This is a genomic window from Thioalkalivibrio sp. AKL19 (genome assembly GCF_000420165.1).
GTDB lineage: Bacteria > Pseudomonadota > Gammaproteobacteria > Ectothiorhodospirales > Ectothiorhodospiraceae > Thioalkalivibrio.
The window spans coordinates 1-57,671 of record NZ_ATUK01000017.1 but is presented as its reverse complement, the minus strand read 5'-3'; the positions used below and the strand labels follow the sequence as shown (position 1 = coordinate 57,671).

Below are 57,671 nucleotides of genomic sequence, written 5' to 3'. Positions count from 1 at the left end.
GGCTCCTGGGGCTACCAGAGCACGGGGTTTTTCGCCCCCACCTCGCGCTTCGGCAACGCGGACGACTTTCGCTACCTCGTCGACCAGGCCCACCAGGCCGGACTGGGCGTGATCCTCGACTGGGTCCCGGGCCACTTCCCGCGCGACGAGTTCGCGCTGGCGCGCTTCGACGGCACCGCGCTGTACGAACATGCCGACCCGCGCATCGGCGAGCATCGTGGCTGGGGCACGCTGATCTTCAACTATTCGCGCCCCGAGGTCCGCAACTTCCTGCTCTCCAGCGCCCTGTGCTGGGTCGAGGACTTCCACCTCGACGGCCTGCGCGTGGACGCCGTCGCCTCCATGCTCTACCGCGACTATGACCGCGAGGGCCAGGACTGGCTGCCCAACATCCACGGCGGCAACGAGAACCTCGAGGCGATCGACTTCCTGCGCCACCTGAACGAGACCGTCCAGACCAGCCACCCCGGCGTCGCCATGATCGCCGAGGAATCGACCGCCTGGCCGGGTGTCAGCCGCCCGCCGTCCATGGGCGGGCTGGGCTTCACCATGAAGTGGAACATGGGCTGGATGCACGACACCCTGACCTATTTCGGCATGGACCCGATCTACCGCACCCATCACCACGGCCAGCTCACCTTCGGCCAGCTCTACGCCTACAGCGAGAACTTCGTCCTGCCGTTCTCGCACGACGAGGTGGTGCACGGAAAACGCAGCCTGCGCGGGCGCATGCCCGGCAACGAGTGGGAGCAGCACGCCAACCTGCGCCTGCTCTACAGCTGGCAGTGGCTCTACCCCGGCAAGAAGCTGCTGTTCATGGGCCAGGAATTCGGCCAGGGCCCCGAATGGTCCGAGGATCGCGAGCTGGACTGGTACGTGCTGCAGTATCCCCTGCACCAGGGCCTGCAGAATCTGGTGCGCGACCTGAACCGGGTGTACCGCGAAGACCCGGCCCTGCACGCCCGCGAATTCGAGCCGGACGGCTTCGACTGGCTGGACTGCGACGATGCCGCGCACTCCACGCTCAGTTTCGTGCGCCGCGACCACCAGGGTCGCCAGGTCGTCGTGGTCCTGAACCTGACCCCAGTGGAACGCCCCGCCTACCCCGTGCCCGCTCCCCATTCCGGCCGCTGGCGGGTCACCCTCAACACCGACGCGGAGGTCTACGGCGGGGGCTCACGCGGACCGGCGGAGGCCTTCGCCGAACCGGTGGAACGCCAGGGTCACCCCGCCACGCTCTACCTGCACCTGCCTCCCCTCGCGGCCCTGTTGCTGGAGCCGGCCGGCGACTGACGGCCGGGTGCCCGACGGCCGAAGCCGCTCACCCCGACTGACCGGCCGAGTCCTGCTTGCAGCCCGGTGCGCGGGCAGGATACCCGGCTTCGACGCGGGAACCGCCGGCCGGGTCACTCGAGCCGGTACAGGCCGCCGTCCGAGTGGTCCGTCAGCACGTAGACATGCCCCTCGGGCCCTTCGCGCACATCGCGAATACGCCCGATCTTGCCGTGCAGCAGCTCCTCCATGTGCACGACCTCGTCATCCTCGATCACGATGCGCAGGATGCGTTCGGCGCGCAGGCCACCCGCCAGCAGGTTACCCTGCCAGGCCTCGAAGCGATCCGCGGTGACCAGGGCCAGTCCGGACGGCGCCAGCGTTGGCAGGAACTCGTATACCGGATCGGTCATGTCCGCGTCGCGGCGCGCCTCGCCAAATGGCTCCTCGGAGCGGTAGTCCCGCCCCAGCGACACCACGGGCCAGCCGTAGTTGCCCCCGGCTTCGATGCGGTTCAGTTCATCCCCGCCCCGGGGGCCGTGATCGGTCAGCCAGATCGTACCGTCCGCCGGGTCCACCACCAGCCCCTGCGAATTGCGCAGGCCATAGGCAAAGATATGCGGCTGGGCATCATCGCGGTCGGCGAACGGATTGTCCGCCGGGGCCTTCCCATCCTCGGTCAGGCGCACCAGCGACCCGGTATGGGACGCGAGGTCCTGGGCCGGGTCCTCCTGCCGGCGATCGCCAATGGTCATCAGCAGCGTGCCATCGGCCTGCCAGGCGAGGCGCGAGCCGAAATGACCCGGGTTGCTGCCGCCACGGTCCTGGCGGAACAGCTCCTCAACCTCGTGCAGGGCCCCGTCCTCCAGGCGGCCGCGCGCCAGCGCGGTGTAGGACTGATCCGAGTCCCCGGTGACATAGGTGAAATACACGAGGCCGTTCCCGGCGAAGCCCGGATGCAGGGAAACATCGAGAAGGCCGCCCTGCCCTCGCGCCACGACCCCGGGCACGCCGTCGACCGTAGTAACTTCGCCGTCCCGCACATGCTTCAGCGCACCGGTGCGCTCGGTCACCAGATACCCGCCATCCGGTAGGAAAGCCACCGACCAGGGATGCTCCAGCTCCCCGGCCACCCGTACGAGATCGAATTGCTCGTACTCGGTACCGATGCCTTCTTCGATTACCTCGCCCGCCAGGGCCGATCCCATCAAGGCCAGCCCCGCCACCAGCGCGCCGGCGCGGCCCCGTCTCATCCCGATTCGCATACCTCACCTCCAGGGTTGAGTACCTTCGCAGAAATGGGACACGAATCCCGGGGGATTGTTCAGGCGCGAGACAGCCCTTGCGGGATCAGGCCTCCGGGCGCAGGTGCGGAAACAGCAGCACGTCGCGGATCGAGGCGCTGTCGGTCAGCAGCATCACCAGGCGGTCGATGCCAATGCCCTCGCCGGCGGTTGGCGGCAGGCCATACTCCAGGGCGCGGATATAGTCGGCGTCATAGTGCATGGCCTCGTCGTCGCCGGCGTCCTTCTCCGCCACCTGGGCCTGGAAGCGCTCGGCCTGGTCTTCCGGGTCGTTCAGTTCGGAGAAGCCATTGGCGATCTCCCGCCCGCCGACAAACAGCTCGAAGCGATCGGTGACGAAGGAGTCTTCGTCGTTGCGCCGTGCCAGCGGCGAGACCTCGGTCGGATAGGCGGTAATGAAGGTCGGATGGCGCAGCCGGTTCTCGGCGGTGTACTCGAAGATCTCGGTCCACAGCTTGCCGAGGCCGAAGCTTTCCTTGATCGGGATCTCCAGGCGCTCGCAGTGGGCGCGCACCTTGTCGATATCCGCCAGATCGTCGCTACCGATCTCCGGATTGTGCTCGAGGATCGCCTCGCGCACGGTCATCCGCGTGAACGGCTTGCCGAAGTCGTAGGTTTCGCCCTGGTACTCGATCGTGGTGGTGCCCAGCACGTCCTCGCACAGCCCGCGGAGCAGCGTTTCCGTGCGGTCCATCAGCGCGTGGTAGTCCACGAACGCCTCGTAGAACTCGAGCATGGTGAACTCGGGGTTGTGCCGGGTGGACAGCCCCTCATTGCGGAAATTGCGGTTGATTTCGAAGACCTTCTCGAAGCCGCCCACCACCAGGCGCTTGAGATACAGCTCCGGTGCGATGCGCAGATACAGCGGCATGTCCAGCGCGTTGTGATGGGTGGTGAACGGCCGCGCGGTCGCGCCACCCGGGATCACCTGCATCATCGGGGTCTCCACCTCGATGAAGTCCTGGTCCTCGAAGTACTCGCGGATGTAACGCACGATGCGCGTGCGGGTGCGGAACAGCTCGCGGCTCTCCAGACTCGTGATCAGGTCCACGTAGCGCTGGCGATAGCGCTGCTCCTGGTCGGTCAGGCCGTGGAACTTCTCCGGCAGCGGCCGCAGGCTCTTGGTCAGAAGGCGCAGCTCGTCCAGCTTGACCGTCAGCTCGCCAGTCTTGGTTTTGAACAGCGTGCCCTGCCCGCCAACGATGTCCCCCAGATCCCAGTGCTTGAACGCCGCGTAGACGCCCTCCGGCAGGCTGTCGCGCTGGGCAAACAGCTGGATGTCGCCGCTCTGGTCGCGCAGGCGGATAAAACTCGCCTTGCCCATCACGCGCTTGCCGACCATGCGCCCGGCGACCGTCACGCGAATCCCCTGGGCCTCCAGCGCCTCGCCCTCGGTCTCGTCGTGCGTGGCGTGCAGCGCACCCGCCAGCGCATCGCGACGGAAATCGTTGGGGAACGCCGGACCGGTCGCACGCAGCTCGTTCAGCTTGCTGCGACGCTGCGCGATCAGCTTGTTCTCGTCAGTGGTTTCGGTCATCAGAAATCCATGCAATAGATAGACTTACAAGCCACTCTTGAGACTGGCTTCAATAAAGGGGTCGAGATCGCCGTCCAGCACGCCCTGGGTATTGCCCACCTCGACGCCCGTGCGCAGATCCTTGATCCGCGACTGGTCCAGCACATAAGAGCGGATCTGGCTGCCCCAGCCGATGTCGGACTTGGTGTCCTCCAGGGCCTGCTTCTCGGCATTGCGCTCCTGCAGCTCGCGCTCGTACAGCTTGGCGCGCAGCTGGTTCATCGCCATCTCGCGGTTCTTGTGCTGCGAACGCCCGGCCTGACACGCCGCCACCACTCCGGTCGGGACGTGGGTAATGCGCACCGCCGAGTCGGTGGTGTTCACGTGCTGGCCGCCGGCACCCGAGGAGCGGTAGGTGTCCACCCGGAGATCGGCCGGATTGATCTCGATCTCGAAGTTCTCGTCGATCTCCGGGGAGGCGAACACCGACGCAAACGAGGTATGCCGGCGGTTGCCGGAATCGAACGGCGACTTGCGCACCAGCCGATGCACGCCGGTCTCGGTGCGCAACCAACCGAAGGCGTACTCGCCCTGGATGTGCACAGTCGCACTCTTGATCCCGGCGGTCTCGCCCTCGGAGAGTTCGGTGACCTCCGCCTTGAAGCCCTTGTGCTCGGCCCAGCGCAGGTACATGCGCAACAGCATGTTGGCCCAGTCCTGCGCCTCGGTGCCGCCGGAGCCGGCCTGGATGTCGAGATAGGCATTGGCCTCGTCCATCTCGCCGGAGAACATGCGGCGAAACTCCAGCCCCTCGATGCGCGCGGTCAGGGCCTCGACGTCGGCCTCGACCGACGCCACCGTCTCCGCGTCGTCGTCCGCCTCGGCCATCTCCAGCAGGTCCCGGCTTTCATCCAGCTGGGTCCCGATCTCGCGGATGTTGACCACCACGCCCTCGAGCTGGGCGCGCTCCTTGTTCAGGGCCTGGGCCTGCTCCGGGTCGTTCCAGATATCCGGGTTCTGCTCCAGCTCGCGCTGGACTTCCTCTAGCCGTTCTTCCTTGGCCGGGTAGTCAAAGATACCCCCTAAGGCCTTCCAGGCGGCCTTTCAGGTCATCGATGCGGGAATACAGGGCGTTCAGTTCCATGGCAGTTTCCGTCGGGTGCCGCGGTGCGCACGGCATGTTCCATCACGTGGCGAGAAAAGCCGCGCAGTATACCATCCGCCAGCCGGTTCAGGGCCGGCGCGGGCGTCGCCAGAAGGCCAGCATCTGGCGACGTTCGAGCCGCAGCGCGGAATCGACGGACTGCGGATCCACGAACTCGAGCGAACCCAAGCCACCGCGAAGAAGGGCGTGCACCCGGGGCGCGACCACGTCGTCGGCCAGCGATTCCAGAAGCTCCAGCCGTCGCTCCGGCGAGGGCGGCGCCCCCAGCGCGTCGACCACCACCACGGTGTCGCCCGACTCCGCCGACGTGCCGGCCGGATCCGGGCACCAATCGATGCCGGCCCCGCGCGCCAGCCAGCGGCCGATCGCCCCACCCCCGCAGACCCGCTGCACGCCCGTGGGCCCACCGGCATACCCCGGCGTCCACAACCAGAGCCCATGCACCGCACCGCGCCCCTGGCGTTCCCGCTCCAGGTTCACCGGATGCTGGAACCAGGCCATCTGCAAACCGGTCGCCAGAACCTGCAGGCGCCGCGCGACATCCCCCTGCAGCGAGTGGGCTACCATGGAGCGCCCCAGCCCGACCGACGGCGGCGGGCCCGAGGCATCGCCCTCGGCATCCATGCTCAGTACCCACAGGCCATCGTCATCCAGGGCCAACGTTGCCCCGGCCGCCTCCAGCTCCGGCTGCGCGGCCGACCACAGGGCCTGGCGTTCGGCATCCGCCACCGTATCGACCGGGGAGGCCACCAGATCCCTCATCCCCGGCGTCAGCTGCACCGGCTGGGCCAGCCAGGTCCGCGATCCGGCGCCCTGCTGGCGGTAGCCCAGCCGCTGTGCGAGCGCCGCCTCCCAGCCCGGTGCCGTCCCGCGCCCTTCCACGGGTCGCGCCCGTCCAAGCCAGCGGGCCAGTCGGCGCAACGGGGCGGAACCGTCAGCCGCGGTCGCCCCCGGCGACGCCCACAGGCCCGGGAGCAGATGAATCACCCGCCTGTCTGCGCGGCCCCCGGTCATTGATCGGACCCGTAACGCCCCCTTGGCGCCTCCTGTTCCCGGGCGGGATCCTTCTCGATGCCCGGCGTGATGCGACCCTCGTCGTGATAGGGGAACCGGATATGGCCATAGCGCAGGATCAGCACGGCACCCGCGAGAATCAGGACACCCGTGGTCACCGCGATGAGTTCCCATACGTCCATGTCCTTCATGTCGATGATCACGTAACGCGCCAGGGCCACGATCGCAATGTAGATCGGCAGGCGCACCGGGAGCCGTCCGGAGCGCAGATAGATCCCGACCATCGCCAGCACCTCGAGGAAGATGAACAGCAACAGCAAGTCGGCCAGCCCCACCCACATCGCCGAGATCATCGCGGCGATTTCCTGCAGGATCGCGATCACGGTGGCAACCGCGATCACCACCAGCACGGCGACTTCGACATGGTGCAGGGCGCGGCGCCCGGCGCGTTCGACGTTCATGCACCCTCCCGAATGAGCGAAAACCCGCGCCATCGTATCACCCGCACCGGGCAGGAACGCGCATTGCTCCGTCTGGTCTATAACACTGGAAACATCGACCTGAAGGCGCCGCGATGCGTAATCCGATCGGCATCCCCAAGCCGTTGTCCTCCCGCTGCGGTCGCGGGACCCCCACTCGCAGCTTCCTCGCGGGGCTCGCCCTGCTGGCGCTCGCGCTACCGGTCGCCGCGGAGGATTATCCAGCGGACTCCAGCATTGACTGGCAAAGCTGGGACAGTGAGCTGTTCGAGGAGTCCGAGGCGCGCGAGCGGCCGATCTTCTTTTACTTCCACGGGCAGTGGTGCACCTGGTGTCGCGACTTCCAGGACGAATCGCTGGAGAACCCCTCGGTGGTGGACATCATCGACGAGCACTACATCCCGGTCCTGGTGGACCTGGACGAACGCGCGGACCTGTTCCGGCGGTATGGCGGTCGCGGCCTGCCCTTCGTGGTCATCGTCAACTTCGAGGACGAGATGCTCACCCGGTTCACCGGCCACGTGAATGCCCGCGATCTGCAGAGCATCCTCGAGGCGCAGCGCGACATGTTCTCGGTCACCGGGCGCGAGATCACGCCGGATGATGCGGCGATCGCCGATCTCGACGACTTCATGGAGATGCTGGACGAGGTCTATGACGCCCGCGCCGACCGCCTGAGCGGCAGTGCCACCTTCGGCACGCTCAGCAAGCGCCCGCAGCCCTGGACCTACCGCTTCCTGCTTGGTGCCGATGCCTGGGAGGACCGCATGCCGGGCCTGCTCGACCAGATCGCGGAGGATCTCTACGACGAGGTCGAGGGCGGTTTCTTCTTCTTCCACGACCCGGACCAGCGCGACCCGGTCCTGGCCCTGGAAACCTCCAAGCGCCTGGACCAGAACGCCGCGTTCCTGTGGCTGTTCTCCGAGGCCCACGAGCAGATCGGGGACGAACGCTACGCCGAGATCGCGCGCGGCATCCGCGACTATCTGCGCAGCAACCTGTGGGACAGCCGCCAGCTGCGCTTCGGCAACAGCCAGTACGCCGACCGCGACTACTACCAGCTGGACCCGGAGACGCGCACGCAAACCGACCCGCCAAAGGTCGACCGCAACACCTACGCCGACACCTCGGGTCAGGCGATCGCCGCCCTCGCCAACATGGCACGCGTTCTGGAAGACCGCGAGACCCTGGACTGGGCAAGCGACGCGCTAGCCGCACTCGATCGCTACCTGCAGACGCAGCAGGGCTACCTGCACGGCATCACCGCCGCCGGCCGTCCGGCCATGGAGGGTTACCTCCCCGCGCAGATCTGGCCGGAGATCGCCCGCCAGGAGCTGGCACACGCCACCGAGGCACTGGATGGCGAGCGCCCCGACCTGCCCGATCCGGTCACCGCGCTGGATCGCCTGGAACCGTTCTTCGACGGGGATCTCGGGGCCCACGCCGAGCGCATCAGGACGGACCTCGAGCCCTGGTCGGAAACGCGCACCCAGGCCGCCCTGGCCTGGTGGCTGCACCGCCTGCCGGAGGATGCCATCGACGAATCCCACATCGACCGGGAAATGGTGCGTGAACGCCTGCGCATCGAACCCGGGGCCGATCCCGACGACGTCGCCCTGGGCTTCGACGCCCTGCGTCGGGGCTTCTGACCCCCGACTTCAGGCGCCCGCCGCCCCCGGTTCCTGCGGCCCCGAAGGGCCGCGCCCCGGCAGCCAGAAGCCGGCTCGATCAAGCCTGCTGACGGAACCCCTCGACTTCACCCTGTAGCTGCTGCGCCAGGGCCTCCAGGGCCTCCACCGCCTGCTGCATATCGTTCGCGCCATCGGCATTGCGCACGGCGATGTCGTTGATGTGGTGGATGTTGCGGTTGATCTCTTCCGCGACCTGGCTTTGCTCCTCGGTCGCGCTGGCCACCTGGCGGGTCATATCGTCGATGGCGGTGACCGAGTCGTGGATGTACTCCAGGGTCTCGCCCGCCTCCCCGGCCTTCTCCACCGAGGTCTCGGCATGCTGCTGGCTGACCTCCATCGCCTGCACCGCGCGAGTGGCCCCGCCCTGCAGGCGCTGGATGATTTCGCGGATCTCGCCGGTCGAGTCATTCGTGCGTTGCGCCAGATGACGTACCTCGTCGGCCACCACCGCGAATCCCCGCCCGGCCTCGCCGGCCCGCGCCGCCTCGATCGCCGCGTTCAGGGCCAGCAGGTTGGTCTTCTCGGCGATCTCCTCGATCACCTGCAGGATAGTGCCGATGTTGTCGCTGTCGCCCTTCAGCTCGCCGATCACGTTGCTGGCCTGACGGATTTCGCCGGCCAGGGTGTTGATCGCGCCCTGGGTGGCCTTGACCACGGTGCGCCCGCCCTCCGCCGCGCGGGTCGCCTGCCCGGCGCTCTCCGCCGTGCTCTGGGTGTTGTTGGCGACCTCCTGCACGGTAGCGGACATCTGGTTCATCGCGGTTACCACTTGCTCCACGTCGCCACGCTGCTCGTGGGTCGCCCGCGTCAGCTCGTTGCTGCGCCCCTCCAGCTGCCGCGCGGAGGCCGCGATCCCGTCGGCGGCGTCCGCAACCTGACCGATTAACCCCGAGAGGCGGCCCATCACCGTATTGAAGGCCTCGCCGGTACGCCCGATCTCGTCGTCCGTGGTGACCTCCACCCGGTGCCCGAGATCCGCGCGCCCCTCGCCGATCGCCTCCAGCCCTTCGGCAAGGCGCTCCAGCGGACGCGTCAGCACGTTCGCATAGAACCAGCCGATGCTCAGCGCAACCACAAACGCGACCACCCAGAGGGCCCACAGCAGCCACCACAGCTGGATCACCAGGGCATCGTCCACCCCGGCGGCGAGATCGCCCTTCATGGTGTGGAAGGTCACCCCGCCCATAATGGACAGTGGCACCGTACTCACCACGATCACCAGGATAATCAGCTTCAGTCGCAGCCCACCCAACGGTCCAATCTTCATCGACGCCCTCCTTTCCGTTCCTTAACGGCCACCCGATCCCGGCCTTGAGCCCGGCAGAGTATCGCCCTGCCCGATCCCGGCCGACCTGATCCAGCTCAACTACGGCCCCCCCCGAACACCGGACACCCTCTTACTTGACCCCCCACAGGCCGGAACCCGATCAAGGGCAAAAAGCTTGAACAGGAAGACTGGAAGGTCAGAAGGTATTGGGATCGGGAATTGAGGATGGGCGGCACCACCAGCTCCAATGCGCAGCGCCACCCCAAAAACCTTCCCGACTTCAAACCTTCCTGCAGACAGCCCTTGACCTTGCCTGCACTGGAGCGTCCGCCCCGGCACCCGCACCGGCCAGACACAAAAAACCCGCGGGCCCGGATATCGGGGCCGCGGGTTCGCGGTACTGCGTGAGCGGGTCGGCTTAGCGACCGCGCGCCGCGCGATTGCCGTTGGCGGACGGGCGCCCGTTGCCGCCGCGACCGCCGCCGGGCTTGCCGCCACGGCCGTTGCGCGGGGCACCATTGCGGGCACCGCCGCCCGGCTTGCCGCCGCGGCGGTTGGCGTTACCGTCATTGGCGGCCGGCTTCGGCGTGGCGAAGCCCTCGGTCTCGATGCGGTCGATCGGGCGCTGGATCAGGCGCTCGATGCCCTTCAGCAGCTTGATCTCCTCGCCGTCCACCAGCGACAGCGCGGCACCGGCGGAGCCGGCACGCCCGGTGCGGCCGATGCGATGCACGTAGTCCTCCGGCACATTCGGCAGCTCGAAGTTGACCACCTGCGGCAGCTGGTCGATGTCCAGCCCGCGCGCGGCGATATCGGTGGCCACCAGGACCGGCACCTGGCCGGACTTGAACTGCTTCAGCGCCTTGGTGCGCGCCGCCTGGCTCTTGTTGCCGTGGATCGCCTCCGAGCGCACGCCGTCCTTCGACAGCTTCTCGGCCAGGCGGTTGGCGCCATGCTTGGTGCGGGTGAACACCAGCACCTGTTCCCAGTTGTTGGTGCGGATCAGATGACTCAGCAATTCGCGCTTCTGGCTCGTCTCGACCAGGTGCACGCTCTGCTGCACGCTCTCGGCGGCCGTGTTGCGCGGGGCGATGTCGATTTCCGCCGGGTTGTTCAGCAGGCCATTGGCCAGCTTGCGGATCTCGTCCGAGAAGGTCGCCGAGAACATCAGGTTCTGGCGTTGCTTCGGCATCATCGCGATCAGCTTCTTGATGTCGCGGATAAAGCCCATGTCGAGCATGCGATCGGCCTCGTCGAGGACCAGGATCTCCACGCCGGACAGGTCGATGGTCTTCTGGTTGGCGTGATCCAGCAGACGCCCCGGGGTCGCCACCACGATGTCCATGCGATCGCGCAGGGCCTTGATCTGCGGGTTCATGTTCACGCCGCCGAAGATCGTCATCGAACGCATCTTGAGGTTGCGCCCGTAGGTCTTCACGGAGTCGTGCACCTGGGCGGCCAGTTCCCGCGTCGGGGTCAGCACCAGGCAGCGCGGGCGGCCCGCACCGGGCTTGGGCGCGTCGCTGGTGGACAGACGCTGCAGGATCGGCAGGGTAAAGCCGGCCGTCTTGCCGGTGCCGGTCTGGGCGGCGGCCAGCAGGTCGCCCCCCTTCAGGACTTCGGGGATCGCCCGAGCCTGGATCGGGGTCGGGTGCTGGTACCCGGAGGTTTCCAGCGCGCGCAAAAGGGTATCGGCCAACCCGAGGTCGGCAAAGGTCGTATCAGTCATGGAATGCTCCAACGCCACCCGCCACTCGTTCAACACAGAGCACCCATCGGGGGAAACGAAATCAGGGGGATCACTGCGAACCGGAAGGCTCTGGATCAAATGAACGGACGCTGACGGGCGGGGCGTTCGATGCACGCACTATACGCCTTTCGTCAATGAAAAGACACCGCTTCCATAAGCCTCTGGATATATATTTGTTTTGTGCGGGAATATGCTCTAGCTTAAACCCCACAAGATAGCCGGCGCCAAGGCAGCGCCGGTCAGGCCGACGCGACCCCGAACAACAAGGATCGGCCAACAGGGGAAACACAATGAAGCGCAATCTGCCCATCACGGGGATCGAGGCGGACTACCCGGAGAGTGCCAATATCCTCTCCACCACCAACCTCAAGGGGGCCATCAGCTACGTCAATCCGGAATTCATCGACATCAGCGGCTTCGAAGAAGAAGAGCTGCTGGGCAAAAACCACAACGTGGTCCGTCACCCGGACATGCCCCCTGCCGCCTTCGAGGACCTCTGGCAGACCATTCAGGGCGGTCGCTCCTGGATGGGAATGGTCAAGAACCGCTGCAAGAACGGCGACCATTACTGGGTCAGCGCGTACGTCACACCCGTGACCGAGAACGGTCAAACGGTCGAATACCAGTCCGTCCGGACCAAGCCGCGACGCGAGCGGGTGGAGAAGGCCGAATCCGTCTACGCCGCCCTGCGCGAGGGTCGGATGCCCCTGGCGCTGCGTCTGCCACGCATCGGCATCAAGACCAAGGCCATTGCGTCGGTGGCCGGTGGTGTGCTGTCCGGCCTGATTGCAAGCCTCGTGTTGAGCAGCATCACCCTGGGTGCCGCACTGGTCTTCACTCTGACCGCCCTGCTGGTCGGGGGCCTGCTCCTCTGGACCAGCCTGACGCCGCTATGCCGCGCCGTGGCCCACGCCCGCCGCATCGCCAACAACCCGGTCAGCCAGTACATCTACACCGGTCGTACCGACGAGGCCGGCGAGCTCCTGTTCGCCCTGGAGATGCTGGAGGCGGAGGCCGGCGCGGTCGTCGGGCGCATGGGGAATGCCGCCGAACGCCTTACCGGGACCGCCGATGCGCTGGTCGCCGCGGTCGGTGACAGCCGGCAAGCCTGCAACCATCAACAGACCGAGACCGAGCAGGTGGCGAGCGCCACCCAGCAGATGGTGAACAGCGTGCAGGAGGTCGCCCGCAGCGCGCAGGGCGCGGCCGATGCGGCGGACCGGACCGACCGCGAAGCCGGTTCCGGAAGTGCCGTGGTGGGCGAGAGCACTCAGGCGATCGAGAATCTGGGCAAGCGGATCCGCGATGGCTCCGGTGTCATGGCCGAACTGGACCAGCACAGCCAGGACATCACCAGCGTACTCGACGTCATCCGCGGCATCGCCGAGCAGACCAACCTGCTCGCCCTGAACGCGGCGATCGAGGCCGCGCGCGCTGGCGAACAGGGCCGTGGCTTCGCCGTAGTGGCGGACGAGGTGCGCACACTGGCCAGCCGAACGCAGGACTCCACCGCCGAAATCCAGCAGATGATCGAGCGTCTTCAGGATCGGGCACGGGCGGCAGTGTCCGCCATGGAGCAAAGCCGGGCTCAGGCCGAAACCAGCGTCGAACAGGCCCGGCAAGCCGCGGCGGCACTGGACAATATAACCAAGGGCGTCGGGCAGATCCGCGATATGAGCACCCGGATCGCGGCCGCCGTGGAACAACAGGGGACCGCCGGCGAAGAGATTCGCCGCGGGGTCGACTCGATCCGCAGCGCCGCCGACACCACCGCGAACCGGGCCGATCAAAGCGAGGCCGCCGCCCGCGAGGTCGCACAGCTCGCAACCGGACTGCAGGGCCTCGCCCACCAGTTCTGGGCAAGGCATCGATGAAAGGAAACGCTCCCCGATGACGTCCCCATCCGATCGCTACCTGCGGCAACACACGGCCCTCGCCTCCGGCGTTCTGCTGGCGCTATTGCTGTTACCGCTGGCGATCTGGATGCTCGGAGTGGATCTGCCACGGATCCTGCCGCGCGAACACCTGACGGCGTTCCACACGGCCGCCGAACTGTTCGCGGTGGTTGTCGCGGTACTGGTATTCGCGGTCGGGTACCACGTCATCGACCGGCGGCGGGTCGCCGCTTCGCTCCTGCTCGCCTGCGCCTTTCTGGCGGTCGCGCTGCTCGACTTCCTGCACCTGATGACCTATCCGGCGATGCCGGACTTCATCACCCCCAACGCCCCCCAGCAGACCGTGTTCTTCTGGCTGGCCGCGCGCCTGGTCGGGGCTGCGGCGTTGCTCGCCTACGTGGCCCTGCCGATGGCCGCGCGCAGCGACGGCCCGCCACGGGGGGTCTATCTGGCCGGGAGCCTGCTGCTTGTCGCCTTTCTCGCATGGGTTGGCCTGTGGCATGCGGAGCTCATCCCGCCCCTGTTCGACCCGGTCGAGGGCCTGACACCGTTCAAGATCGGCCTCGAGGCCCTGGTGATCACACTGCACCTGGCCACCCTCGCCCTGCTGGCCCTGCGCCGCGAACTGCTGCAACGCCCGGGCATGCCACTGGTCGCGGCGGCGCTGGTCATCAGCATGGGGAGCGGGATGTTCTTCATGTTCTACGAGGACCTCACCGACACCCCCTTCGTGCTCGGTCACCTGTACAAGCTCGCCGCCTACCTGCTGATCTACCAGGGCCTGTTCCTGGCAAGCGTGCGCTCGCCCCTGGAACGCATGCACCAGGCCCACCGCGACATCGAACTCCGCGAGCGACGCTACCAGCAACTGGTGGAGACGGCCCCCGACGGGGTGCTGGTCACCGATGTGAACGGGCGCATCGTGATGGCCAACCGCAACATCGAGCGTCTGTTCGGCTATCCGCGCCAGCAGCTGCTCGGCCAGTCGGTGGAGCTTCTGGTACCGGAACACCTGCGCGAACGCCACCGGGCCCATCGCGAGGCGCACACCCACAGCATCAACCGGCGCACCATGGGCCAGGTCCCTCACCTTCGCGGGCGCCGCATCGACGGCTCCGAGTTTCCGGTGGATATCAGCCTCAACGCCTTCGATGATACCGAGGGTCGGCGCATCACCGCGTTCATCCGCGACATCACCGACCGCCAGCGCCGCGAGGCGCGCATCCAGCACCAGGCCACCCACGACAGCCTGACGGAACTGCCCAACCGCTGGCTGCTGCACGACCGCCTGACCCAGGGCATCGCCCAGGCCGAACATCACGACTATCTGATCGCGGTCATGCTGCTGGATCTCGACAACTTCAAGATGGTCAACGACACCCTTGGTCATGGGGAGGGCGACCAGCTGCTCAAGGCCGTGGCCGCCCGGCTTCAGGGTACCCTGGACCAGGAGGCCACCATCGGGCGCTTCGGCGGCGACGAGTTCATGATCCTGCTGACCCAGGTCGAGGACGAACAGGCCATCGGCGCGGTGGCCGAGCGCATCCTCGGGATCTTCAACACCCCGTTCCAGACCGAGCATGCGCGCAACCTGACCGCCACCGGCAGCCTTGGCATTGCCCTGTTCCCGCGCGACGCCCGCGACGAGCGCAACCTCGTGCGCTATGCCGACATGGCGATGTACGAGGCCAAACATTCCGGGCGCAACACCTATGCCTTCTTCTCGCAGCATCTGGACGCCCAGGTACACGAGGAGCAGCGCCTGCAGCAACGCCTGCAGCAGGCGCTGGAGAACGGCGACCTCGAACTGCACTACCAGCCCCTCCTGGAGGTCGCGTCGAACCGCATCATCGGTGTCGAAGCGCTCACGCGCTGGACGGACGCCGAACTCGGCCCAGTGGCGCCGCCCCGCTTCATTGCCAGCGCCGAGGCCAACGGCCTGATCCTGCCCCTCGGGGACTGGGTGATCCGCGAGGCCTGCAAGCAGCTCGCCCAGTGGTCGCGCATCGGCCTGAAACACCATGTCTCGATCAACATCTCCGCCATGCAGTTCCGCCAGCACGATCTCGTGGAACGCCTGCGCACGGCCCTCGAGACCACCGGTGCTCCACCCGAGCGCCTGGAGATCGAGGTCACCGAGACCGTCGCCATGGCAGACGTCGCGCTGACCCGGGATCAACTGCGCGGACTGAAGGAGCTGGGTATCCGCGTCGCCCTGGACGACTTCGGCACCGGCTACTCCTCGCTCGCCTACCTGAAGTCACTCCCGATCGACAAGCTCAAGATCGACCGCTCGTTCATCGCCGATATCGGACAGGATCCGGAATCCGAGATGATCCTGCGTTCCATCGTCCACCTCGGACACAGCCTGGGCCTGAGTCTGGTGGCCGAAGGCGTGGAAAGCCCGGCACAGCGGGCATTCCTGCGCGATATCGGCTGCGAAATCTACCAGGGCTGGCTCCACTCCAGGGCCATGCCACCGCAAGCGCTCGGCGACTGCCTGCACGCACGCCTGGTCTGACACGAGGCGCCCCCGCACCCCGTCCCGGGCTCCGCTCGACTCCACCCGACACCCCGGACACCCCAGACACCCACGACACACACGGCGTCATCCCGGACACCGCGCAGCGGTGATCCGGGATCTCCCGGTCGGCCCCGCAACTCCGAAGATCCCCGAGTCTTGCGCTGCGCTACGGCCGGGATGCCACCAAGGGCAGAACACCCCTCATCAATCCGAACCAGCAAGCGATCATTCCGCGTGTCGATCCGCCTGGCTTCCAACACCTGCGCGCAAACCCGATACAAAAAGGCCGCCCGAAGGCGGCCTTTGCTGAAAGCATCGAACCGTTCGCCCCGCCATCGAACGGGGCGACGCGGCGCTCGATCAATAGCCGGTACTGCCATGCACATCCGGCGGGGCCTCGCGGGTCAGCATCGCCCACGTCAGGTGCGCCATCACCTCCGGCGCCACCACCGTATGGCGGTTGCCGCTGTTCTGCATGCCCTCGCGCAGGTCCTGCCGCACCTGCGGCTGCCCGGTCAGATCGAAGATCACGTCCACCTTGTCGCCCCGCGCGACGATGTCCGGAACCGACTCCAGGGGGATCCCCTTCTCCTCGGCCAGCCGCCGCCCCTCGGTCTCGCCCTGCTCGGAGACGGCACAGATCGTCATTCCCGGCAAGCCGGTCTCGAGCAACATCTCGAGGAAGCGGCCGCCCACCCGGCCAAGTCCCACTACTGCAATCTGAATCGACATAAACACTCCATCCTGTTGTCTTATTGTTGTTTCCTCACGCGTCCGCGGTTCCCATCCGGCGAGCGCGTATCCTGACTGTAGGCGATCCCGGGCATCCTCGCACGGCTTCGGGAACCGCCACTCATCAGCGCCCGTGGAGCGGTGCGCTCGCCCCGCCCCGTATCCGGCCATTTGGTGCGTCCCGTACCACGCCCTAGAGTGCTTCCAGTCTGCCAATCAACCGGAGCCCCCCCCATGGAAAACGTTCACCTGCCGATCCGCGTCGACCGCCGCGAACAGGGCAAGATCATCCAGCGCATCGAACGCCTGGAGGGAGTGGAGCTGGAAGTCACCGACCTCGACGTCGGTGACTACCTGCTACCCAACGGCGTCGTGGTCGAGCGCAAGTCCGCCACCGACATGGTGCTGAGCGTCGTCGACAAGACCCTGTGGGAGAACGCCGCCAAGCTGAAGGCCAACCATCAGCAGGTGGTCTACATCGTCGAGGGGGACCTGTACGAGCCGCGCTTCCACCAGCAGGCGCTGGACATCCATCGTGCGCTCGCGCACCTGACCATCGCCCTCGGCATCAGCGTGCTGCCCAGCCCGGATGCCGACAACAGCGGCATGCTCATCTACCTGCTGGGCCTGAACGCTCAGGTGGAACCGGACCCGGCTGACCGCCCGACCAAGCCGGACACCCGGCGCAAGGCCGCGGAATTCATTGTCAGCGGCCTGCCCGGCGTCGAGGCCGATCAGGCCCGCGACCTGCTGCGCGACATCGGCAGCGTGCGCGACATCATCAATGCCGACGCCGCCACCCTCGCCCAGACCGACGGCCTCGACCCGGAACGCGCCGAGCGCATCGAATCCGTCGTCACCTACGGCAGCCGCACCACCTGAACACCCCCCGAGCCACCAACTACAACACCCCCTGTGGGAGCCTGCTGGCAGGCGAAGCCCCTGCCCACGCCCGCCGCCGGCAAGGCCGCCACAGGAAGACACGAAGGCCGGAAGGAAACGAATGGGTTCAGCCTCATGCGCCTGGCCGCCCGAGATCCGGGCCGCCGGGCTCACCGCGCCTGGTTCACTCGCAAAAGCGACCCGAGCGCGTGCGCATGCGTTAATCTGTCTTTCTCTGGACCAATTGAATGGGACCCGGGTAACGGCCAACGAGCTCGTCGCTGGTCAGCAGCGTGTACCCCTCCGTTTCTGCCTGGGCGACCAGGATGCGGTCGAAAGGGTCCTTGTGAATATCGGGCAAATGGGTAACCGCCAGGGTGTGCAAGCCGGTGATCGCCAGCTCCTCGTAGCCATGCTCCAGCAACTCGCGACGCAGAACATGGGGCTCGACCACGAAATCGCTGCGCCCCAGCCCATTCTTGATCACGATTTCCCACAAGCTCGCCGCACTAAACGCAATCGCGTTACCCGGGTCCTGGATCAGATCGCGAGCGCGGGCGGGCAGTTTTGGGGAATCGGCCGCTGCCCAGAGCAGCAGGCGGGTATCAAGAAGCAGATGCATTCGGCTCGTCACCCTGGAACAGCGCTGCGATCGCCTCCTCGCCCATCCGATCCAGATCGTCCGGAATCTCAAGCTGCCCTTTCAGGAAACCGATCCGGTCCGAAGCGGACTCTGGCGACGCCTCAATACGCGACAAACGCGCAATGGGCTTGCCCGCCCGAGCGATCACTACCGGCTCGCCCCGACTGACCTTCTCCAGCAACCTGGAGAAGTGCGTCTTTGCCTCATGAATGTTGACAGTCTCGGTCATGGTGCCCCCCGACAAGGTTAGTCCGATTGATCAGACTAACTCACAAGGACCGCACTCGCCATTACTTGCATGACACACCGAAGGGCAAGAACGTAGCGACGGCGAATCGCCCAGCACCGTAGGATACGAAGAGCCTTGCGAATCGCATCGTTCACGGGCGATCCGGCGAGGTGATGCGATTCGCAAGGCTCTTCGCATCGTACGGTACTGACCCTCCAGGAGCCCAGCCCTCTGGGCGATCACCCCGACCGCCGGACGCCGCCACCAACATCAGGAGCCCTGCAATAGGGCTCGGCCACCCCGTCATCCCGGCCGCAGCGAAGCGAAGAGCCGGGATCTCCAACGTATGGAACAGCCCCACCGCAATCGATCTTGGATAACCGCTACCCAGCTTCCGGGATGACGATTCCGGGGCAAGGCTGGACATTGCAGGAACCAGCCCCCTGTAGGAGCGGACCCGCCCGCGAAGCCCCCGCCAAAGCCGGACCTAGACAGCGAACGATCGGGGAGGTGATGCGATTCGCGGGGCTCATCGCATCCTACAATGCACCCGTGATGCAACGAGTTCCGACAGCGGACGTAGGATGCGAAGAGCGCAGCGAATCGCATCAAGGGGCGGACGTTGTCCCGTGAACGGTGCGTTTCGCGATGCTCAACGCACCCTACGACGCTCTACGACGCGTTACGACGCGTTCCCCAGCCACCGGCGCAAGCCGCCGCTGCGGCGGATCTGGCGCTGGCTCGCAGCGGTCAGGGTGCCGGCGCGCGGCTCCAGCAGGCTGAACCAGCGGCTGGCGCGGGTGATCGCGGTGTAGGCCAGCTCGCGGGTCAGGATCGGACTGTCGGCCTCCGGCAGGACCAGGGCCACATGCTCGAACTCCGAGCCCTGCGCCTTGTGCACCGTCAGGGCGAAGGCGGTCTCGACCGCCTCCAGGCGATTGGGCAGCACCCAGCGCACCCGGTCGGCCCCGGCGAGGAAGGCGACGCGCAACACCGGCGGCTCCGCGTCGTCGCCGGCATCCGTACCCGCCTCGGGCTCGCCGCGCGCCAGCCAGGCCGGGACGGCCAGGGCGATCCCGATATCACCGTTGATCAGTCCCAGCGCGTAGTCGTTGCGGGTGACGATTACCGGGCGCCCCTCGAACCATGGCCCGTGCCCCTCGGCCCCACCGCCGCGACCGGCATCACCTTCCAGTAAGCCGCGCGCCTGCAACGCCCCGCCCACACGCCGGTTCAGCGTCTCCACGCCCCACGGACCGCGCCGTACCGCACACAGAAGCTGGAAACGCCCGTGGGCCGCCAATACGTCCCGCGCCCAGTCCTCCCAGGCCGCGCGCGGCGCCGCCGGGGCGGGCCGGGCCGCGCGCAGGCCCTGCAGATACGCGGAATAGCCCACCGCCTCGCCCTCGGGCGTGTCCGTGCGCCCGTCCACCGCAAGGCTCACCAGCGCCGGGTCCTCGGGACCGGCGAGCACCCGCTGCAGGACGGCATCGTCCCCGCCCGCTCCGCTCGACGCCTCGCCTGCATTCACGGCGGCCGCCAGCCGCCCGATCCCGCTGTCGGCGCCGAAGCGATGGCTCTCGCGCAGCATCACGATGTGCTGATCCAGCGCCTGCCCGTGCGCATCCTGCATCGCCGCGGGCACGGCCATGCCGGTCACCGCTTCCAGCCACTGCGCGGTCTCCGGCGTGTAGTGTCCACCGGCCGCGCGATGGCACAGCTCGCCCAGCACCGCGCCGGCCTCCACCGACGCCAGCTGGTCGCGGTCCCCCAGCAGGATCAGGCGCGCCGTGCGCGGTACAGCCTCGACCAGGCTCGCCATCAGCTCCAGGTCGATCATCGAGGCCTCGTCCACCACCAGCACGTCCACCGCCAGGGGATTGCGCGCCCCGTGGCGGAAGTGCCGGGTATCCGGCCGCGCGCCCAGCAGGCGGTGTACCGTCACCACCTCAGCCGGCAGGTTTCGCCGCAGCGCATCGCCATCCGGCAACGCCTCCAGCCCCAGGCGATCCAGCGCCCCGCTGACCGAGGCGTTCAGGCGCGCCGCCGCCTTGCCGGTGGGCGCGGCCAGGCGGATGCGCAACGGATCCTCCGGACCCTGCAACCCCTGCAGCAGCGCGAGCAGTCGCAGCACCGTAGTGGTCTTGCCGGTCCCCGGCCCGCCGGTAATCACGCTGAAGCCGGAACCGGCGGCCAGGGCACAGGCCAGGCGCTGCCAGTCCGGCTCGGCGGTCGCATCGACCGGCACGCCGAACAGGCGATCCAGCCAGCCGCGCGCTGCGTCGACATCCAGCGTGCCCTGCCACGCGTCGCGATCCGTCAGCCGCGCGCGGATCGCCTGCCCGATGCGGCGCTCGGCCTCCCAGTAGCGGCGCAGATAGACCTGCCCTCCGGTGAACACCAGCGGCGTCGTACCCGCCTCACCCGGTCCGGCCAGGGCATTCCCATCCAGGGCCTGCGTCACCTGCTCGGCGGACACCCCCTGCAGGACCACCGAGGGCCGCGGCGGTGGCTGCGAATCCGGGTCACCCTCCGGCGGCAGCGCCAGCGTGGCGTCGGGCGTCTCCAGCAAGGCCTCCAGCTCCAGGCACACATGGCCACGCCCGACCTGGTGGCTGGCCAGCGCCGCCAGCAGCAGGGACAGCGGCGATGCCTCCGGGGTCTGCTCGTGCAGGAAGCGCACCAGCGCCCGGTCCACACCGCGCAGCCAGCCGGCCGTCTCCCACTCGTGCAGCAGCCCCATCAGGGCCTCCACGGAGCCCAGCGCCGCGGTGTTCGTGGCCGCGCTCACGCATCGCCCTCCCGGTTAGTGCCATGCGTCATCCAGGTATCCAGCTGTTCGATCAGTGCACGCGGCGGGCAGTGGTGGAACACCCCGTGCCCGGGTGCATCCACGCCGCGCAGGAACAGGTACACCCCGCCGCCCATATGACGGTGATAGTCGTAACCCGGCAGCCGCGCGCCCAGCTGGCGATGCAGCGCCAGGGTGTAGAGCACCAGCTGCAGGTCGTAGCGGTGTTCCAACACGGCCGCCTGCAGGCGCTCCGGGGTGTACGCCTGGGCCGAGGCCCCCAGCCAGTTGGACTTGTAGTCCGCCACGTAATAGCGCCCGTCGTGCTCGAAGACCAGGTCGACAAAGCCCTTCAGCATCCCGTTCAGCGTCACGTCCCCGACTGGCGGGCGCGGCTGGCCCGGCAGGATCTGCGCCCGCACCGCCTGGTCCAGATCCGCCGCCTTCAGCTGGCGCGCCGGATACAGGAATTCCAGCTCCGGCTGATAGGTCACCAGCCCACCCAGTGTGAATACCCCGCCGTCCTCCAGCGGAAAGTCGGCCGTCAGCAACTGCTGCATCCAGTCCGTCACCACCGTTGACCACTCGCCCCAGCCCCGGCGCTCGCAGCGAGTCGCCACCTCCTGCGCCAGGCGTTCGGGCTGCGCCATCTGCGCAGCGAGTCCCTGCTCCGCCGCCCACTCAAGCAAGCCGTGGAGGAAGGTGCCGGGCCCCGGCCCGCGCGGGAAGGCGTGCAGCCCGCTCGCCGCGCGCGGCTCCGGCACCTCCACCGGCATACGCCGGGCGTCCGCGATCCCCTCGCGCAGCACATCCTCGTGCGCGGAGTCGGGAGCCACGGGCGCCACGCCCTCGTCATGCGCGGCAATCGCACTGTAGCTGGCCACCCACCAGCGCTCGAAGCGGCGTGCCGGCGGCACCCGGGCCGGCCCGGTGGGCACGACACCGGTTCCGGTTTGCGCCAGGGTGTCATGGATCTCCGGCAGCGGGGCCACCCGGATCGCCGGTTCGTCGCCGGCCGCGGTGCGCAGCGCCGCCTCCAGCCCGCCATCCTTCACGCCCTCGGTACCCGCCAGCAGATACCCCGCCGCAGTCTGGTCGAAGTGGTTACTCTTGCTCCTTCCCGAGACGATCGGTGCGATCCCCAGCCAGCAGGCATGGCGCGCGCGGGTCATGCCCACATACAGCAGGCGCAGGTCCTCGGCCAGGCGCTCGCGCTCGGCCCGCTCATACACCTCGTTGTCCATATGGAACACCCAGCGCGCCCCGCCCTGTGGCGGATGGTCGCGGTAGGGCACGTCCTTCTTCGCGTCCGTAGGCCGGAAGTTGCAGGCGAACGGCAGGAACACCAGGGGATACTCCAGTCCCTTGGACTTGTGCAGCGTGACGACCTTGACCAGGTCCTCGTCGCTCTCCAGGCGCAGGATCTGCTCCTCGCCGGTCTCGCCTTCGCCGTCGCGGTGCTCCGTCAGGTGCCGGATCAGGGCCTGCTCGCCGTCCAGTTCCGCCGCCGCCTGCTGCAGCAGCTCGCTCAGGTGCAGCAGGTTGGTCAGGGCACGCTCGCCCTCCGCCGTGGCGCGCAGGCGCCGGGGCACCTCGAAGTCGTGCAGCAGCCGCCGCAGCATTGGCAGCACGCCGCGCGTCTGCCACAGGCGCCGGTAGTCGCGGAACTGCTCGACCCGCGCCTCCCAGGCCAGTTCGTCCACCGTCAGCCGATGCAGCTCGGCCAGCGACTGCCCCAGCGTCGCGGTCGCCAGTGCCGCGCGCAGCAGGCGTTCGCTGGTCGGCTCGGCACAGGCGCGCAGCCAGCGCAGCAGGTCTCCCGCCTCGTCGGTGGCATACACCGACTCGCGATCCGACAGGTACACGCTGCGCACACCCCGCCGGCGCAGCTCGGCGCGAATCGCGTCCGCCTCCGCGCGCCCGCGCACCAGCACCGCCATGTCGCGTGGCCGCACGCCGGTCAGCTCCGCACCCTCGCGAAAGCCGCAGCGCCCGGCCGCGCCGCCATTCAGCAGCTCCACCATGTGGCTGGCGCAGGCCCGCGCCATGCGCTCGCGATAGGCGCCCTTGGGCACCGGCTCGCCGGGGTCATGGCACCACAGCGTGACCGCCGGCACCCCCTGCCCGTCCTGCTCGAAGGCCTCCGAACGCCCGTTGGCCGCCACCGGCACGAACGGCAGCGGGTTGTCCGTACCGGAGCGGAACAGGAACGCCCCGTCCGCCCATCCCTCGGCGTGTTCGAAAAGCCGGTTCACGCCAGCCACCAGCGCCTCGGTGGAGCGGAAGTTGCGCTTCAGGGTGTAGTGCCGCCCGGCGGTGGCCGTGCGCGCGGCCAGGTAAGTATGGATGTCCGCACCGCGAAAGCCGTAGATCGACTGTTTGGGGTCGCCGATCAGCAGCACGCCGAGATCGCACGGGTCCTCGTCGATGCGATAGACGCGATGGAAGATCCGGTACTGCACCGGGTCGGTGTCCTGGAACTCGTCCACCAGCGCCACCGGGAACTGCGCGCGCAGGGTCGCGGCCAGGTGATCCCCGCCCGGGCCGTCCAGGGCGTCGCGCAGCCGCGTCAGCAGGTCATGGAAGCCCATCTGCGCCCGCTGGCGCTGCGCCTGGCGAAAGCGCACATCGACCTGCAGCGCCGCCGCCTGCAGCAGGCGCTCGCGGTCGTCCACGCAGACCTCGGCGTGATCGTCGAGCCCGGCAAACGCCGGATGCAGATCTTCCGGCAGCGCCTGGCCGTCCTTCAGCCGCTCCTGCATGCCGGCCGCGCTGAAGCGCACCAGCGGCGAGTCGCCGGAGATTCCGGCGGGCCGCAGGGCGCCCGGGTCCTCGGCCCATTCGCGCATTGCCGCCAGCAATTTGTCCGGGTTGCTGTACTTCTGCTTGTTCAGCACCGAGTTGCGCAGCGTCTCGAACTGCTCGGCCACCGCCGCAAAGTCCTCGCGCCAGGGCCGCTTCATCGCCTCCAGCCGCGCCAGCTTCAGGCCCAGCGCGGCCTTCAGCCCCTCGGGCGTCTCCAGCTCCGTATCCGCCGCATCCGCCGGCAGGTGCCCGACCAGCGGCCGGATCTTCTGCAGCAGTGTGTCGGGATCGGGGCCGAAGGCGTTGCGCAACAGGCCGAGCTGCGCCGGCGGCTGCGGATAGACGAAGCGGCGCCAGTAGTCGCGCGCCGCCTCGGCCAGCAGTTCCTGCTGGTCGCTTGCCAGGTCCTGGGTGAACAGGCTCCCGCTGTCGAAGGCGTGCTCGCGCAGCATGCGGTAGCACCAGCCATGGATGGTGGAGACCGCGGCCTCGTCCATCCACTCCGCCGCCAGCTCCAGCCGGCGCGCCGCGCTCGGGCGCTCCGCCTCGGCATATTCGGCGCGCAACTGCTTGTGGATGTCCTGCACGCCCGGCACCGCGTCCGGGTCCTCCGCGCGGAACACGCGCGCGGCAATCGCCAGCGCGTCGCGAATCCGCTCGCGCAGCTCCTGGGTCGCGGCCTCGGTGAAGGTCATCACCAGGATCTGCGGTGGCGTCAGCGCGTCGGTGCCCTCGGGCAGCCCGCCGTGCCCCAGCACCAGGCGCAGGTACAGTGCCGCGATGGTGTAGGTCTTGCCGGTGCCGGCACTGGCCTCGATCAGGCGGCTGCCGTGCAGCGGCAGCCCCAGCAGGTCCAGCTCGTGGGCGGTCGCGCTCATGCGGGATCGTCCGCCTGATTCACCACGAAAAACACCGGCCGGTAGACCCGGTCGCGCCAGAAGGCAAAGTCCGGATCGTCCAGCAGGGTCTCGGGGTCGGGCCAGGCACGCGCCAGTGCCGGGCTGCGCGACCACTCGCCGGCGGCGAAGTCATTCCCGGCCAGGGTCTTCAGCGCCTCGTCATACGGATCCTTCGATCCCTCCTCCGCCGCGAGCCAGGCGAACGCGGCGGCGCAGGCGAGCGGCAGCGGCCGCTCCTGCCCCGCCGCCCAGGCCTCCAGCAGCGTGCCCAGAAGCTCCTCGGCCAGCCCGGACTCCAGGCCCGGGAGGACCAGGCGCGTGTCCAGTCCAACCAGTTCGGAGTCCACGCCGCCCGTCCCGGCGTTGGCCAGCAGATGCATCACCCAGGGCGCCATCAGCTTGTCGAAGCGCCACTTCTTGCCATCACCAATGCGGCTCGCGGTGTAGTCGAGGCATACCCGCGCCTGCCCATCGCTGCGCAGGGCGGGTGGCACGGCCTCCAGGCCCCAGTGCTCGTGTTCCAGACGCAGGGGCCGCGCGGCCGGCAACGACTCGGGGTACAGCGCATAGCGCTCGCCGATCCGCTCCAGCAGCCGCGCGGCCTCGCCCATCATCGCGCCGCGCTCCAGCTCGCCCGCCGCTCCCAGTGGCAGCCGGCCCGCGCGCTGGAGGCGCGCCGATTCCGCCTCCAGGATCTCCGGCCAGGCCTCCGCGTCGTCGGTGGTCTCCAGTGCGACCGCGACCAGGTGCTGACGCACCTGCCACTGCTCCAGCCCGGCCAGGCCAAAGGGTTCCAGGTCGTCGCCGGCCTCTTCCTCCTCGTCGAAGAACACCCCCAGGCGATGGCGGAAGAACGCCTCCACCGGGAAGCGCAGAAAGCGCGTCAATGCCTCCGGCCCCAGGGCGCGCGGCTCGCGCTCGGCCTCCAGCAACGGAACCGCCGCAGGGGCGCCACCAGCGGCATCCGCCGCAGCGCCCGGCGCCGCGTCGTGCACCGCCTCCCACTCTCGCGCGTAGGTAAAATGCCGAGCGTCGGCGGCGTCCGCCACCGGGAAGTTCACCGGCGAGAACGGCTGCAGCGGGTGCCAGGTCGTCAGGTGTTCCACCAGGGCCGGGCCGGCCTCCGGCCCGTCGGCCCCGGCCAGGCCCCACCCCGCGGCCAGGTGATCGCGCAGCTGGCCCACCAGCACCGACGGCGGGCGCGGCTCGTTGTCGCGCACGTGCCGCCCCACCCAGCTCACATGCAGCTGGCGCCGGGCGGAGAGCAGCGCCTCCAGGAACAGGTAGCGATCGTCCTCGCGGCGCGAGCGATCGCCCGGGCGGTAGTCGTTCGCCATCAGGTCGAAGTCTACGGGCGTCGGGCTGCGCGGATAGTCGCCGTCGTTCATCCCCAGCAGGCAGACCACCTGGAACGGGATCGCCCGCATCGGCATCAGGGTGCAGAAGTTCACCTGTCCGGCGAGGAAACGCTGGCCCACCCCGGAATCGTCCTGGCTGGCCAGCCACTGTTCGCGCACCACCGCCAGCGGCAGCGCCTCTTCCAGTCCGCCCCCCGCGCAGTCCTCGCGCCATTGTTCCAGGGCCTCGCCCAGTTGCTCCAGGGTGAACAGCTCGGCATCGGTCTCGGCCGCGAAGAACTGCTCCAGCAGCCCGCCCAGATGCGTGGCCCAATCCCCCGGCGCATGTGCCTGGCGCAGCCACGCCCACGCCTCCTCCAGGGCGCTGATCAGCGCCTCCAGCGGCCCCAGCAACGCGGCACTCAGCCCGCCGATCTCGTCGTAGGGCTCCAGGCCCTGCCACGGGCCCTGGTCGCCCAGCGCGTAGCCCAGCAGCATCCGCCGCAGGCCGAAGCGCCAGGTGTTCTGCTCCAGCCCTTCCGGTAGCCCCAACCCAGCGCGCTGTGCGGCATCCAGTCCCCAGCGCACGCCGGACCCCTGGGCCCAACGGTGCAGCTGATCCAGGTCCTCCTCCGCGATCCCGAAGCGCCGGCGCACCGCCGGAACATCGAGCAGATCCAGCAGCTCGCTGACACCCATCCGGCTCTCCGGCAGTGACAACAACTGCTCCAGCGCGATCAGTACCGGATCGCGGCCGCGCGGCCCCTGGTCAGACAGCGTGTACGGGATAAAGCGCGGATCATCGGTCTCCGGCTGACCGAACACCGCCTCGATATGCGGCGCGTACTGATCGATGTCCGGCACCATTACGATCACGTCGCGCGGGCGCAGCGCGGGCTCGCGCTCGAAGTGATCCAGCAGCCAGTCGTGCAGCAGCTCCACCTCGCGCAGCGGGCTGTGCGCGACATGGAACTGGATGGAGTGATCCCCAACGTCAACCGCCGGCCAGGTCTCCCGGGTCTCCGCGAGTGGACGCAACTCGCGGATGTCCTCCTGCAGCTGATGCAGCAGGCAGTCCTCCGGCCCACGCGTACCATGCGGCTCGAAGACGTCGACGCGCTCCCAGTCCAGCGTGCGCAGCACCCGGCCGTAGTGTTCGGGATCGTCGTGCTCGTCCAGCAGCCCGATGTAGTCACGTCCCTGCTTGCCCCAGGCCGCCAGCAGCGGGTGGGCGTGGTTGTGCAGCTCCGCCTCGTCGAGGGCCTCGGGCATGCCTGCCTTGCGCGCCTGGCGCCGGCGCGTGGCGCGCAGCAGGTCCTTGTCGGCCACGATGTCGGCCCAGTAGTGCTCGCAGGGGTTGTGCACGCAGACCAGCACCTGGCAGAACCGCGCCAGGCCCTCCAGCGCCTCCAGGATCTGCCCCGGCAGCGAAGAGATGCCGAACACGATGATCCGCCGAGGCAGGCCCGCCGGGCGCTGCTCCAGCGCGCGCACCGCGTCCATGTACCGGGCATGCACGGCCGAGCGACTGACCCCCTCGCGGGCCGCGCCGATATCCGCCTGCAGCAGGCGCCACAGCTCGGCCTGCCAGCGCTGCCCAGGGGCCAGCTCGCGCTCCTGCCCGCGGGCGTCGCGCAGGATGTCGCGTCCGGCCGCCCAGTCGGTCAGCCAGTCAGCACGGTACACCTGGTACTGATCGAACAGGTCCGCCAGGCGCTCGGCCAGCTGGAAACGCTTGCGCAGGTCGCCCCCCTGCCCCGGATCGTCGTCCTGCAGGAACTGGCGCAGCGGTGCAAAGGCCTCCTGCGCCAGGCACTCCGGCAGCAGGCGCATCAGCCGCCAGGTCAGCGGCCGCTTGGCGTAGGGGGACTCCAGCGGAACGGCCTCGGCCCCGAGGACCGCGCGATACGCCGACCACACGAAGCGCGACGGCAACTGCATGTCCAGCGCGGCCGCGATCCCGCAGCCCGGCGGGTCGGCATCCGGCGGCGCGGCCAGGGCATGCCGCAGCCACTGCGCCATGCCGTTGCTCTGCACCAGGATGGTCTCGTTCTCCAGCGGACCGAGCGGCGCGCGGCGCATCCACTCCACCGCCAGCGTGCGCAGCGACTCCAGGTGATTGCCATGCAGCACCACCATCCCTGGCTGCAACGCGCGCGACTCCACCAACCCGGCTCCTTGATCCGTTCGGGAAATGCCACGCATGGCCTCAAGGCCCGCGTGGTCCAGATGCGCCTACCCTACCATCCCGAAGCGACAATCCCCGTCGCGGTATTCACCAATCCGGCGGGCAATCCGGAAACCCCTTCAGGCCCGGGGCGCGGCCAGCAAGACCTCGAATTCGGCGCTGGGCACGGGCCGGCTGGCGTAGTAGCCCTGGTAGTGATCGCAGCCCAGCTCCCGCAGGACCGCGAGCTGATCAGCGGTCTCCACGCCCTCCGCCAGCACGGCCAGCCCGAGACCATGGCCCAGCCCGATGATGGAACGGGCGATGGAAAGATCGTTCGCGCTACCCGCCGTTTCCTCTTCGGCCAGGCCGTCGACAAAGCTCTTGTCGATCTTGAGCGTGTCCACCGGGAAGCGCTTCAGCTGCGCCATGGAGGAATAGCCGGTGCCGAAGTCGTCGATCGCGAAATGCACGCCACGCTCGCGCAGGCGCTGCAGGATGCGCCGGGCACGGCTCGGGTCCGCCATCAGCGCGGACTCGGTGATCTCCAGCTCCAGTTGGTCCGCCGGGAACTCGAACTCCTCGAGCAACTGGCCCACCTGCTGGTCGATGGGCACCCGCTGGAACTGCAGCGCGGAGACGTTCACCGCCAGCCGCAGCGGCGGGTAGCCGGCCGCGCGCCACTGGTGGCCCTGCTCGATCACCCGGCGCAACACCCAGGCTCCCAGCTCCACGATCAGCCCGGTCTGCTCGGCCAGCGGGATAAAACGCCCCGGCGAGATCGGACCCAGCTCGGGATCAGTCCAGCGCAGCAGGGCCTCCGCCCCCAGCAGCCGGCCGTCGGCGACGTTGTACTGCGGCTGGTAGTGGACCTCCAGCGCATCGTGCTCGATGGCCCGGCGTAGCCGCGCGGACAGATCGATGCGCTCGCGCGCCGCCCGCGTGAACTCGTCGGAGTAGTAGCGATAGCTGCCACGCCCGTCCATCTTGGCCTGCGACAGCGCGGTGCTTGCCTGCTGCAGGAGGGTGTCGGCATCCCCCGCATGGTCGGGGAACATGGCGATCCCGATGGTCGCGGTGATCTCCAGCTCCACGCCATCCCCCAGATCGCAGGGATAGCTCACCTCGCGGATGATGTTCTCCGCGATCAGCGCGGCGTCGTCCACATGGCCCAGGTTCTCCACCAGCACCGCGAACTCGTCGCTCGCCAGCCGCGCCACGGTGTCCGTCCCGCGCCGGCCGATCTGCAGCCGTTCCGAGATGATCTTCAGCAGCCGGTCCCCCGCGGCGTGGCCCTGGCTGTCGTTGATGTCCTTGAAGCGGTCGACGTCCACGAACAGCAGTGCCAGATGCCCCTTGCGGCGGCGCATCAGCGAGATGCCATGCGTCAGGCGCGCACGCAGCAGCCGGCGGTTGGGCAGCTCGGTCAGCGGATCGTGATGCGCGAGGAAGTCGAGCTCCGCCTCGGAGGCCTTGATGCGCGTAATGTCGGCGAACACCGAGACGTAGTGGGTCAGGCGTCCCTGGCTGTCATGCACCGCGGTGATGCTCTGCAGCTCGGGGAAGATCTCGCCGTTCTTGCGCCGGTTCCAGATCTCGCCCTGCCAGTGGCCGTTCACCTGCAGTTCGCGGAACATGTTGGCGTAGAACGCCTGATCGTGGCGCCCGGACTGGAACATCTTCGGCGTGCGCCCGACCACCTCGTCCTGGGTGTACCCCATCAGCTGGGTAAAGGCCCGGTTGACCGACAGGATGTGGGCGGTGGCATCGGTGATCACCACACCCTCGCGGGTATTCTCGAACACGACGGACGCCAGCCGCTGGCGCTCTTCGTGTTCGCGCCGCTCGGTAATGTCCTCGACCGTCGCGACGATCCGGTCCAGCCCGCCCTCCGGCGTGCGGCTGCACTTGACGTCGATATCCGCGACCATCACCCGCCCGTCGCGCCGGAGCAGGCGTTTCACGATGCTGTAGCCGGGGCGTTCGCCGCGCCGCATCTCGGCGTCCAGCTCCGCCTCGCAGCCGCGATCCTCGGGGACCGCCAGGCGGTCCCAGTCCAGACCCGCGAGCTCGTCGGGCGCGTAGCCCAGCATGTCTGCCAGGCAGGTGTTCACCCGCTCCCAGCCCTCGCCACGCGGCCCCGAGATCGCCATGCCCACAAACGGCATATCGAAGAAGATCCCGAGCAACCGATCCTGATCGGCATGGGCGCGCACCAGCGTCAGGTTGCGTCGCAGCCACTGCTGGCGCCACAGCAGCGCCCCGGCGGCCAGCACCACCAGCCAGATCAGCAACGTTACCCCGGCCGCCCACGCGGCTTGCTGACGCGGCGCCAGCTGCAGGGCGTCCAGATCGCGCTTGAGCACCAGGTCCCAGCCCGCCGGACCCAGTGGCTGCACCCCCGCCAGGAAGTGGCTGTCGGTTTCGTCGAAGCGTTCGATCACCACCGCATCGCGCGGATGGTCCAGGACCCGCTCGCGCAGCCGCGGGAAGGCCGCCGGCGCCGGGATCATCACGCCCCCGGCCTCGCTGATCCGGGCAATCGAGGCGCGCTGATCCCCGGCCCGCACCACGATGTGCGCCTGCGCATCCAGTCCGCTGCGGTTTTCGGTCAAGGTCAGCAGCGGATGCAGGCTTTCCACCGTCGATGACAGCAGCACCAGCCCCACAACCGGGTCGTGCGGGGCCGCGCGGTTGCGTACCGGCACGGCCCAGCTGATCCGGGGCCGCCGGTCCGGATCGGCATGCAGGATCGGCTCGCTCTTCTCGCCGCTGCGGCGCACCTCGCGCAGCACCGCGTCCATTTGGGCTTCGTCCAGGGCACTGCGCCCCAACTCGATCACCGGCTGACGATCGGCATTCAGCAGGGCCACCCCGTCATAGCCGTACGCAGTCCGCATCAGTTCGAGTCGATCACGTACCTGCTCCAGCGCCAGTGTCGACCGCCGCTCCAGGGCCGTCACGGCGAAGAGATTGAAGCCACGCGCCTCGGCCAGCACCGCGGCGTCGCCGGTGCGCTCCGCCAGCCAGTGATCGATCACACCGCCCTTCAGGAACGCGGCGCGCTGCAAATCCTCGCGTGCCTGCGACTCGGCGGCGGCCCCCTGCCAGTGCCAGGCACTCAGACCCACCGCGACCGTCGAGGCGATCACGGCCACACCCAGCACCAGCCACGGCCAGTAACCAAACCGCCCCAGCTCCTCGCGCGCGGCCGGGCCCGTCTCCGCGTCGCGCCAGGGCGGCATCCAGCGCATCGCGGCGTACAGCAACACGCCGGACACGAGGACGAAGCCCAGGCCCTTGCCCATGTTCGCGCGCATCAATGCGGCCGTGACCTCCGCACCCCCCCACCAGGCCAGCGCCGCGTCGGACAGCACAACCCACAGCACGCCGAACCCGACATAAGCGCCCGCGATCCATCCGGCCGCAAAGCGACGCGTGACTCGGCGATCAACCCTCATCGGCCCCTCGCGCTCGTGCACGTCCGGTACGCAAAAAAGCGCCGCGCCCCGTTCCCGGATTGCGCGGCGCCCCAACGGGACGAATCAACATCTATCGCGTCGTTTCGATTCAATGCCAATGGCGTCTGCACCTCGGGCAAGCCCCCTCCGTTCATCTTTTCAGGATCCATTCCGGGACGCACCCGCCATTCATCCGGGCACAAAGAAGACCCGCCGAAGCGGGCCCCAACACCGGCCACGCCCGACCCAGACGTCCGATCCCCGACGTCCGACCCCGGACTGTACCGGATCGCGTCGCTATTCGGCGACGGTGCGCTCGATGATCGCCTCGATCTCTTCCGAAGACTTCTCCATCACCTCGGCCACGCCTTCCGGCATCATCGGCAGGAAGCCCGGCACGTTCATCCGCGAGATGAACACATCCCCCTGGCTGTCCTGATAGATGCTCACCCGACAGGGCATGAAGGCCGAAACCGGCCGGTATGCGTCCTCTTCCAGGATCTGCGCGCTGTAGCGGCCGCTGCAGACATCCAGGATCACCACCGGATCAATCGTGAAGCCGCGCTCCGACAGCGTACCGGCCATGTTGTTGCGGTGCAGGATACTCCAGCCGGCCTCGGATGCCTCGCGTTCGAAGGCCGCGAGCGTCTCCGGGAACGAATGCGGGCTCGGCGTCACCATCACCATCTCCGGCTGCCCGCCGCCGTGGTGGTCGGCCTGCGCCATACCGGAAAACAGCAATGCCATCGCCATCACAACAAGCGCGAGGAACCGCGCACCGGGCCGAGTGGTCATCATTCTAGAGTGCATCATGGTTTCTCCTTTCCCGCTAAGCGGGAATCGCCGTGATCGGCCGCCTCTTCGTTACGTTGGGGGCCGTACCTGCAGCACAGGGTATCGATTTCCGGCCACGGCCGTCTTGATGCAGGTCAACCAGACACGAATCAGACCCGTTCCAAACGGGTACAACCCGACGTCACCAACGTCGCAACAAGGAGATCGACATGGAAGCCACACTGAAAGACGGAACGGTCACCCTGAAGATCGACAAGAAGGCCGCCAAGGACATCGCCGAAAACATCACCGAGCTCGGCGGCGAGATCAGCAACGGTGCGCGGGCGCTCGGCTCCGTGCTGCAGGAAGGCGTCTACGAACTGGAGAACGAATTCCGCCAGCCGCCGCACGCCTTCGACGAGCACGCCCCCAAGCAGCCCTCCATCGAGGACTGAACCACGCGCGCCAGCGCGACCGAGCCCCCCGAACACAAGGAGCACGACATGCATCTGGAAAAAGCAGAAAACGGCGAACTCGTCATCACCATGCCCCAGGCGGAAGCGGCCGACGTCCTGGCCACGCTCAAGAAGCGCGCCGACGACCTCGACGACTGCGAGGACCTGACCGAGGCCCTGGAAAACGCCGGCATCCAGCTACCGGAACAACCGGACCATATCCGCCACGAATACATGCCCCCGGCGGACCACTAACCCGGCACCCGCCCCACACCCCGGGGCAATCCGGGCCCATCCCGCACCCCATCGCCGAGAGGCTCGGCTCCTACAGTTCCAGGGCCGCCAGACGGTGTAGGAGCCCAGCCCCTGGGCGATCCGGACTGTCCAACACCCCGATCGCCAACAAGCTCGGCCCCAACGCAACCCGAAACCACAGCCCCCGTAGGAGCGTGCTTGCACGCGAAGCCCCCGCCAAAGCCGGGCATTCAAAGACACCGGTCACGCCCAGCGGCGGACGACCAGGACGCCCGCCGGCCCCATACCACAAAGAGAAAGAGCCACCCAGCATCCGTGCCTGGGCGGCTCTTTCATGGGCATCCCTGTTCCCGCGACAAAAACTAGCACAAAAAATAGAGGATTCCACCCCAAACGCGGAAAAACCTCGCGCCGGTCGATTTCACCCCCTCAACGGTAGGCCTTCATTCCACCCGCGCCCCACATCGTAGGAGCGGGCTCGCCCGCGAAGCCCCCCGCCAAAGCCCGAAAGCCACCACCCCCCTCCACCTTGACGGGCCGCGCCACGGCCGCCCTCCGGTCATCGCCAGGAGCAAAGCAACGCCGCGATCTCCAAGGGCGACCGCACAGGCCATCCCATTACCCCACCGTAGCGCCCTACTCCGTCAAGCCAGCCATGCTGGAGCGAAGAGCCTGTATCGCGCCCAGTCAGGCGAACGTGGCGCGCGCTACCGCTACCCGGCCACCGCATCGTCAGGACGTCGCAGCCGCGCGGTCTCGCGGGCCACATTCACCTGCATGCTCTCCCGCGCCACTTCGTGCAAAGTCGGATCAACGGTGCGCCCCTGGCGATCAAACCACTCCAGCACATCGGCCAAGTGCCATAGCGACGAATGCCCCTCGTGCAGTGGCAACGGGAAACTGTCCCGGTGAGTTTGCACCAGCTTGCGCATATTCTGCCGGGAAAACTCGAACAGATCGGCCATATCGGTCACGCCCACGAGATCCGGCGCCGCCTCCACCAGACGGGCCTCTGGTATCGCATTGCGTACATCACGAATCGCACTGCCCACCGCCTCGCGTGCCGCGCCTGCCTCGCGGACAAAAGACAGCGCGAGCCGACCTTTCTGGCCCGTACCGATCAGGGCATCATCGCAGCCACCCTCGAACAACCGGCCCTCTAGCGTCTGCCGATCCAATCCCTCCGGGATCGCGAATTTCAGCGTGAACTCGTATGCGCTCATGATCACTCCTCTTCACCGACACGGCCTCCGGTACACCCCTCCACCACGCGGCGAATCTGCCGTGCGTGGGAGGACGAGTTCCTCGGTGTACTCCAGACGCTCACGATGCAGAATTCTCCACAACGGCATTCCCGTTCATTCCAGGGGCAATACAACCGCGCCCAGGCATGACCACCAGCCATCTCGACCCGCCAACCATTGGCCTCGGCATGGGCCACAGCCGCTTCAACGTCCTTGTTGGGATGTCGTCGCCTGCCCATCTCTCTCCCTGTGAAACTAGCCCCAGGAGCAATGGTTGTCAACTGACAACCATTGCTCGCCACGTCCCTGTTAACCTAGCCGAAGCCCCACCACCAGCTCGTCGTCCCAGCCGCAGCACCCCCTCTCGATCATCCCGAAAGTAGGCCCCACACTCTGTCATCCCGGCCGTAGCGCAGCGAAGAGCCGGGATCTCCTACCGATGAGATCCCACCGCCACTGTGCTATCACTGGCCGGTGCAGATCCCGGATAACGGCTTCGCCGTTTCCGGGATGACCCGCGAGGTTGATCCTGCGGGGCGACGGAGCAGGCAGTCTCCGTAGAATTCCCTTGCCATCATCCCGGCCGTAGCACCACCCCACCCCGTCATCCCGGCCGTCGCAGCGAAGAGCCGGGATCTCCCACATCAGGAAAACACCAACGCCAGTACCACCACTTACGTACGAGATCCCGGCTCTCCGCTGCGCTACGGCCGGGATGACAGCAGGACCGTAAGCCAGCGGCATAGGGTGCTCGAAGCCCCAGCAACGGCATTCCCGGTACACCCCGTATTCACGGAACGATTGGCCAGGCGATACACTCGAACATATAATCCCACTTATATGCTTAGCAGGAGGAATGTATGGGCCAAGTCACCATCTACCTCGACAATGACCACGAACAGCGCCTCAAGCGCGCAGCTCAATCGGCCGGCATCCCCGTCAGCCGCTACGTCGCACGGCTGGTAGAAGAAAACACCCGAACCGAGTGGCCCGACTCCGTCCGCACCCTGGCCGGTCAATGGAATGACTTCCCCACAGCCGAGGAACTGCGCGACACGTCCCCGGACAGCCCCCGCGAAGCGCTGTGAAATACGCCCTGGACACCAACACCCTGATCTATTTCTTCAAGGGTCAGGGCAAGGTCGCCGAAAACCTGCTGGCCACAGCACCCTCCGACGTCCTCGTTCCCGCCATTGTGGTGTACGAGCTCGAAACCGGCATCGCCAAGTCCGGCGAGCCCGAAAAGCGCCAAAAGCAGCTGGCCGAGCTACTCGATGTCGTCACCGTCCTCTCGTTTGACCGCCCCACCGCCAGCCATGCCGCCCGCATACGCGCCCAGCTCGAGCAACAGGGCACACACATCGGCCCCATGGACACACTGATCGCCGCCACTACCCTGGCCCACAACGCGACCCTCGTCACCCACAACGTAGCCGAGTTCCAACGGGTCCCCAGTCTCCCACTCACCGACTGGTTCACCTGACCCGCAAGCCCTCCGGCCATCCCGACCACACCACTACAACCCGTCATCGCGAGGAGCAAAGCGACGAAGCGATCTCCAAAGCCAACCCCCGCAGCCGATCCATCATCGGCGGCCGTAGCACCACCCTACCCCGTCATCCCGCCTGCAGCGCCACCACTACAACGTCATCCCGGCCGCAGCGCAGCGAAGAGCCGGGATCTCCCACGTCAGAGAAACACCAAACGCCGGTGCGGCCACCCACGCCAGAGACCCCGGATAACCACTCCACAGTTTCCGGGATAACGGCCAACAACAAAATCCTCTCCGCCCCAGTGTTGCCTCTACTTAGGATGCGCCAATCGCCCATGAATACGAACGTGCACATTCAAAGACATCTCCCTACATTGGGATGCATGAGCCATCGCACCGAAATCGATCGCATTCGTGCCGTGTTGCGACACCATCACGAGCTGGAGCTCGCCATCCTGTTCGGATCCCTGGCGAGCGGAAAAATGCATCCACATAGCGATGTCGACCTGGCCGTCAGCGCAGGAGCGCCGCTTCCAGCCACCACGCGCATCGCGCTCATCGAAGAAATTGCCTCCACCACCGGGCGCCCCGTGGACCTTGTGGACCTCACCCAGGCCGGCGAACCCTTACTGGGCGAGATCGTCACACGCGGCATCCGCCTGACCGGACAAGACGAGGCCCACGCGCGCTTCCTCACGCGCCACTTGCTCGACCAGGCCGATTTTTCCCCCTACCGCGACCGCATTCTGGCCGAACGGAGACAAGCGTGGATCGCCGGGTAATCGAACAAAAGCTCGAAACGCTGCGCTATTGCGTCCAGCGGGTCGCGCAACGTTGCCCCAACGACCCCAACCAACTCCAGCAAGATCCGGATACACAAGACATCATCGCCCTGAACCTGTCCCGTGCGGTGCGGTGCAACAATGTGTCGACATTGGAGCCCATCTCGTGACCGCGCTCGAGCTACCACCTCCGGGCACCATGGGCGAAACCTTCGACCGACTCGCCGAAGGCCAGATCATCGATTCCAGCCTGGCCGACCGACTCAAGAAGGCCGTCGGCTTTCGCAACATCGCAGTCCATAACTACGAGCGCATCAATGGGGAGATCGTCCACGCCGTGTGCTCACGCCACCTCGACGACTTCCGGACCTTTGCACGCACAGTCAACGAACGCCTCTAACGCGTCACCCTTCAACCAGGTGCAACCATCGATTGGCACGAGCAACCCCCGTAGGAGCGGCCTTGGCCGCGAAGCCCCCGCCAAAGCCAGAACACCACCAACGCTACCGCCGTAACGGCGCAACAGCCCGCCTCAACCCCTCATCCAGCGAAAGCACCCGCCTGCCTCCCGGCCCGCCCGATTCCAGATCAGACCAAGCGGCTCAGGAGGAGAACGACAGCCCCGGAAGCGACCAAGGCCCGCAGACTCAGCCCGCCGAACAGTTGTGCGATATGTCCCCGGCCTGAGACGCTCCTTCCACGCCAGTCGCACGGCCCATCACGTCCACCACGGCATCCGCCACGGTATGCATATCGGCCTCGCTCAGCGTGTGATCCACCAGGAACATGACACTGGTCTCCCCCAGCTCGCGCGCGATAGGCAGGCGCTGCGCCGGCCGGTAGTCCGTGCCATCAAAGGCCTTCTCCAGATACACCTCGCTGCAGCTGCCCTGCAGGCAAGGCACGCCAAGGGCCTGTATGGCCTTCACCACCGCGTCACGATCCCAACCGTCAGCCAGGCGCGCCGGATCCACATAGGCGTAAAACTTGTACCAGGCGTGCCCCACACCCGCCGGTGCCGCGGGAACCCGCAGCCCCGGAAGCCCGGACAACCGCTCAAGCAGCACCCGAGCATTGGCGCTACGCTGCGTCAGCCACTGCGGCAGCTTGCGCAACTGCGCCCGACCAATGGCCGACTGCATCTCCGTCAGCCGCCAGTTGGTCCCGAACGACTCGTGCAACCAGCGAAACCCCGCCGCATGCTCGCGGTGATACACCGCATCCCAGGCCTTTCCATGGTCCTTGTAGCTCCAGGCGCGGCGCCACACCGCCTCGTCCCGCACCAGCAGCATGCCGCCCTCGCCACCGGTGGACATGATCTTGTCGGTGCAAAAGGAAAACGCCGCCGCATCCCCGAACGACCCAACCGGCTGCCCATCCAGCGTCGCCCCATGTGCCTGCGCGCAATCCTCGACCAGGAACAACCCCCGCTCGTCCGCCAGCGCCCGCAGACCCTGCATATCGCACGGCCAGCCCGCCAGATGCACGGCGATCACCGCGCGCGTGCGCGGCGTCAGCACCGCGCGCACCGTGTCCGGCATGATGTTGCCCGACTCGCGGTCCACCTCCGCAAATACCGGCCGCGCCCCGCGCATCACGATCGCCGAAGCCGAGGCCAGGAACGTCCGCGGCGTCACCACCACCTCGTCGCCCTCGCCCACACCCAGCGCCATCAATGCCAGTTCCAGCGCCAGCGTGCCGTTCGCCACGGCAATCCCGTACGCCGCCCCATGAAACGCCGCAAATTCGCGCTCGAAGTCGCGCCCTTCGCTACCGTTCCAGTAATTCACCCGTCCGGAACGCAGAACCGCCTGCACGGCCTCGAGCTCGTCATCATCGAACCGCGGCCAGACACTTTTCACCACCGTCACACCACCTAGGGAAACACTGATTAATGTATGCACTCGCACTCGAGTCGCTTTTGCGTGCGAACAAGGCGCGGTGACTGCCGTGCAGTCATTCTGCGCAAGGGAGCCGCAACGCCGTTCCCACGCCCGTTTTTGACAACATTGGGCGGCCGAGCCCCGGCTTTCAATGGCTTGTGGGGTTGGTACCCCAGGTTCCCCGATCCTACGTTGCGCCCCGAATCCATCAAAAACGGGCGGGTAGAACCACTACCCGCTGCCCGACGCGCCTTGTCTCGGAAAACCTGGGATACCAACGCGAGTGCGTACATTATTCAGTGTTTCCCTAGATCGCGAAATTGATCCGCCTGACGACGGGCCTGGCGCAATGAAGCGCAGGCCCTGGAAAAAGCCGTGCTCAAGCGGCCAATGGAACACGGCAAAAGAATCGGCCGGCCTGGAAAGCCGCCCACCAACAGAAACGGGATAGCGACCCGAAAAGGCTCTCGGACTATTCAGCCGAAGGCGCACCGCTGGAACGCATTCGCTCCAGGATTCGCGGAGCCACGAACAGCGCCACCATCCCGAACAGGTCGAGGGTCCCGATGATACCGGCCGCAACGGCACTGAAAGGTGCAATCGCCACCGCCGCCGCCAAACCCGCAACCGCAATCACCAGACCGTAGCGCTGCCCCCGACGATCCTTTGCAATGGCACCTTCCAGTCCGCGTTCCCGCATTCGATGGGCATGCGCCTGTTCATCCACGGCCATCTGCACGATTGCGCGGCGGGTCTCATCATCAAAACGATTCAGATGATCGGGGTGCGGCAACGGCCCGCTGTACGACTCGTGGCGCGTCGCCGCCATCACAAGCTCCGAAGGTTGGGCGTCAAGAAGCCCCGCAAGCCGACTCTGGTCTTCCGGCGACAGGGCACCACCTTCCAGCCGGCCCACCAGCTCCTCGAATGTACCGCCTTGGCTATCGGCCGTATCCGACTCGTTGTCAGGCAGGCCCTCCGTTGGCCTTTCGCTCATCGTTCTTCTCCATTCCCTGGTCGGACTGCGCGCGATTGATCCCTTCACGCAACCGTTCACCAACGTTGACCCAATGACCGGCGACTCGCTGCTGCAACGAACCGGAAGGCATAAAGGCCGAGTAGTCATGCGCCGGCCACACTTCCATCACCGAACCGGCCGCAAGGACTACCCTACCGGCATCTCGCTTTCTTACTTTCACCTGCTCACCTCCGTGCTTCACCCGGCCGGTTACCGCATTTATCCTGGACCACGACCACAAAGCGCACAAATTCAGGGTCCCCACGTCATTGAACCATCCCCGAAACCCGGCAACCACCGACCGCACGGCCCAATCGCCGAGAAGCTCGGCTCCTACACGTCCGGGAACCACGCCTCTGTAGGAGCCCAGCCCCCTAGGCGATCAGAACCGAACCAGCCCCACCGCCCAAAGGCGCCACGCCCCTACCGGAACACGGTACGCCAGATATACCCAAGATCCTTCCGCAACGACCACTGCTGCACATATTCCCGGTTGATCCGCACCTTGTCGGGAAAAATCACCTCGCGGTTGTACCGCTCCGGGTCATCCACCCCCGCCAACAGCGTCTCCTCGTCGCGGTACTTCAGCGTGGCCGGCCCGGTAATGCCCGGACGCACCGTTAGGATCACCCGATCCTCCCCCTCCAGCGCATCCGCATACCCCGGCACATCCGGCCGCGGCCCGACAAAGCTCATCTGCCCCAGCAGCACATTGATCAACTGCGGCAGCTCGTCGATCTTGGCCCGCCGAAACAACCGCCCCAGCGGCGTAATGCGCGGATCGTGCCCGGTCGTCACCGTCGTATCCAGCCCGGTCCCCACGCGCATGGTGCGAATCTTGATCACCCGGAACACCCGCCCGTTGCATCCCACCCGCCGCTGGGTAAAAAACCCGTTCGCGCGCGTATCCACCGTCGCCGCCAGCCACGCCAGCGCGATCAGCCAGAACGTCAGCGCCAGCCCTACTGCCGCCCCAAACACGTCAAAGCCGCGCTTCAGCGCGGCCTGCCCGGTACTCAAACCTTCCTGCATCAAACAAACAATCCTTGGAATCAAACCCGTAGTCGACCCGCTCCGGGCTGTAGCAAGCCCCAGGACGCCCTAACCCGCCGCCAGCACCGGCGTTTCCGGCCGCCCCGGCGGGAACTCGATCAGCAGATAGTCGTTCGGCAGCTCCGCCACGATCTCGAATTTTGCCACCGCCTCGTGAGAGCGCAACGAAGCCGGATTATCCCGGCTGATCGTCGACCGCGCCCGCAGGCCCGCCTTCGAGGCCTGCCAATACAGATAACCGACAATGAAGCGCCCCAGGCCAAGGCCCGTATGATCCGGCCCCACCAGCAACCCAATGAACGCCGAGCCGGTCGGTGCCACCTTCAACAGGGCATAGGCCGCGAGCCGATCACCAACAAACAGCCCATAGTTCAGGAAAGCCCCCGAACCCAGCACCGCCCGCAACGCAACCCGGTCAAACCCGTGCGGACGAAAATAGCGCAGGTGCTCCTCCGGCTGCGCCGCCAGAAACCCGTGCAGCGCGTCCAGATCGTCAAGCCCCAGCGGCCGCATCACCGCCGCCTCCCCGCGCACGGTGCCCTGCACCACGGCCTCGGCCCGGGCACACCGGATCCGCCGGCCGTAACGCAACACCGTCACCCCACGGGCCGCCGCCTCGATCCAGCGGAACATCGCCGGGAAACGCTGCTTCACCCGGTATGCCAACTGCTCCATGCTAACGGCTCCGACTTGGCACAGTACCGCCGATCCGCCTGTCTCCACGCATCACCGTTTTCAAGCGCCCTTCGCGCCAGCCGCCACTGCATCCTGGAGCACGCGCTCAAGCTGCACTGCAAGGTCATCCCGGCTGAACCGCGACCGCGCCAGTTCCCGGGCAGCCTCTCCGGCGCCCTGCAACCCCTCACGATCGGACAAAAACGCTTCCAACCGCGCGGCTGCCTCTTCCGGCGCATCCGGGGGAAGCACCAGCCCGGCCCCCTTATCGCGCAGAAGTTCGGCCTGCCAACCACCATAGTTGACCGCCACGGGCGTCCCCGATGCCAAAGCATCAAAGAACTTGTTTGCCGAATTGGCCCACATGGGCTCGAGATTCACAAACAACGAGAGACCCAGATCGGCAGCCGCAAGAAGATCCGGCATTTCCCGTTTCGGCAGCGCCGGGTACATGTGGAAATTCTTACCCAACACTCCGGCTTCATCGGCAATCTGGCGGACGCGTTCCTCCTCCTGCCCCCCTCCAACCACGACAAACTGAACGTCCGAGCCGTTTGCTCTGGCAGCCGCGGCAATCTGGGGCAAGTACCCCACGCCGTTAATCCGTCCCAGCGTGCCGGCATACACCACCAAGGGACCTTCACCCAACTCGGGGTGACTTTGACGAAACGCGCCCCCATCCGCAGCGTCCGGGTCGAACAGACCCAAATCAGCGCTGTTCGGGATCACATCCACCTCGGCTTCAGGATATCCGGAGGACACCACACCGTCCTTCATGCCAGGCGAAAGCGCCACGATCCGGCTCGAGCGCCTGTACGCAAACCGTTCCAACCACCGCGCCCCCGACCGCATCAACGGATTGGGCAACGCCCCCATAGCAATCGGCAGCTCGGGCCAGAGATCCCGCACCTCAAACACCATGGGCACCTTTTGCTTTCGCGCCGCATATGCTCCCGGCAACGCGATCGTCAACGGCGTGCTCGTGGCAAACACCACGTCCGCCGGGATCGAGGCCGCCTTGCGCGCCGCCTGCCAGGCAAAGCGTACGAAAGCACGCATCCGCTCGGAGTAACTCATGTGGTTGGAATACGGGACCGGCAACCAGTGCACCCGGATGCCCGCCTCTTCCGTCTCGTACCAGTCACGCTCGCCGCCTTCTTCCCGCCACGAGGTGACCATGTTCACCTCATGGCCCATGGCCACGAGCCTCCGCGCCATCTCGTAGGAGCGTGTGCCGCCGGACATCTCCGGGGTGTTGAAGTACTGGTGTAGGTAGGTTATTCGCAATCCTATTCCCTCTAGGTCCTCTCCGGCCGCCTATCCGCACAGCTATCAGCGCACACCCAGCCGCTTTCCGGCAATCGGCGCGTGCCGATGCCGTTTTCCACATCCGGTTCCACTCCAACCGGCAGCCCCCCCTCGATGTTCACACGCCACAAAAACGCGAACCCTGCCTACAATGGCAGTGAATGGCACCATCCGGAGGATTCCATGGAACGGAACATCGTCTTCTGCTGCGACGGCACCGGCAACCAGAAGGGCACCGTCAACACCAACGTCGTCCACCTGCTGCGGCGCATCCCCACTCACAACCACCAGATCATCGCCTACGAACCCGGCGTCGGCACCTTCTCCCCGTTCGGCCTGCCGCGCGACAACCGCATCGGCACCGCCCTGGGCAAGCTGTTCGGCCACGGCCTCACCGACAAAATCGAAAACGGCTACCGCTTCCTCATGCAGCACCACCGCGAGGGCGACCGCGTGTACCTGTTCGGCTTCTCCCGCGGCGCCTACGCCGTACGCGCCCTCTCCGGTATGCTGGAACAATGCGGCCTGCTCCACCCCGGGCAGGAAGACCGCGTTCCCCAGGCCACCCGCCTGTACACCCGGCAGAAGAACCCGGAAGAAGCCGCCGCCTTCCGCAGCCGTCACACCCGCCCCTGCCCAGTGCGCTTCATCGGCGCCTGGGACACCGTCGGCTCGCTCGGATACCTCTACCGCAACCGCCGCTTCTTCGACACCAAGCTAAGCCATCTGGTCACCAACGCCTGCCACGCCCTGGCCATCGACGAACGCCGGCCCAAGTTCGAGCCCCTGCTGTGGGACGAAACCCGCGCCGAACCCCACCAGACCCTCGAACAACTCTGGTTCCCCGGCGCTCATGCCGATGTCGGCGGCGGCTACCCAAAACGCCAGCTCGCCGAAATCGCCCTGCAATGGATGCTGCAACGCGCCGAACACGCCGGCCTGCAAATCATCGAGGACCACGACCCGGCCACCGCACCCGACCCCGCCGGTCCCATCCACGAACCCTGGAACACCTGGACCGGCCGCGCCCTGCGCTGGCTGCACCTGGGCGACCGCCCGCGCGAAGTGCCACCCGAGGCCCTGCACGCGTCCGCAGAAGCACGCCACCAAACCCTCGGATACCGCTCAGACCTCTTTACCGCGTAGACCAAGCCCGAGGCCGCAAGCCGCACCATCCGTTGCGGCCAGTGCGCGGCTGGTCACGCCTTGGCGAGTGTCCGGCATACCGACATTCGCCGCCGATTTACTGTCCCCGCCTTTGCTCAATCGCAGCGCGATAAACGTCCTGCATTTTTGCGATACAAGCCGGCCAGCTGTATTCTCGGGCCACATGCTGGCGCCCCTTCTCGCCCATCGCGGCCCGAAGGGCCGGATCCCGGGCCAGCTTCAAGATCGCCTCTGCCGCAGCCTCCGGATTTTCCCGTGGAACGACAAGGCCGGTCTCACCCTCCACCGTCACCTCAGGCAACCCACCGGCATCGGAGACGACGACCGGCCGACCCGCCGCTCCCGCTTCAATAATCGCCACTCCGAAGCTTTCACTATCCAGCCGACTCAACGCCACATAAATGTCTAGGCCCTGCAGCTCTGCAGGCACCCTTTCGTGGGCCACTCGCCCAACAAAGGTGGTAACGTCCGCAACGCCCAATTGTAGTGCCAGCGTTCTAAGCTCGTCTGTCTGCGGTCCATCACCCACTAGTCGCAAACGGAGACGCGAGCCCCTGGCGTCCCCTTCATCCAGTAGCTCTCTCCGCGCACGCGCGAAGGCTTCGATCAGAGTATCCACCCCATACTTCGGCGCCATGCTCTTGACCGTTCCTACTACGATTGCCTCATCCGACGGGCCCTCCGATACCCCCCGACCGGCTGCGGCATCAAACGCCCCAAGATCGACGCCAAAGGGCGTAATGGGAATATCCCCCAACCCAGGGGACAGACTCCTCGTCTTATCGGCCATGCACTTGCTCGTCGATGCCACAATATCCGCATCCTCAAGATTCTTCCTGACCCAATAACGGTGCAGCCAGCTCCGTTCGGGAAAGTCATAGACATCACTTCCCCAGACTGATAACACATAAGGGCGGTAGCCCACCAACCGCGCCGTCGTACCATAACCACTCGCGTAATGAGCATTCACGACATCAGGGCCAATCTGTCTAAGCAATCCACTCACGGCCGGGACCATTGTGAAATATCCTAATGCACCCCGATCGGGGAAACCGTGCACTGTGACCTCCTCGCGAACAGGCTCCAAGAGCCCGCCTTGTGTAATCAGGTGCACATCCAAACCCGCACCCGCCAGACCATTCGCCCACCGAATCGTATGGATCGATCTCCCACCCGAAAGCAAACAGACCCTCAAACCTCACCCTCTTTCAGTTTTTTTCTTGTTGCTTCTCTGCCGTAATGGGGGACTGGAATTCTGGCTGCCTGGCCAGCACCACTAAGACCCATTCTTACCTTGCTGGAAAACCTTAGAAGCGCATCCGAAAAAGGGACGATTGCTATCAAAAAAACAGCGTAACCATGGATACACCTGGGATTTATCCGGAGCCCTGCAAGAACTTGCTTTAGCGCCATCACCCTGCTCTTCGAGTGAATGCTCCTTCTTGCGTATTCAAAACGCACCATCGCGTCTTTCATGTACCGATACGGCTCAAGCTGTGGAAACTGATGCACAATCTTATCAGTTACCAAATCCAAGTACTGACTTTTCTTCTCGAAATTATACCCGAGACTAGACGAATGCATCCTCCTAAACAACAGTGCCTCTTTAACATGTGCTATCTTGCATATCGAAACTGCCCTAGTCCACATCTCTGTGTCTTGCGCAACACGGAGTTCCGGATCAAACACGCCCACCTTACTAAATATACTCGTCCGAACCATTACCGACGAAAGGATAGGTGCATCGTTGCAGAAGTAGTCAAGAAGCGCGCCGTCCCCTGATTGCGGTAGCGTTCTGGCTCTTATATAACGCTCTTCGTTTCCAAAACGGTACGAATCGGTATAAACCAACGATACCTCCGGGTCCAAATCTACCTGCATCACCTGTTTTTCTATTTTATCAACCGGCCAAATGTCGTCACCGTCCAAAAAACACACCCAGTCTGACGTCACCTTTTGAAGAGCGTTATTTCTCGCAACCGCAAGACCAGCGTTTTTTTGCCAAATAACCTCGACGCGATCGTCGAGGCTTTGGATCTCCCGTATAATTTCCAGAGAACAATCCGTTGATTCATCGTCAACCACAAATATCTTATCCACCAAGTCTAGCCGGGACTGGTTCAGGACACTCAAAAGCGCTTGTTCAATAAACCTTTCCTCGTTGAAACACGTCACGACGACAGTAATAGACAAGATAAGCCCTCTTCAGAAATCTAGTTACGACGATAAAGAAGCGAAGCCAATATCACGCTGGAAACAATCGTAAAAACCCAGGAAATATTGCCGGATAAGAATGCCGGACCTTGAACCAGCGCACGAACTATCATATAAACCGCAGGGGCCGACAAAAAGGCTATCGCTTGAAGACTATCTGGCTGACCTCTATAGCACCTGGCCAACTTTATGGCCATGGAAAAAAACCAAACCAAAAAGCCAAGGAACGCTACAAGAATCAACAATCCGTGGTCAACAAGCAATTGAAGATAAGTGCTATGCAGGGATACTCCATATTCCTCAACATAAGCATTATTTCCAATCCCAAACAGCATCTGCACAATATTGCCAGATGCAAAAACCTGCAGCCCGTCCTGCCAGATATGAAGCCGGCCCGTGCCGGTGTTAAGACTTTCTGGCTGGAGCCTCAAGATATGCAGCATAAACCAAGCGACGTCTTTGCCCATGGCCGAAACATACAGGAACAGGGCCAGCATGCCGACAGTCCCGATCGACAAACCCACCACCACGTACCGCCCGACTTGCAATAACCTATGACGCAGACCACGCACCACCGTTGCTACAACAGCAAACTGCCATACAATTGCCGCCGCAGCACCAACAATGCCCCCCCGGCTTCCGGTCGCGACCAAAACTCCGACCATTAGAAGCACAAAACTCAGTGACATAACGTTACTTAACCGTCCAGACGCATACACGAAGAAGGCGGCCAATACCCCCATGGCAAGTGTATCGACCAGATAGTTCGGACTAGCATACCAGCCATAGAGTTGCTGCCAGCGCAGACTATCCACCGATACGGAAAAAGGGCCCCAAAACGCTTGTTTTGTGAAAAGCAACTGCAAAGCGACGAAGGTCGCCAATAAAGCAAACACCCCAAAAAAGAACGCGAGCTTGTTCGACGCTGATTGAAGGTCGAGTCGGCGGTTCAGAGAGATCCAAGCCAACGCAAACAAGAAGACTGAAAGCTGCCATGCCAGATTATTGAAAAGGCCTATAATTGAAGGCACGGGTAGCTGAGCAAGATACAACAACGTAGACACCGAGAATAAAGTCCAGAGCACAGCAAGCCAAGCCAAAACATATACCCCACCCCTAACAACAATAGCCTTCCTTCTGATCAGCCAGACGCAAACCATCAGCACCACTAAAAGAAAAAAAAGAAAGGCTCCATGCTTCGAATATACATAATCCCGATCGGGTGCGTATGTACGAAACAACGCCACCAGCCAAAGCGCAACAAACAGACCTATCGTAGTAATCGATCCTCTTTTAATCGCCACAAAGCACCAGTAGCATTTTCCGCTTACCATATGCTGTGGTATCAACTGCCACAAACCGCCCTTCGCGATCCCACCTAGAGTGCAAATCGCAACGCACCTGACCACGATACCTCACGGGACTATACAGTGCAGCAATCTCCTTAGACGTTCTCTTATTGAGATTTACGATACAAAGATGTTGATCGCGCCTCCTATCTGGATAGGTGTCCGTTACGATGATATTGTGGTCGCTTGGGTGAAACATAGGGTGGCTATCTTCGTTGAAAGGCAAGCCTAGATCCGTCCGTGTACGATCTATAAGGTCATAGAGAGCATAGTGCCATTTACCAGACTTCTCGCGCGTGGTGGCCAGGAATTTTTGACCATCGCGCCAACAGTAATGAGACACCATCCGCTCGGACTCTAGCTCACGCCAATTGCCGGTATCAACAGCCACCTCGCACACCCGAAGCCCTCTCCCCTTATCGCCTTCGTAAGACCACAGATGAAAGAAGACGATCTTCTTTCCATCGGGCGAAAAGGTGGCGTGATTCACATAGTGTTGCGCACCCGCGTCTCCTGCACTTTGGGCCAGACTGGCTAGGCTAACAAGAAGTCGGCGACTGCCACTTTGCAAGTCAAGAAGAAAAAGGCCATCGTGTTCAGGAGCCGGTTCGTCTGCTGTGGCGTCCGGAAACAGTGCATATCCATAACCGGGCCTCAAGCGACCAAGGCGAGAGAAGTTGAGTGTGACCGCATAGCGAGCGGCAGGGTCAAGAGAATAGATCGGATAATGGTACTCAAGAACTACTCGATTCTTCGTTACGTCAAAACAGATTGACCCGTAGTCATCATTCACCAGCGCATTGAAAAATACTTGCGTATACGAATGGACCGGATGCCATTGCAGCATACAGCCTTGCTGCCAACACCATGTCGAAGTTTCTGCAAAAGGGATGAATTGTTGCCCAAAGACACCGTCAACTTGCTTGCAGAAATATCCGAGCCTCATCGGCGCACATTCACTCTCCGGGTCAGAATCGCTTGCTGTGACGGACATGGCTAGTAATTTTGAACCATCTTCATTGAACGGGCTCTTATCATGATAGCCAAAGAAAGTACATCTATCTCCGTCCGACAGGACCATGCTCTGTTTTTTCTGGAAAACGCCTTTTGACTTGGGGTTAGTCACGAGGCGGAAAAGGGGGACGAAGGTTCGCCGGAGCGCGGTTTTCGCCCAGTTTGGGATCAGCGACCTTAAATACCTCATTCCTCGCTCCTACTGACTTTAAAGCGAATCCACTCTATATAAATTCGGGCGAACCTATTGACCGATTTCCGTAGGCTCGGTTCCTTCTCTTGCGTATAGAGCGCGTCGTTGTAAGCCGCCAGGAGCTTGTCTTTGGCGCCCTCTGCCAAGTAATACTCACGAACCTTCGATTGTACATCCTTCGCCTCCTGATAGGCTTTTCTCCAAATCGAACCCTCTGTGAATAGGGCAAAGAACTCTGCACTATCGTCTCTTTGGTCACCTCGACCGGAAAAGTTGTATTCATATAGTGAATCGAATGTGGCCAAAGACACTCTTGTTAGCCTCCCCGATTCCGCCAATACAAAGCACACTTTTCCGGCCATTGCTGGCTGGATCACGCTCCTACCTTTACCTATACAAATATCCGAGGAAGCCTGGATCGGCCCAATATCATCGACCCACCCCAAATGCTCCACGAAACCATCTCTAATCAGCGATTTGTTTGTCAACGCAATCTGTTTCGCTACCTGACGGTCAAAGTTCTTATTTGGTGTAATGTCCTGGCCCGCTATAAGAAGCCGAAATCTCCGGTGCGCGTGTCCGATCGACGCCAGGTTTCTTAGCAGCTTCATCATTCCGTTAACTGTGGATCCTTTGATGTTTCCCGTTAAAAGAATAGATATTGATTTACCTAACTCTCTATGACTGGCGGCACTATCATTAAGAGAATGCATTCGATTCGATATCACATGCACCGTTTGCGCCTCAAAACCTGCGCTGACAAATGTTTTTTTATTCTCTAGCGAATAGCCAACTGGAGTTTTTCCAAGCAGCGGGCGAAGATCCGTCGGCAGCGCCACACCCCCAGCCTGCGCAAATACCAGCGGGATACCTGTTAAGTCCGAAACCACACCTAAAAATCGGTATTGATTTGTTCTGTTTGCATGGATGACGTCTGGCTTTTCTGACTCAAGAATTTTCAGCCACTGCTTGATCAGAACTAAATTACGAAATGGCTTATCTAGCAGGAACTCCCTAACCGTTATAATTCTAATTCCCCCAGACAGCCTCCGCAACACATCTGCATCTCTGCCGATTGTCGCCACCACTTCATGGCCCGCTTCTTTCATGGTCTGCATATGCGTCAGCTGTGTTCGTGGCGCGCCGCCGATCATGTTCTGAAAATCGAAAAGTATTTTCATCATTTAAAACTTTTTGGTTCTCTTAAATTCTATAGTATCGCCGATCTTCACTCCTTAGGTGCTGGCGTCGTCTGTCCATCGCAGCATCCTAACCCCCGTAAACTGCCCGGATGTTGCACTTGAAAACAGAGCCTAAGGAGTGTGTCTCGCTTCGTGCAGCGGTACAGCCAGGAGCCTCGACACAGCGGCATCCAGCATGTGGCGCCGGTCGAGCGTCATAACGGCGGAAATGTGGCGACCTTCGAAAAGTGCTTGTAGGTCTAAGTCGAAGCTAAGGCCCGGAATCCGCATCGCTGGCGCCGAGAAACCCGAGACTGGTGCCCCATCGAGGCCGTCCACCTCAAGCCGGAGAAGTCAACAGAGCGGCCATTGGTGGCGGGCAAGATCAACCCGACGGTTTCTGGCGCTGTGGTCACAGCGCACACGGGTTTACACTGGCGTAGATGTAGCCGCGATGCTCAAAGAAGTGCAGGTGCTGCCAGCTGCCTTGGCGCGTTTCATGGACCGGCTGGTCCGCCGCACCCCGGTTGATCAGGTGGCATGTCTTCTTGTGAGCCCCCATCTAGAGGCATAATAGTGCCCGAAGCTCCGACGTAATGGCCTTCGGCCTGCAGCTGATAGCCCGTCGCGCACTCTACTTTGTGCTTGATCGCCGCAATCAGCGCTAAGACGTCCCGTGCCCGCGCGCCGCCCCGATTGACGATGAAATTCGCATGTTCAGGCGAGACCTCAGCACCACCAACGCGCGTTCCCTTGAAACCGAGTCGTTCGATGGCCTCCCCCGGAGGGCCAATCTCTGCATACATGGCCGGGTTGCTCTTGAATACGGAACCACAATTTGGCTGCTTACGTGGGAACTTCTGACGTCGTTCAGCAAGGATCGCACGCATTTCGGCGCGGACCACGGCGCGATCGCCGGGGACGAAACGCAGATTGGCAGAGGTGATCACTTCATTGTTGCCTTGAAACACGGACTGCCGATATGCAAAGCCGCAGTCAGTTACCGATCGGACACATCGGAAACCGCCCTGATCGACACTCTCGACCGTCACAACGCTTGTTCCTATTCCCTTGCGCTGACTACCTCCATTCATACAGATGAGGCCACCCAAGGTGCCGGGTATACCGCAAATATGTTCACCGCCGGTCAACCCAGCCTTCATCAATTTACGGGCCAGTCCGGGCACCCATGTTCCGGCCTGTGCATAAACATTCGTTCCATTGATGGCGACGGCGCCCATACGCGGCCCGATTTGAAGACAGGGGACTCGCAGGCCCTCATCGGAGAACAGAAGATTGCTTGTCAACCCAACGGCGACGTGAGGCATCTGTCTCTCATGGAACCAGCGACGAAGGTTTGCCACCTGTGCGGACGACGATGGCCGCAGAATAACGTCAGCGGTTCCGCCAATCTTCCACTGGCTTATCGACGCCAAGTCAACGTTCATGGATACGCCACCCGGGCACAGCTCCCGCAGCTCGGCCAGGTCCTGATCAGTCAGTCGTTCCATGCGGCCTCAAGCCCGAGAGCGGCCAGTTTTTGGGGAAGTTCGTTATAGCCACGCAAAGCTAGTTCAACCCCCTCCACACGGCTTTGACCTTCTGCGCAAATGGCCGCCAAGATTTGCGCCATGCTGCCGCGCAGATCCGTGGATACCGCATGGGCACCAGACAATCGCCGTGGGCCATGGACCGTAATCCGACCAGGTTCGGCGTCAACTGTGCCGGAATTGGCGAACAAGTCCACGCCGGCGTCCCGGAGGTGCAGCAAGGGTCCCTCCATGTTACCGGACAGCACGTTGTGTGCGAACACGGTCGCACCGTCACGGCACCGAGGATGATGCAGCTTAGATCCTCCATACAGCATAATGGAGGCACTCGCATCACCAAGCAGACCCTTATCTTCATGTACGCGAACCGGGCTACATCAATCTAGTCGCTTGGATGCCGAAAAACGCCTACACCTGTCCCCCGCCCCTGCCTGCCCAAGACTGCACTGTGGCCCGGGCCCGGAGGCACGCATAGGTTTTTGGAGGTAGATAATCACAGCGGCTGCGACATCAGATCTTTAAGCTTTTCGTCAAATCGATCATACCCGCGTTGAATCTGCCAGGCATCTTCGATCACCGTTTCGCCATGCGCCACCAGTCCGCACAGCGCCAGCGCTGCGCCAGCGCGCAGGTCGAGCGCTTTGACGATGGTACCTTCTAGGTTGCCGCCGTTGCCTTGGATTTTTAGCAGGTTGCCGTCTATTTTGTAGCTTAGGCCCATTTTGGCCAACTCGGCGGCGTAGCCGTAGCGTCCGGGGAAGCGTAGGTCGATGATGCGCGATTCACCCTGCGCACAGGCGGCATAGGCGGCCAGAATGGGTTGGACATCGGAGTTTATGCCCGGATGCGGTCCAGTACTAATCTCCAGCGGATAACAGGTTCCACCACGTACGATCAGCCCCTCATCACCGCGGTAAAACTTTGCTCCGCTGTCCCGCAGGTGTACCAACGGGACTTCCAGATCGGTATATGGAAAGTTCCTGATTTCCACATCGCCGCCTGTAATGACAGCTCCAACTAACCAAGTAATTGCTTCCATATTATCGGGCATTAGTGTGTATGTTGTACCGTTGAGCCCTTCAACACCAACTACTTCTATATGCTCCTGTCCGAACACAGTGATCTTCGCGCCCATGGTTCTAAGAAATTTAACCAGGTCCAATATTTCAGGCCGAATGTGAGGATTCCAGATGCGTGTAACGCCTTTGGCCAGAGTCCCTGATATGATGGCATTTTCCGTCGCCCCGGTCGAACGAAGTGGGAGATGAACATCAGCCCCAACCAATCCTCCTTTCGGCGCTTCGGCACAAAGCATATCGCCCTCTTGCCAAACCTTTGCCCCTAGTGATCGCAACACCAACTCATGCAAATCGAACGTTCTATCGCCCAACTTACATCCTCCAGGAAGGGGCACAGAACCTTTTCCGGTTCGCGAAGTCAGGGCACCCAGGATCAAGAGCGTATTTCGTATAGACCGTTTATCCCAATCCAGTTCGGACGGCGGCGCCTTGACCTGTGAAATGGCGACTTGATTGTCGGTTAGATCGCACTTTTTCCCTAGGTTCTCAAGCATACCTGCATGAACTTCAGCATCAAGCAGTGACGCAGGATAATTTTTCAGGGTGATTGCGTCGGAAGTCAGCAGAGATGCCGCCATCAGGCGGAGGACACTATTTTTTGCCCCAGAAAGTGATACGCAGCCCTCAAGCCTACTTTTATGCAATACGAGCCGATTATCCATTTTTTCGCACCAGTTAGAATATTTCTACCTAGAATGTAGGCCACATTATGTGAAGTCTTTCATCGACCTTTTGGACATATATATTTGCTTTAAATCAACCAGATTGAAACAAATAACAAGCGCACAAAAAGCATACGTGTTGGGCTGTTTTCCGCACTAGAGACTGTCACGGAATTATTCAGGCACTGCGTCCCTGAAATTCGGAGTTCTATCAGATTTCAGGCTCATTCGGTATAATGCGAACGGCGTAGACAATGCTTAGGGCATAATGCACCGCCAGTACTAGCGAATAGCACCACATGGCGGTAACGGCCGACAATTGAAGCAGGTGTGTGACGCCGAAGGTTCCGGCGATTAGCACCGTTCGCTGAAGGTTCAGGAAAAGTAGCGGACGCTGCCCATCGAAGATATAGAACACGTGAGCAGCGGGGGTCTGCAGAAACTGGAAAAACATGAACATTGCCAGGCTTGAGGCAAACACGCCGGCCAGACCCCAGTTACCACCGAAGACGAGCGGGAACAGCTCAGCGCCGAAGATCATCAGGAGTAGTGCCGGGGCTACAGCGAGCACGGCCAAGCGCTTGAGCACCTCAAGGAGCATGGCGCGGACGGCACGCGGCTGCTTCGAGCTTAGTTTTGAAGCTTCTGCATAGAACGCCTTGGCTGTCGTCTGCCCGAGCAGGGCCACGGGAAGAGTGACTGCCATAATGGCCAGCGCCAGCTGCCCTGTGGTGTCTGCGTCAAAAAGCAGCGCCATGAAAAGAAGAGGCGCCTGGCTGGAGAAGACGAGGAGAAATTGTGAGGGCACACGGTACTGGGCGAAGCCGCGATAACGCCATGCGACCTTCCGCATAATCGACGGCCGGACATACTTCCAGTTAGCGCGTAATGACTTGGCGACGCTACGCCAGAGAAATGTTACCCCCCCACCTTGAGCCACTACCTGCCCGAACAGCAAACCGGCTGGTTTTAGTGCGAGCAAGCCAAGGCCAATTTTGACAACTGACCCCGCGGCACTCTGCCAGACGTTGGTGGTGGCGATCGCCTTATAGTTGCGCTCCCGCATCGCCCAATATGTCAGCAGCTCATAGGCGGCCGCCGCCGCGACGCCGACAAGGATGAGCCACCACCAGGGAAGCAGGGCCTCTACAGAGAAAAGCCCTAGAAGGGCCGGAGCCAACCACCACAGGGCAATAGCCATCACTCCCGTGAAACATGCCATGAGCAGCAAGGAGAGGGCCACCAAGTTGATGGCCACGCCATCCCGGCGAGGCAACGGCATAGCAAGCACATAACGAAGTGTCACGATCGGGGCCAACAAGGAGACGATAGCCGTAAACACCGCTAGGACGCCGAAATCCTCAGGGCTGTACAGCCGGGTGAGGATTGGAATAGACGCGATTCCGATGAGACGCGCCAGGCCGCTGCCAAGCGCAAGGGTTGCCATACCGCGAAACACGCGGCTAGACGCCCCCCCAAGGGCTCTATCGAGCAGCCGCCGAATGGGCGCTTTGGCCATTTGCACTTTAGGCTCTCGCATCTGCGGGAAGCTGGATCAACTCAGAGACACCCGTGGAGCGAGGATGCCGCGCACGCCGCCCCAGATGAGCACGTACACACCGCCGATTACCACGACCGCTTCCAGCGCCAGCCAGGGATCAACTACGAGCAACGGGGTGACTGTTGCGACCTGAGTGATCATATGTCTCCAAGCTGTTAATGCTCTCTTACAGGCGCAGGGTGGCGCTACCGGCCGGCAGCACGGACTTCACATCGAACAGCACACAGTTTTCGGCGCCGAGGGCACGGATGGGGTCGGCGCCGCCCCCGACGAATTCCCGGTGCGGCACGGCGAGGATCACGCCCTGATAGACGGCCCCCTCCTTCGCCTCGGTCAGGGGGCTGATGCCGTGTTCCTCTTCCGCCTCGCGCGGGTTTACCCACGGGTCGCAAACTTCCACTTCGACGTTGTGCTCGCGCAGGCTGGCGATAATGTCGACCACGCGGGTGTTGCGCAGGTCGGGGCAGTTCTCCTTGAAGGTGAGGCCGAGCACCAGCACGCGCGCGCCGACGGGGTTGATGCCCTGGCGCAGCATCTGGCGGATGGTACGCTCGGCGATGTAGGCGCCCATGCCGTCGTTGACGCGCCGGCCGGCGAGGATCATCTCCGGGTGGTGGCCGACCTGCTGCGCCTTATGGGTCAGGTAGTAGGGGTCGACGCCGATGCAGTGGCCGCCCACCAAGCCGGGTCGGTACGGCAGGAAGTTCCATTTGGTGCCGGCGGCACGCAGGACCTCTTCGGTATCTATGTCGAGGCGGTTGAAGAGGAGCGCCAGTTCGTTGATGAGCGCGATGTTGACGTCGCGCTGGGTATTTTCGATGACTTTGGCCGCCTCGGCCACGCGGATGCTGCTGGCCTTGTGGGTGCCGGCGGTGACCACGCCGGCGTAGAGGCCATCGACGTAGTCGGCGCACTTCGGCGTGGAGCCGGCGGTGACTTTGGTGATGGTGGTGAAGCCGTGCTCCTTGTCGCCGGGGTTGATGCGCTCGGGGCTGTAGCCGACGAAGAAGCCGTTGTTTTCGGCGTTGTATTGCAAGCCGGAGACGCGCTCGAGCACCGGGACGCAGACCTCTTCGGTGGCGCCGGGGTAGACGGTGGACTCGTAGATGACCGTGTCGCCCGGCTTGAGCGCGGCGCCAACGGTCTCGCTGGCGCGCACCAGCGGCGTGAGGTCCGGCGTCTTGTGCTCGTCCACCGGCGTGGGGACGGTGACGATGAAGGTGTTGCAGCCGGCCAGGTCGCTCGGGTCGCTGGTCAGCCGCAGGTGGCGGGCGGCGGCCAGCGCCTCCGGTTCCACCTCGCGGGTGGAATCGGTTCCCTGCTGCAGCTCCGCGATCCGCCCGGCGTGGATGTCGAAGCCGGTGACCGGGAGGTGGCGGGCGAATTCCACCGCCAGCGGGAGACCGACGTAGCCGAGGCCGATGACGGCGATGTTGGGGCTCTTGGGCGCGTTGAAGTTATCCATGGTTTAGATCCGGTAGTACTCGCGATACCACTCGACGAAGCGGGCGATGCCATCTTCCACCGCGGTGGCGGGGGCATAGCCCACGTCCTCGCGCAGGGCCTCGACATCGGCATAGGTGTCCGGGACATCCCCCGGCTGCAACGGCAGGAGGTTCTTCTGGGCCTTCTTGCCCAGGCAGTCCTCGAGCACCTCGATGTAGCGCATCAGTTCCACCGGCTCGTGGTTGCCGATGTTGTACAGGCGGTAGGGGGCTGCGCTGGTGGCCGAGTCGGGCTCGGCCCCGTTCCAGTCGGGGTTGCGCGGGGCCACGTGATCCAGTGTGCGGATCACGCCCTCGACGATGTCGTCGATATAGGTGAAGTCGCGCCGGTGGTGGCCGTAGTTGAAGACGTCGATCGGCTCGCCCGCCAGGATCTTCTTGGTGAACATGAACAGCGCCATGTCCGGGCGGCCCCAGGGGCCGTAGACGGTGAAGAAGCGCAGTCCGGTCACCGGCAGGTCGTAGAGATGGCTGTAGGTATGCGCCATCAGCTCGTTGGCCTTCTTGCTGGCGGCGTACAGGCTCAGCGGGTGATCGACGTTGTCGTGCACCGAGAACGGCATGGTGGTGTTGGCGCCGTAGACCGAGCTGGAGCTGGCATAGACCAGGTGCTCGACGCCGTTATGGCGGCAGCCCTCCAGGATGTTGCCGAAACCGACCAGGTTGGTGTCGACATAGGCCGCCGGGTTCTCCAGCGAATAGCGCACGCCGGCCTGGGCCGCCAGGTTCACCACCCGCTCCGGGCGGTGTTCGCGGAACACCCGCTCCATCGCAGCGCGATCGGCGATGTCCTCGCGCACTTCGGTGAAGTTCGGGTGGTCCTGGGTGCGCGCCAGGCGCGCCTCCTTCAGCGAGACGTCGTAGTAGTCGTTCAGATTGTCGACGCCGACCACCTGGTCGCCACGCTCCAGCAGGCGCAGGCTCAGGGCGCTGCCGATGAAGCCGGCCGAGCCGGTTATGAGTACTTTCATTTTGTGCTTTGTGTTGGTGTGTGTTGATTGATGGGTTGTTCGCGGGCGGGCCCGCTCCGACATGTGCTTTTGGTACCGGCGATTTTTGGCGCTTTCGTCGTAGTGACGTATCAAGGTCGGCGGCGTTCCCGGAGACTGCCGCGTCGCTGCGCTCCTCGCAGTGACGGGGGTGTGTTCTTTGGCACTCCGGAAACCCCGGAGCGGTTATACGGAATCTCTCGCGTCCAGGCAGTCCCACCGCGGGAGATCCCGGCTCTTCGCTTCGCTACGGCCGGGATGACCGGGAGGGTGTGCCGGACGGGTCGTTGGTATGTGGGGTGGCCCAGGGTTCGCGGCCGGCTCTGGCGGGGGCTTCGCCGCCAAGGCGGCTTGTATGTTTAACCCCGGCAGGCCTAGAAAGGGTCTGTCGGGGTGGAGGGACGAGGCCGGCATCTGGCCTGTGGCACAGACGGTAGGAGAATTC

The 57,671-nt window shown here is 64.5% G+C and carries 43 protein-coding genes and 1 pseudogene (1 of these 44 running past the window's edge); 12 read left to right on the top strand and 32 right to left on the bottom strand.

Annotated elements, in window-relative coordinates; all coding sequences use genetic code 11:
• Window positions 1-1,293, top strand: partial view of a 1,4-alpha-glucan branching protein GlgB gene (gene glgB / locus F817_RS0112850; protein ID WP_081644511.1) — the 3' portion only. The gene continues 921 nt to the left of window position 1, outside the view; the window shows 1,293 of its 2,214 coding nt (coding positions 922-2,214); its start codon lies beyond the left edge, outside the window; its stop codon occupies window positions 1,291-1,293.
• Window positions 1,294-1,406: 113 nt separating this feature from the next.
• Here the strand turns inward: glgB and F817_RS0112845 are convergent, their stop codons facing one another.
• The 5 genes from F817_RS0112845 to F817_RS0112825 form a co-directional block, all read right to left on the bottom strand.
• The gene (locus F817_RS0112845) at window positions 1,407-2,525 is read right to left on the bottom strand and encodes a PQQ-dependent sugar dehydrogenase (RefSeq protein ID WP_024328023.1); all 1,119 of its coding nucleotides are present in this window, start codon (window positions 2,523-2,525) and stop codon (window positions 1,407-1,409) included.
• A gap of 97 nt (window positions 2,526-2,622) precedes the next feature.
• Window positions 2,623-4,113, bottom strand: coding sequence for a lysine--tRNA ligase (gene lysS, locus F817_RS0112840; RefSeq protein WP_024328022.1), 1,491 nt, complete (start codon window positions 4,111-4,113; stop codon window positions 2,623-2,625).
• Window positions 4,114-4,137: 24 nt separating this feature from the next.
• A protein-coding gene (gene prfB, locus F817_RS0112835; protein ID WP_155988461.1) for a peptide chain release factor 2 occupies window positions 4,138-5,236 on the bottom strand; the annotation gives its coding sequence in 2 pieces (ribosomal slippage) (window positions 4,138-5,163 and window positions 5,165-5,236; 1,098 coding nt in all).
• 87 nt (window positions 5,237-5,323) lie between these two features.
• Window positions 5,324-6,244: a hypothetical protein gene (locus F817_RS0112830; RefSeq protein WP_024328020.1), complete on the bottom strand. Its 921-nt coding sequence runs from the start codon at window positions 6,242-6,244 to the stop codon at window positions 5,324-5,326.
• A 23-nt stretch (window positions 6,245-6,267) separates the two neighbouring features.
• Window positions 6,268-6,732 carry a phosphate-starvation-inducible protein PsiE gene (locus F817_RS0112825; protein ID WP_024328019.1) on the bottom strand — a complete coding sequence of 155 codons (465 nt, stop codon included), beginning with the start codon at window positions 6,730-6,732 and terminating at the stop codon, window positions 6,268-6,270.
• 113 nt (window positions 6,733-6,845) lie between these two features.
• Between F817_RS0112825 and F817_RS0112820 the strand changes: the two genes are divergently transcribed.
• A complete protein-coding gene (locus F817_RS0112820; RefSeq protein WP_024328018.1) occupies window positions 6,846-8,399 on the top strand; it encodes a DUF255 domain-containing protein in 1,554 nt (517 codons plus the stop codon).
• A gap of 79 nt (window positions 8,400-8,478) precedes the next feature.
• Here F817_RS0112820 and F817_RS0112815 read toward each other — a convergent pair whose 3' ends face one another.
• Both F817_RS0112815 and F817_RS0112810 read right to left on the bottom strand, forming a co-directional pair.
• Window positions 8,479-9,708: a methyl-accepting chemotaxis protein gene (locus F817_RS0112815; RefSeq protein ID WP_024328017.1), complete on the bottom strand. Its 1,230-nt coding sequence runs from the start codon at window positions 9,706-9,708 to the stop codon at window positions 8,479-8,481.
• A 418-nt stretch (window positions 9,709-10,126) separates the two neighbouring features.
• On the bottom strand, window positions 10,127-11,437 hold the full coding sequence (locus tag F817_RS0112810) for a DEAD/DEAH box helicase (protein WP_024328016.1): 1,311 nt from the start codon (window positions 11,435-11,437) through the stop codon (window positions 10,127-10,129).
• A 311-nt stretch (window positions 11,438-11,748) separates the two neighbouring features.
• Here F817_RS0112810 and F817_RS0112805 point away from each other — a divergent pair, with 311 nt between their 5' ends.
• Both F817_RS0112805 and F817_RS0112800 read left to right on the top strand, forming a co-directional pair.
• Window positions 11,749-13,332, top strand: coding sequence for a PAS domain-containing methyl-accepting chemotaxis protein (locus tag F817_RS0112805; protein WP_024328015.1), 1,584 nt, complete (start codon window positions 11,749-11,751; stop codon window positions 13,330-13,332).
• 16 nt (window positions 13,333-13,348) lie between these two features.
• Window positions 13,349-15,874: an EAL domain-containing protein gene (locus tag F817_RS0112800; RefSeq protein ID WP_024328014.1), complete on the top strand. Its 2,526-nt coding sequence runs from the start codon at window positions 13,349-13,351 to the stop codon at window positions 15,872-15,874.
• A 363-nt stretch (window positions 15,875-16,237) separates the two neighbouring features.
• On the opposite strand, the gene F817_RS0112795 is transcribed toward F817_RS0112800, so the two are convergent.
• Window positions 16,238-16,609: a homoserine dehydrogenase gene (locus tag F817_RS0112795; protein ID WP_024328013.1), complete on the bottom strand. Its 372-nt coding sequence runs from the start codon at window positions 16,607-16,609 to the stop codon at window positions 16,238-16,240.
• A gap of 234 nt (window positions 16,610-16,843) precedes the next feature.
• Between F817_RS0112795 and F817_RS0112790 the strand changes: the two genes are divergently transcribed.
• On the top strand, window positions 16,844-17,491 hold the full coding sequence (locus F817_RS0112790; protein WP_024328012.1) for an ERCC4 domain-containing protein: 648 nt from the start codon (window positions 16,844-16,846) through the stop codon (window positions 17,489-17,491).
• A gap of 220 nt (window positions 17,492-17,711) precedes the next feature.
• Here F817_RS0112790 and F817_RS0112785 read toward each other — a convergent pair whose 3' ends face one another.
• The 7 genes from F817_RS0112785 to F817_RS0112755 all read right to left on the bottom strand — a co-directional run bounded on the left by F817_RS0112785 (window position 17,712) and on the right by F817_RS0112755 (window position 32,618).
• Window positions 17,712-18,113, bottom strand: coding sequence for a type II toxin-antitoxin system VapC family toxin (locus F817_RS0112785; protein ID WP_024328011.1), 402 nt, complete (start codon window positions 18,111-18,113; stop codon window positions 17,712-17,714).
• Entirely contained in the window at window positions 18,097-18,363 is a 267-nt protein-coding gene (locus F817_RS0112780) for a type II toxin-antitoxin system Phd/YefM family antitoxin (RefSeq protein WP_024328010.1), read from the bottom strand. Before F817_RS0112780 ends, F817_RS0112785 begins: the two co-directional genes overlap by 17 nt.
• A 682-nt stretch (window positions 18,364-19,045) precedes the next feature.
• Window positions 19,046-21,106, bottom strand: coding sequence for an exodeoxyribonuclease V subunit alpha (gene recD / locus F817_RS0112775; RefSeq protein ID WP_369774228.1), 2,061 nt, complete (start codon window positions 21,104-21,106; stop codon window positions 19,046-19,048).
• Window positions 21,107-21,150: 44 nt separating this feature from the next.
• A complete protein-coding gene (recB, locus tag F817_RS0112770; RefSeq protein ID WP_024328008.1) occupies window positions 21,151-24,837 on the bottom strand; it encodes an exodeoxyribonuclease V subunit beta in 3,687 nt (1,228 codons plus the stop codon).
• Window positions 24,834-28,334 (bottom strand): exodeoxyribonuclease V subunit gamma, encoded by a 3,501-nt coding sequence (gene recC / locus F817_RS0112765; RefSeq protein WP_024328007.1) that lies wholly within the window; start codon window positions 28,332-28,334, stop codon window positions 24,834-24,836. Before recC ends, recB begins: the two co-directional genes overlap by 4 nt.
• 168 nt (window positions 28,335-28,502) lie before the next feature.
• Entirely contained in the window at window positions 28,503-31,823 is a 3,321-nt protein-coding gene (locus F817_RS0112760; protein WP_029681139.1) for a bifunctional diguanylate cyclase/phosphodiesterase, read from the bottom strand.
• 297 nt (window positions 31,824-32,120) lie between these two features.
• Window positions 32,121-32,618, bottom strand: coding sequence for a DUF302 domain-containing protein (locus F817_RS0112755; RefSeq protein ID WP_024328005.1), 498 nt, complete (start codon window positions 32,616-32,618; stop codon window positions 32,121-32,123).
• A gap of 209 nt (window positions 32,619-32,827) precedes the next feature.
• On the opposite strand from F817_RS0112755, the gene F817_RS0112750 reads away from it, so the two are divergent.
• The gene (locus F817_RS0112750) at window positions 32,828-33,052 is read left to right on the top strand and encodes a hypothetical protein (RefSeq protein ID WP_024328004.1); all 225 of its coding nucleotides are present in this window, start codon (window positions 32,828-32,830) and stop codon (window positions 33,050-33,052) included.
• 48 nt (window positions 33,053-33,100) lie between these two features.
• Entirely contained in the window at window positions 33,101-33,307 is a 207-nt protein-coding gene (locus tag F817_RS0112745) for a hypothetical protein (protein WP_024328003.1), read from the top strand.
• Between the two features lie 713 nt (window positions 33,308-34,020).
• On the opposite strand, the gene F817_RS0112740 is transcribed toward F817_RS0112745, so the two are convergent.
• A complete protein-coding gene (locus tag F817_RS0112740) occupies window positions 34,021-34,530 on the bottom strand; it encodes an AlpA family transcriptional regulator (RefSeq protein ID WP_024328002.1) in 510 nt (169 codons plus the stop codon).
• Window positions 34,531-35,411: 881 nt separating this feature from the next.
• On the opposite strand from F817_RS0112740, the gene F817_RS0112735 reads away from it, so the two are divergent.
• The 4 genes and pseudogenes from F817_RS0112735 to F817_RS13840 all read left to right on the top strand — a co-directional run bounded on the left by F817_RS0112735 (window position 35,412) and on the right by F817_RS13840 (window position 37,225).
• Window positions 35,412-35,639, top strand: coding sequence for a hypothetical protein (locus F817_RS0112735; protein WP_024328001.1), 228 nt, complete (start codon window positions 35,412-35,414; stop codon window positions 35,637-35,639).
• The gene (locus tag F817_RS0112730; RefSeq protein WP_024328000.1) at window positions 35,636-36,034 is read left to right on the top strand and encodes a type II toxin-antitoxin system VapC family toxin; all 399 of its coding nucleotides are present in this window, start codon (window positions 35,636-35,638) and stop codon (window positions 36,032-36,034) included. The genes F817_RS0112735 and F817_RS0112730 overlap by 4 nt, the downstream gene beginning before the upstream one ends.
• A 392-nt stretch (window positions 36,035-36,426) precedes the next feature.
• Complete coding sequence (locus tag F817_RS0112725) at window positions 36,427-36,825, top strand: nucleotidyltransferase family protein (protein ID WP_017926251.1); 399 nt, start codon at window positions 36,427-36,429, stop codon at window positions 36,823-36,825.
• Window positions 36,810-37,225 (top strand): annotated as a pseudogene (locus tag F817_RS13840) (DUF86 domain-containing protein). Before F817_RS0112725 ends, F817_RS13840 begins: the two are co-directional and overlap by 16 nt.
• Before the next feature lie 247 nt (window positions 37,226-37,472).
• Here F817_RS13840 and F817_RS0112715 read toward each other — a convergent pair.
• The 5 genes from F817_RS0112715 to F817_RS0112695 all read right to left on the bottom strand — a co-directional run bounded on the left by F817_RS0112715 (window position 37,473) and on the right by F817_RS0112695 (window position 42,699).
• A complete protein-coding gene (locus F817_RS0112715) occupies window positions 37,473-38,696 on the bottom strand; it encodes a DegT/DnrJ/EryC1/StrS aminotransferase family protein (RefSeq protein ID WP_024327999.1) in 1,224 nt (407 codons plus the stop codon).
• 484 nt (window positions 38,697-39,180) lie between these two features.
• Complete coding sequence (locus F817_RS0112710; protein WP_231369423.1) at window positions 39,181-39,753, bottom strand: DUF2335 domain-containing protein; 573 nt, start codon at window positions 39,751-39,753, stop codon at window positions 39,181-39,183.
• A 396-nt stretch (window positions 39,754-40,149) separates the two neighbouring features.
• Window positions 40,150-40,758, bottom strand: a complete 609-nt coding sequence (locus F817_RS0112705) for a sugar transferase (protein ID WP_024327997.1) — start codon at window positions 40,756-40,758, stop codon at window positions 40,150-40,152.
• Window positions 40,759-40,827: 69 nt separating this feature from the next.
• The gene (locus F817_RS0112700; RefSeq protein WP_231369422.1) at window positions 40,828-41,433 is read right to left on the bottom strand and encodes a GNAT family N-acetyltransferase; all 606 of its coding nucleotides are present in this window, start codon (window positions 41,431-41,433) and stop codon (window positions 40,828-40,830) included.
• A gap of 81 nt (window positions 41,434-41,514) precedes the next feature.
• A complete protein-coding gene (locus tag F817_RS0112695) occupies window positions 41,515-42,699 on the bottom strand; it encodes a glycosyltransferase family 4 protein (protein WP_255347030.1) in 1,185 nt (394 codons plus the stop codon).
• A 246-nt stretch (window positions 42,700-42,945) separates the two neighbouring features.
• Here F817_RS0112695 and F817_RS0112690 point away from each other — a divergent pair, with 246 nt between their 5' ends.
• Complete coding sequence (locus tag F817_RS0112690; RefSeq protein ID WP_024327994.1) at window positions 42,946-43,908, top strand: DUF2235 domain-containing protein; 963 nt, start codon at window positions 42,946-42,948, stop codon at window positions 43,906-43,908.
• Window positions 43,909-44,005: 97 nt separating this feature from the next.
• Here F817_RS0112690 and F817_RS0112685 read toward each other — a convergent pair whose 3' ends face one another.
• The 11 genes from F817_RS0112685 to F817_RS0112640 form a co-directional block, all read right to left on the bottom strand.
• The gene (locus tag F817_RS0112685; protein ID WP_196801220.1) at window positions 44,006-45,112 is read right to left on the bottom strand and encodes a glycosyltransferase; all 1,107 of its coding nucleotides are present in this window, start codon (window positions 45,110-45,112) and stop codon (window positions 44,006-44,008) included.
• 8 nt (window positions 45,113-45,120) lie between these two features.
• Window positions 45,121-46,122 carry a glycosyltransferase family A protein gene (locus F817_RS14420; RefSeq protein WP_196801219.1) on the bottom strand — a complete coding sequence of 334 codons (1,002 nt, stop codon included), beginning with the start codon at window positions 46,120-46,122 and terminating at the stop codon, window positions 45,121-45,123.
• Between the two features lie 20 nt (window positions 46,123-46,142).
• A complete protein-coding gene (locus tag F817_RS0112680) occupies window positions 46,143-47,447 on the bottom strand; it encodes an O-antigen ligase family protein (protein ID WP_196801218.1) in 1,305 nt (434 codons plus the stop codon).
• Complete coding sequence (locus tag F817_RS14570; RefSeq protein WP_155988459.1) at window positions 47,437-48,573, bottom strand: hypothetical protein; 1,137 nt, start codon at window positions 48,571-48,573, stop codon at window positions 47,437-47,439. Before F817_RS14570 ends, F817_RS0112680 begins: the two co-directional genes overlap by 11 nt.
• Window positions 48,574-48,692: 119 nt before the next feature.
• Entirely contained in the window at window positions 48,693-49,883 is a 1,191-nt protein-coding gene (locus F817_RS14415) for a glycosyltransferase (protein ID WP_081644506.1), read from the bottom strand.
• Window positions 49,884-50,377: 494 nt separating this feature from the next.
• Window positions 50,378-51,391, bottom strand: a complete 1,014-nt coding sequence (murB, locus tag F817_RS14410; protein ID WP_081644514.1) for a UDP-N-acetylmuramate dehydrogenase — start codon at window positions 51,389-51,391, stop codon at window positions 50,378-50,380.
• A 532-nt stretch (window positions 51,392-51,923) separates the two neighbouring features.
• Window positions 51,924-53,171, bottom strand: a complete 1,248-nt coding sequence (locus F817_RS0112660; RefSeq protein ID WP_024327990.1) for a UDP-N-acetylglucosamine 1-carboxyvinyltransferase — start codon at window positions 53,169-53,171, stop codon at window positions 51,924-51,926.
• Between the two features lie 211 nt (window positions 53,172-53,382).
• Window positions 53,383-54,618 carry an oligosaccharide flippase family protein gene (locus F817_RS0112655; RefSeq protein WP_196801217.1) on the bottom strand — a complete coding sequence of 412 codons (1,236 nt, stop codon included), beginning with the start codon at window positions 54,616-54,618 and terminating at the stop codon, window positions 53,383-53,385.
• Between the two features lie 108 nt (window positions 54,619-54,726).
• The gene (locus F817_RS14565; protein WP_155988458.1) at window positions 54,727-54,873 is read right to left on the bottom strand and encodes a hypothetical protein; all 147 of its coding nucleotides are present in this window, start codon (window positions 54,871-54,873) and stop codon (window positions 54,727-54,729) included.
• 25 nt (window positions 54,874-54,898) lie between these two features.
• Complete coding sequence (locus F817_RS0112645; protein ID WP_024327988.1) at window positions 54,899-56,197, bottom strand: nucleotide sugar dehydrogenase; 1,299 nt, start codon at window positions 56,195-56,197, stop codon at window positions 54,899-54,901.
• Between the two features lie 3 nt (window positions 56,198-56,200).
• On the bottom strand, window positions 56,201-57,208 hold the full coding sequence (locus F817_RS0112640; RefSeq protein ID WP_024327987.1) for an NAD-dependent epimerase: 1,008 nt from the start codon (window positions 57,206-57,208) through the stop codon (window positions 56,201-56,203).
• Between the last annotated feature and the right edge of the window lie 463 nt (window positions 57,209-57,671).

Bases quoted from the DNA above. Each gene is read 5' to 3' on its own strand.
- F817_RS0112845 (WP_024328023.1), bottom strand. From the start codon at position 2,525: ATGAGACGGGGCCGCGCCGGCGCGCTGGTGGCGGGGCTGGCCTTGATG.
- lysS (WP_024328022.1), bottom strand. From the start codon at position 4,113: ATGACCGAAACCACTGACGAGAACAAGCTGATCGCGCAGCGTCGCAGC.
- F817_RS0112825 (WP_024328019.1), bottom strand. From the start codon at position 6,732: ATGAACGTCGAACGCGCCGGGCGCCGCGCCCTGCACCATGTCGAAGTC.
- F817_RS0112820 (WP_024328018.1), top strand. From the start codon at position 6,846: ATGCGTAATCCGATCGGCATCCCCAAGCCGTTGTCCTCCCGCTGCGGT.
- F817_RS0112815 (WP_024328017.1), bottom strand. From the start codon at position 9,708: ATGAAGATTGGACCGTTGGGTGGGCTGCGACTGAAGCTGATTATCCTG.
- F817_RS0112810 (WP_024328016.1), bottom strand. From the start codon at position 11,437: ATGACTGATACGACCTTTGCCGACCTCGGGTTGGCCGATACCCTTTTG.
- F817_RS0112805 (WP_024328015.1), top strand. From the start codon at position 11,749: ATGAAGCGCAATCTGCCCATCACGGGGATCGAGGCGGACTACCCGGAG.
- F817_RS0112800 (WP_024328014.1), top strand. From the start codon at position 13,349: ATGACGTCCCCATCCGATCGCTACCTGCGGCAACACACGGCCCTCGCC.
- F817_RS0112795 (WP_024328013.1), bottom strand. From the start codon at position 16,609: ATGTCGATTCAGATTGCAGTAGTGGGACTTGGCCGGGTGGGCGGCCGC.
- F817_RS0112790 (WP_024328012.1), top strand. From the start codon at position 16,844: ATGGAAAACGTTCACCTGCCGATCCGCGTCGACCGCCGCGAACAGGGC.
- F817_RS0112785 (WP_024328011.1), bottom strand. From the start codon at position 18,113: ATGCATCTGCTTCTTGATACCCGCCTGCTGCTCTGGGCAGCGGCCGAT.
- F817_RS0112780 (WP_024328010.1), bottom strand. From the start codon at position 18,363: ATGACCGAGACTGTCAACATTCATGAGGCAAAGACGCACTTCTCCAGG.
- recD (WP_369774228.1), bottom strand. From the start codon at position 21,106: ATGGGGCTGCTGCACGAGTGGGAGACGGCCGGCTGGCTGCGCGGTGTG.
- recB (WP_024328008.1), bottom strand. From the start codon at position 24,837: ATGAGCGCGACCGCCCACGAGCTGGACCTGCTGGGGCTGCCGCTGCAC.
- recC (WP_024328007.1), bottom strand. From the start codon at position 28,334: ATGGTGGTGCTGCATGGCAATCACCTGGAGTCGCTGCGCACGCTGGCG.
- F817_RS0112760 (WP_029681139.1), bottom strand. From the start codon at position 31,823: ATGAGGGTTGATCGCCGAGTCACGCGTCGCTTTGCGGCCGGATGGATC.
- F817_RS0112755 (WP_024328005.1), bottom strand. From the start codon at position 32,618: ATGACCACTCGGCCCGGTGCGCGGTTCCTCGCGCTTGTTGTGATGGCG.
- F817_RS0112750 (WP_024328004.1), top strand. From the start codon at position 32,828: ATGGAAGCCACACTGAAAGACGGAACGGTCACCCTGAAGATCGACAAG.
- F817_RS0112745 (WP_024328003.1), top strand. From the start codon at position 33,101: ATGCATCTGGAAAAAGCAGAAAACGGCGAACTCGTCATCACCATGCCC.
- F817_RS0112740 (WP_024328002.1), bottom strand. From the start codon at position 34,530: ATGAGCGCATACGAGTTCACGCTGAAATTCGCGATCCCGGAGGGATTG.
- F817_RS0112735 (WP_024328001.1), top strand. From the start codon at position 35,412: ATGGGCCAAGTCACCATCTACCTCGACAATGACCACGAACAGCGCCTC.
- F817_RS0112725 (WP_017926251.1), top strand. From the start codon at position 36,427: ATGAGCCATCGCACCGAAATCGATCGCATTCGTGCCGTGTTGCGACAC.
- F817_RS0112705 (WP_024327997.1), bottom strand. From the start codon at position 40,758: ATGCAGGAAGGTTTGAGTACCGGGCAGGCCGCGCTGAAGCGCGGCTTT.
- F817_RS0112695 (WP_255347030.1), bottom strand. From the start codon at position 42,699: ATGTCCGGCGGCACACGCTCCTACGAGATGGCGCGGAGGCTCGTGGCC.
- F817_RS0112690 (WP_024327994.1), top strand. From the start codon at position 42,946: ATGGAACGGAACATCGTCTTCTGCTGCGACGGCACCGGCAACCAGAAG.
- F817_RS14570 (WP_155988459.1), bottom strand. From the start codon at position 48,573: ATGGTCCTGTCGGACGGAGATAGATGTACTTTCTTTGGCTATCATGAT.
- F817_RS14415 (WP_081644506.1), bottom strand. From the start codon at position 49,883: ATGATGAAAATACTTTTCGATTTTCAGAACATGATCGGCGGCGCGCCA.
- murB (WP_081644514.1), bottom strand. From the start codon at position 51,391: ATGGAACGACTGACTGATCAGGACCTGGCCGAGCTGCGGGAGCTGTGC.
- F817_RS0112660 (WP_024327990.1), bottom strand. From the start codon at position 53,171: ATGGATAATCGGCTCGTATTGCATAAAAGTAGGCTTGAGGGCTGCGTA.
- F817_RS0112655 (WP_196801217.1), bottom strand. From the start codon at position 54,618: ATGGCAACCCTTGCGCTTGGCAGCGGCCTGGCGCGTCTCATCGGAATC.
- F817_RS14565 (WP_155988458.1), bottom strand. From the start codon at position 54,873: ATGATCACTCAGGTCGCAACAGTCACCCCGTTGCTCGTAGTTGATCCC.
- F817_RS0112645 (WP_024327988.1), bottom strand. From the start codon at position 56,197: ATGGATAACTTCAACGCGCCCAAGAGCCCCAACATCGCCGTCATCGGC.
- F817_RS0112640 (WP_024327987.1), bottom strand. From the start codon at position 57,208: ATGAAAGTACTCATAACCGGCTCGGCCGGCTTCATCGGCAGCGCCCTG.